The organism is Nocardioides sp. (assembly GCF_044226305.1).
GTDB lineage: Bacteria > Actinomycetota > Actinomycetes > Propionibacteriales > Nocardioidaceae > Nocardioides.
In genome coordinates this window covers 340,588-395,466 of record NZ_JBGAHF010000002.1, presented here as the reverse complement: position 1 = coordinate 395,466, position 54,879 = coordinate 340,588, and the positions used below count along the sequence as shown (strand labels likewise).

The 54,879-nt window shown below is 73.5% G+C and carries 57 protein-coding genes, 2 tRNA genes and 1 other RNA gene (1 of these 60 only partly in view); 32 read left to right on the top strand and 28 right to left on the bottom strand.

The window, feature by feature from the left end:
* Positions 1 to 44: 44 nt before the first annotated feature.
* The 8 genes from ACILQ5_RS03990 to ACILQ5_RS03955 form a co-directional block, all read right to left on the bottom strand.
* Positions 45 to 332: a hypothetical protein gene (locus tag ACILQ5_RS03990; protein WP_395656672.1), complete on the bottom strand. Its 288-nt coding sequence runs from the start codon at positions 330 to 332 to the stop codon at positions 45 to 47.
* Positions 305 to 1,294, bottom strand: coding sequence for a hypothetical protein (locus tag ACILQ5_RS03985; RefSeq protein WP_395656671.1), 990 nt, complete (start codon positions 1,292 to 1,294; stop codon positions 305 to 307). The genes ACILQ5_RS03990 and ACILQ5_RS03985 overlap by 28 nt, the downstream gene beginning before the upstream one ends.
* Complete coding sequence (locus tag ACILQ5_RS03980) at positions 1,285 to 2,115, bottom strand: hypothetical protein (RefSeq protein ID WP_395656670.1); 831 nt, start codon at positions 2,113 to 2,115, stop codon at positions 1,285 to 1,287. Before ACILQ5_RS03980 ends, ACILQ5_RS03985 begins: the two co-directional genes overlap by 10 nt.
* Before the next feature lie 10 nt (positions 2,116 to 2,125).
* Positions 2,126 to 2,488: a hypothetical protein gene (locus ACILQ5_RS03975; RefSeq protein ID WP_395656669.1), complete on the bottom strand. Its 363-nt coding sequence runs from the start codon at positions 2,486 to 2,488 to the stop codon at positions 2,126 to 2,128.
* A gap of 72 nt (positions 2,489 to 2,560) precedes the next feature.
* Positions 2,561 to 3,775 (bottom strand): hypothetical protein, encoded by a 1,215-nt coding sequence (locus ACILQ5_RS03970; RefSeq protein WP_395656668.1) that lies wholly within the window; start codon positions 3,773 to 3,775, stop codon positions 2,561 to 2,563.
* Positions 3,772 to 4,062 (bottom strand): hypothetical protein, encoded by a 291-nt coding sequence (locus ACILQ5_RS03965; RefSeq protein ID WP_395656667.1) that lies wholly within the window; start codon positions 4,060 to 4,062, stop codon positions 3,772 to 3,774. Before ACILQ5_RS03965 ends, ACILQ5_RS03970 begins: the two co-directional genes overlap by 4 nt.
* 37 nt (positions 4,063 to 4,099) lie before the next feature.
* Positions 4,100 to 5,296, bottom strand: a complete 1,197-nt coding sequence (locus ACILQ5_RS03960; protein WP_395656666.1) for a pyridoxal phosphate-dependent aminotransferase — start codon at positions 5,294 to 5,296, stop codon at positions 4,100 to 4,102.
* A 9-nt stretch (positions 5,297 to 5,305) separates the two neighbouring features.
* Positions 5,306 to 6,772: an FAD-binding protein gene (locus ACILQ5_RS03955; protein WP_395656665.1), complete on the bottom strand. Its 1,467-nt coding sequence runs from the start codon at positions 6,770 to 6,772 to the stop codon at positions 5,306 to 5,308.
* A 114-nt stretch (positions 6,773 to 6,886) separates the two neighbouring features.
* On the opposite strand from ACILQ5_RS03955, the gene ACILQ5_RS03950 reads away from it, so the two are divergent.
* Positions 6,887 to 8,401 (top strand): potassium/proton antiporter, encoded by a 1,515-nt coding sequence (locus tag ACILQ5_RS03950; protein ID WP_395656664.1) that lies wholly within the window; start codon positions 6,887 to 6,889, stop codon positions 8,399 to 8,401.
* A 26-nt stretch (positions 8,402 to 8,427) separates the two neighbouring features.
* Here ACILQ5_RS03950 and ACILQ5_RS03945 read toward each other — a convergent pair whose 3' ends face one another.
* The 3 genes from ACILQ5_RS03945 to ACILQ5_RS03935 all read right to left on the bottom strand — a co-directional run bounded on the left by ACILQ5_RS03945 (position 8,428) and on the right by ACILQ5_RS03935 (position 9,470).
* A complete protein-coding gene (locus ACILQ5_RS03945) occupies positions 8,428 to 8,934 on the bottom strand; it encodes a LytR C-terminal domain-containing protein (RefSeq protein WP_395656663.1) in 507 nt (168 codons plus the stop codon).
* Positions 8,931 to 9,227 (bottom strand): type II toxin-antitoxin system VapB family antitoxin, encoded by a 297-nt coding sequence (locus tag ACILQ5_RS03940; protein ID WP_395656662.1) that lies wholly within the window; start codon positions 9,225 to 9,227, stop codon positions 8,931 to 8,933. The genes ACILQ5_RS03945 and ACILQ5_RS03940 overlap by 4 nt, the downstream gene beginning before the upstream one ends.
* A 75-nt stretch (positions 9,228 to 9,302) precedes the next feature.
* Positions 9,303 to 9,470: a hypothetical protein gene (locus ACILQ5_RS03935; RefSeq protein ID WP_395656661.1), complete on the bottom strand. Its 168-nt coding sequence runs from the start codon at positions 9,468 to 9,470 to the stop codon at positions 9,303 to 9,305.
* 158 nt (positions 9,471 to 9,628) lie between these two features.
* Here ACILQ5_RS03935 and ACILQ5_RS03930 point away from each other — a divergent pair, with 158 nt between their 5' ends.
* The gene (locus ACILQ5_RS03930; protein ID WP_395656660.1) at positions 9,629 to 10,078 is read left to right on the top strand and encodes a nuclear transport factor 2 family protein; all 450 of its coding nucleotides are present in this window, start codon (positions 9,629 to 9,631) and stop codon (positions 10,076 to 10,078) included.
* A 132-nt stretch (positions 10,079 to 10,210) separates the two neighbouring features.
* On the opposite strand, the gene eccCa is transcribed toward ACILQ5_RS03930, so the two are convergent.
* Positions 10,211 to 14,185, bottom strand: coding sequence for a type VII secretion protein EccCa (gene eccCa, locus ACILQ5_RS03925; protein ID WP_395656659.1), 3,975 nt, complete (start codon positions 14,183 to 14,185; stop codon positions 10,211 to 10,213).
* Positions 14,186 to 14,245: 60 nt separating this feature from the next.
* On the opposite strand from eccCa, the gene ACILQ5_RS03920 reads away from it, so the two are divergent.
* From ACILQ5_RS03920 to ACILQ5_RS03895, 6 genes are all read left to right on the top strand, one after another.
* The gene (locus ACILQ5_RS03920) at positions 14,246 to 15,637 is read left to right on the top strand and encodes a hypothetical protein (protein WP_395656658.1); all 1,392 of its coding nucleotides are present in this window, start codon (positions 14,246 to 14,248) and stop codon (positions 15,635 to 15,637) included.
* A 125-nt stretch (positions 15,638 to 15,762) separates the two neighbouring features.
* Positions 15,763 to 16,083 carry a WXG100 family type VII secretion target gene (locus ACILQ5_RS03915; protein ID WP_395656657.1) on the top strand — a complete coding sequence of 107 codons (321 nt, stop codon included), beginning with the start codon at positions 15,763 to 15,765 and terminating at the stop codon, positions 16,081 to 16,083.
* 35 nt (positions 16,084 to 16,118) lie between these two features.
* Positions 16,119 to 16,415, top strand: a complete 297-nt coding sequence (locus ACILQ5_RS03910) for a WXG100 family type VII secretion target (RefSeq protein ID WP_395656656.1) — start codon at positions 16,119 to 16,121, stop codon at positions 16,413 to 16,415.
* Between the two features lie 67 nt (positions 16,416 to 16,482).
* Positions 16,483 to 17,832, top strand: a complete 1,350-nt coding sequence (gene eccD / locus ACILQ5_RS03905) for a type VII secretion integral membrane protein EccD (RefSeq protein WP_395656655.1) — start codon at positions 16,483 to 16,485, stop codon at positions 17,830 to 17,832.
* Between the two features lie 4 nt (positions 17,833 to 17,836).
* On the top strand, positions 17,837 to 19,267 hold the full coding sequence (gene eccB, locus ACILQ5_RS03900; RefSeq protein ID WP_395656654.1) for a type VII secretion protein EccB: 1,431 nt from the start codon (positions 17,837 to 17,839) through the stop codon (positions 19,265 to 19,267).
* Positions 19,258 to 20,502 (top strand): S8 family serine peptidase, encoded by a 1,245-nt coding sequence (locus ACILQ5_RS03895; RefSeq protein WP_395656653.1) that lies wholly within the window; start codon positions 19,258 to 19,260, stop codon positions 20,500 to 20,502. The genes eccB and ACILQ5_RS03895 overlap by 10 nt, the downstream gene beginning before the upstream one ends.
* Before the next feature lie 6 nt (positions 20,503 to 20,508).
* Here the strand turns inward: ACILQ5_RS03895 and ACILQ5_RS03890 are convergent, their stop codons facing one another.
* From ACILQ5_RS03890 to ACILQ5_RS03880, 3 genes are all read right to left on the bottom strand, one after another.
* Complete coding sequence (locus ACILQ5_RS03890; protein WP_395656652.1) at positions 20,509 to 21,744, bottom strand: hypothetical protein; 1,236 nt, start codon at positions 21,742 to 21,744, stop codon at positions 20,509 to 20,511.
* Positions 21,734 to 22,237, bottom strand: a complete 504-nt coding sequence (locus tag ACILQ5_RS03885; RefSeq protein ID WP_395656651.1) for a SigE family RNA polymerase sigma factor — start codon at positions 22,235 to 22,237, stop codon at positions 21,734 to 21,736. Before ACILQ5_RS03885 ends, ACILQ5_RS03890 begins: the two co-directional genes overlap by 11 nt.
* Positions 22,238 to 22,414: 177 nt before the next feature.
* Positions 22,415 to 22,502 (bottom strand) — tRNA-Ser (locus tag ACILQ5_RS03880).
* A gap of 90 nt (positions 22,503 to 22,592) precedes the next feature.
* Between ACILQ5_RS03880 and ffs the strand changes: the two genes are divergently transcribed.
* The 7 genes from ffs (at position 22,593) to ACILQ5_RS03845 (ending at position 28,799) form a co-directional block, all read left to right on the top strand.
* An RNA gene (ffs, locus tag ACILQ5_RS03875) (signal recognition particle sRNA small type) lies at positions 22,593 to 22,683 on the top strand.
* A gap of 90 nt (positions 22,684 to 22,773) precedes the next feature.
* On the top strand, positions 22,774 to 24,831 hold the full coding sequence (locus ACILQ5_RS03870) for a DNA polymerase III subunit gamma and tau (RefSeq protein ID WP_395656650.1): 2,058 nt from the start codon (positions 22,774 to 22,776) through the stop codon (positions 24,829 to 24,831).
* Between the two features lie 34 nt (positions 24,832 to 24,865).
* Positions 24,866 to 25,240: a YbaB/EbfC family nucleoid-associated protein gene (locus tag ACILQ5_RS03865; protein WP_395656649.1), complete on the top strand. Its 375-nt coding sequence runs from the start codon at positions 24,866 to 24,868 to the stop codon at positions 25,238 to 25,240.
* Positions 25,241 to 25,840, top strand: a complete 600-nt coding sequence (gene recR / locus ACILQ5_RS03860) for a recombination mediator RecR (protein WP_395656648.1) — start codon at positions 25,241 to 25,243, stop codon at positions 25,838 to 25,840. It begins immediately after the preceding gene.
* Positions 25,833 to 26,438 carry a DUF5063 domain-containing protein gene (locus tag ACILQ5_RS03855; protein ID WP_395656647.1) on the top strand — a complete coding sequence of 202 codons (606 nt, stop codon included), beginning with the start codon at positions 25,833 to 25,835 and terminating at the stop codon, positions 26,436 to 26,438. Before recR ends, ACILQ5_RS03855 begins: the two co-directional genes overlap by 8 nt.
* Before the next feature lie 43 nt (positions 26,439 to 26,481).
* Positions 26,482 to 27,756: an aspartate kinase gene (locus ACILQ5_RS03850; RefSeq protein WP_395656646.1), complete on the top strand. Its 1,275-nt coding sequence runs from the start codon at positions 26,482 to 26,484 to the stop codon at positions 27,754 to 27,756.
* 2 nt (positions 27,757 to 27,758) lie between these two features.
* Entirely contained in the window at positions 27,759 to 28,799 is a 1,041-nt protein-coding gene (locus tag ACILQ5_RS03845) for an aspartate-semialdehyde dehydrogenase (RefSeq protein WP_395656645.1), read from the top strand.
* Between the two features lie 10 nt (positions 28,800 to 28,809).
* Here ACILQ5_RS03845 and ACILQ5_RS03840 read toward each other — a convergent pair whose 3' ends face one another.
* From ACILQ5_RS03840 to ACILQ5_RS03830, 3 genes are all read right to left on the bottom strand, one after another.
* Complete coding sequence (locus ACILQ5_RS03840) at positions 28,810 to 29,508, bottom strand: hypothetical protein (RefSeq protein WP_395656644.1); 699 nt, start codon at positions 29,506 to 29,508, stop codon at positions 28,810 to 28,812.
* A 79-nt stretch (positions 29,509 to 29,587) separates the two neighbouring features.
* Positions 29,588 to 29,664, bottom strand: a tRNA-Pro gene (locus tag ACILQ5_RS03835).
* A gap of 64 nt (positions 29,665 to 29,728) precedes the next feature.
* Positions 29,729 to 30,679, bottom strand: a complete 951-nt coding sequence (locus ACILQ5_RS03830) for a metallophosphoesterase (RefSeq protein WP_395656643.1) — start codon at positions 30,677 to 30,679, stop codon at positions 29,729 to 29,731.
* A 36-nt stretch (positions 30,680 to 30,715) separates the two neighbouring features.
* Here ACILQ5_RS03830 and ACILQ5_RS03825 point away from each other — a divergent pair, with 36 nt between their 5' ends.
* On the top strand, positions 30,716 to 31,177 hold the full coding sequence (locus tag ACILQ5_RS03825; RefSeq protein WP_395656642.1) for a GatB/YqeY domain-containing protein: 462 nt from the start codon (positions 30,716 to 30,718) through the stop codon (positions 31,175 to 31,177).
* A 43-nt stretch (positions 31,178 to 31,220) separates the two neighbouring features.
* Here the strand turns inward: ACILQ5_RS03825 and ACILQ5_RS03820 are convergent, their stop codons facing one another.
* Positions 31,221 to 33,614: a transglycosylase domain-containing protein gene (locus ACILQ5_RS03820; RefSeq protein WP_395656641.1), complete on the bottom strand. Its 2,394-nt coding sequence runs from the start codon at positions 33,612 to 33,614 to the stop codon at positions 31,221 to 31,223.
* Positions 33,615 to 33,865: 251 nt separating this feature from the next.
* On the opposite strand from ACILQ5_RS03820, the gene ACILQ5_RS03815 reads away from it, so the two are divergent.
* Positions 33,866 to 34,150, top strand: coding sequence for a WhiB family transcriptional regulator (locus ACILQ5_RS03815; RefSeq protein ID WP_395656640.1), 285 nt, complete (start codon positions 33,866 to 33,868; stop codon positions 34,148 to 34,150).
* Positions 34,151 to 34,174: 24 nt separating this feature from the next.
* Here the strand turns inward: ACILQ5_RS03815 and ACILQ5_RS03810 are convergent, their stop codons facing one another.
* The 3 genes from ACILQ5_RS03810 to ACILQ5_RS03800 are packed head-to-tail and all read right to left on the bottom strand — an operon-like array spanning position 34,175 to position 37,179.
* Complete coding sequence (locus ACILQ5_RS03810) at positions 34,175 to 35,383, bottom strand: ArsA family ATPase (protein ID WP_395656639.1); 1,209 nt, start codon at positions 35,381 to 35,383, stop codon at positions 34,175 to 34,177.
* 8 nt (positions 35,384 to 35,391) lie between these two features.
* The gene (locus ACILQ5_RS03805) at positions 35,392 to 36,399 is read right to left on the bottom strand and encodes an ArsA-related P-loop ATPase (RefSeq protein WP_395656638.1); all 1,008 of its coding nucleotides are present in this window, start codon (positions 36,397 to 36,399) and stop codon (positions 35,392 to 35,394) included.
* Positions 36,400 to 36,420: 21 nt separating this feature from the next.
* Positions 36,421 to 37,179 (bottom strand): IclR family transcriptional regulator, encoded by a 759-nt coding sequence (locus ACILQ5_RS03800; RefSeq protein ID WP_395656637.1) that lies wholly within the window; start codon positions 37,177 to 37,179, stop codon positions 36,421 to 36,423.
* A gap of 103 nt (positions 37,180 to 37,282) precedes the next feature.
* On the opposite strand from ACILQ5_RS03800, the gene ACILQ5_RS03795 reads away from it, so the two are divergent.
* From ACILQ5_RS03795 to ACILQ5_RS03780, 4 genes are all read left to right on the top strand, one after another.
* Positions 37,283 to 38,077 carry a CoA transferase subunit A gene (locus tag ACILQ5_RS03795; RefSeq protein ID WP_395656636.1) on the top strand — a complete coding sequence of 265 codons (795 nt, stop codon included), beginning with the start codon at positions 37,283 to 37,285 and terminating at the stop codon, positions 38,075 to 38,077.
* A gap of 1 nt (position 38,078) precedes the next feature.
* Entirely contained in the window at positions 38,079 to 38,720 is a 642-nt protein-coding gene (locus ACILQ5_RS03790) for a 3-oxoacid CoA-transferase subunit B (RefSeq protein ID WP_395656635.1), read from the top strand.
* A complete protein-coding gene (locus ACILQ5_RS03785) occupies positions 38,720 to 39,487 on the top strand; it encodes an SDR family oxidoreductase (RefSeq protein WP_395656634.1) in 768 nt (255 codons plus the stop codon). Before ACILQ5_RS03790 ends, ACILQ5_RS03785 begins: the two co-directional genes overlap by 1 nt.
* A gap of 62 nt (positions 39,488 to 39,549) precedes the next feature.
* Positions 39,550 to 40,164, top strand: a complete 615-nt coding sequence (locus ACILQ5_RS03780) for a dihydrofolate reductase family protein (protein ID WP_395656633.1) — start codon at positions 39,550 to 39,552, stop codon at positions 40,162 to 40,164.
* Here the strand turns inward: ACILQ5_RS03780 and ACILQ5_RS03775 are convergent.
* On the bottom strand, positions 40,146 to 41,486 hold the full coding sequence (locus tag ACILQ5_RS03775; protein WP_395656632.1) for an MFS transporter: 1,341 nt from the start codon (positions 41,484 to 41,486) through the stop codon (positions 40,146 to 40,148). The two genes, ACILQ5_RS03780 and ACILQ5_RS03775, sit on opposite strands and share 19 nt — an antisense overlap.
* 78 nt (positions 41,487 to 41,564) lie before the next feature.
* Between ACILQ5_RS03775 and ACILQ5_RS03770 the strand changes: the two genes are divergently transcribed.
* From ACILQ5_RS03770 to ACILQ5_RS03745, 6 genes are all read left to right on the top strand, one after another.
* Positions 41,565 to 42,236, top strand: coding sequence for a VOC family protein (locus ACILQ5_RS03770; RefSeq protein ID WP_395656631.1), 672 nt, complete (start codon positions 41,565 to 41,567; stop codon positions 42,234 to 42,236).
* A 10-nt stretch (positions 42,237 to 42,246) separates the two neighbouring features.
* Complete coding sequence (locus ACILQ5_RS03765) at positions 42,247 to 42,402, top strand: DUF4177 domain-containing protein (protein WP_341926544.1); 156 nt, start codon at positions 42,247 to 42,249, stop codon at positions 42,400 to 42,402.
* A complete protein-coding gene (locus ACILQ5_RS03760) occupies positions 42,399 to 42,863 on the top strand; it encodes a RidA family protein (protein ID WP_395656630.1) in 465 nt (154 codons plus the stop codon). Before ACILQ5_RS03765 ends, ACILQ5_RS03760 begins: the two co-directional genes overlap by 4 nt.
* Before the next feature lie 10 nt (positions 42,864 to 42,873).
* Entirely contained in the window at positions 42,874 to 43,743 is an 870-nt protein-coding gene (locus ACILQ5_RS03755) for an NUDIX hydrolase (RefSeq protein ID WP_395656629.1), read from the top strand.
* Positions 43,740 to 44,549, top strand: coding sequence for an MBL fold metallo-hydrolase (locus ACILQ5_RS03750; protein WP_395656628.1), 810 nt, complete (start codon positions 43,740 to 43,742; stop codon positions 44,547 to 44,549). The genes ACILQ5_RS03755 and ACILQ5_RS03750 overlap by 4 nt, the downstream gene beginning before the upstream one ends.
* A 375-nt stretch (positions 44,550 to 44,924) precedes the next feature.
* Positions 44,925 to 45,662 (top strand): DUF559 domain-containing protein, encoded by a 738-nt coding sequence (locus tag ACILQ5_RS03745; protein ID WP_395656627.1) that lies wholly within the window; start codon positions 44,925 to 44,927, stop codon positions 45,660 to 45,662.
* A gap of 272 nt (positions 45,663 to 45,934) precedes the next feature.
* Here ACILQ5_RS03745 and ACILQ5_RS03740 read toward each other — a convergent pair whose 3' ends face one another.
* Positions 45,935 to 46,612 carry a Crp/Fnr family transcriptional regulator gene (locus ACILQ5_RS03740; RefSeq protein WP_395656626.1) on the bottom strand — a complete coding sequence of 226 codons (678 nt, stop codon included), beginning with the start codon at positions 46,610 to 46,612 and terminating at the stop codon, positions 45,935 to 45,937.
* A gap of 143 nt (positions 46,613 to 46,755) precedes the next feature.
* On the opposite strand from ACILQ5_RS03740, the gene nth reads away from it, so the two are divergent.
* From nth to ACILQ5_RS03720, 4 genes are read left to right on the top strand one after another with little or no spacing between them, the layout of a single operon-like run.
* On the top strand, positions 46,756 to 47,469 hold the full coding sequence (gene nth, locus ACILQ5_RS03735) for an endonuclease III (protein ID WP_395656625.1): 714 nt from the start codon (positions 46,756 to 46,758) through the stop codon (positions 47,467 to 47,469).
* Positions 47,466 to 48,080 (top strand): TlpA family protein disulfide reductase, encoded by a 615-nt coding sequence (locus ACILQ5_RS03730; RefSeq protein WP_395656624.1) that lies wholly within the window; start codon positions 47,466 to 47,468, stop codon positions 48,078 to 48,080. The genes nth and ACILQ5_RS03730 overlap by 4 nt, the downstream gene beginning before the upstream one ends.
* A complete protein-coding gene (locus ACILQ5_RS03725) occupies positions 48,077 to 48,796 on the top strand; it encodes an NUDIX hydrolase (RefSeq protein WP_395656623.1) in 720 nt (239 codons plus the stop codon). The genes ACILQ5_RS03730 and ACILQ5_RS03725 overlap by 4 nt, the downstream gene beginning before the upstream one ends.
* Positions 48,793 to 49,968 (top strand): MarP family serine protease, encoded by a 1,176-nt coding sequence (locus ACILQ5_RS03720; protein WP_395656622.1) that lies wholly within the window; start codon positions 48,793 to 48,795, stop codon positions 49,966 to 49,968. Before ACILQ5_RS03725 ends, ACILQ5_RS03720 begins: the two co-directional genes overlap by 4 nt.
* A gap of 105 nt (positions 49,969 to 50,073) precedes the next feature.
* Here the strand turns inward: ACILQ5_RS03720 and ACILQ5_RS03715 are convergent, their stop codons facing one another.
* Both ACILQ5_RS03715 and ACILQ5_RS03710 read right to left on the bottom strand, forming a co-directional pair.
* The gene (locus tag ACILQ5_RS03715; RefSeq protein ID WP_395656621.1) at positions 50,074 to 50,475 is read right to left on the bottom strand and encodes a phage holin family protein; all 402 of its coding nucleotides are present in this window, start codon (positions 50,473 to 50,475) and stop codon (positions 50,074 to 50,076) included.
* Between the two features lie 55 nt (positions 50,476 to 50,530).
* On the bottom strand, positions 50,531 to 51,805 hold the full coding sequence (locus ACILQ5_RS03710) for an ArsB/NhaD family transporter (protein ID WP_395656620.1): 1,275 nt from the start codon (positions 51,803 to 51,805) through the stop codon (positions 50,531 to 50,533).
* Between the two features lie 106 nt (positions 51,806 to 51,911).
* On the opposite strand from ACILQ5_RS03710, the gene ACILQ5_RS03705 reads away from it, so the two are divergent.
* Complete coding sequence (locus tag ACILQ5_RS03705) at positions 51,912 to 52,382, top strand: CBS domain-containing protein (RefSeq protein WP_395656619.1); 471 nt, start codon at positions 51,912 to 51,914, stop codon at positions 52,380 to 52,382.
* On the opposite strand, the gene nhaA is transcribed toward ACILQ5_RS03705, so the two are convergent.
* Both nhaA and acs read right to left on the bottom strand, forming a co-directional pair.
* Positions 52,369 to 53,685 carry a Na+/H+ antiporter NhaA gene (gene nhaA / locus ACILQ5_RS03700; protein WP_395656618.1) on the bottom strand — a complete coding sequence of 439 codons (1,317 nt, stop codon included), beginning with the start codon at positions 53,683 to 53,685 and terminating at the stop codon, positions 52,369 to 52,371. The genes ACILQ5_RS03705 and nhaA overlap by 14 nt on opposite strands.
* A gap of 92 nt (positions 53,686 to 53,777) precedes the next feature.
* Positions 53,778 to 54,879, bottom strand: the 3' portion of a protein-coding gene (gene acs / locus ACILQ5_RS03695; RefSeq protein ID WP_395656617.1) for an acetate--CoA ligase. The gene runs 878 nt beyond the window's last position; the window shows 1,102 of its 1,980 coding nt (coding positions 879-1,980); its start codon lies off the right edge, out of view; the stop codon is at positions 53,778 to 53,780.

Below are 54,879 nucleotides of genomic sequence, written 5' to 3'. Positions count from 1 at the left end.
GACCACACCAAGGTGAACAGCGGTCCGCCGAGGTCGTCCTGCGGTCAGCGCAGGTAGCCCAGCTGCCGCAGCCGGCCGAGCTGACGCCGCAGCTCGGGGTGCTCGGCGGCGTCCACGGCCCGGCCGCCGGCGACGTACGACGCTGCGCCGTCCTCGCCGCCGCTGTCGAAGATGACGGTCAGCAGGTCGTCGGAGCCGCCGGCGGGCGGTGGCGCGAGCAGGGCGACCGGATCGGCGCGGTCCTCGAGCGCGAGCACCCGCAGCCGCGCCGGCAGGGGTCCCGGGGTGGTCGGCGCTCCGGCCGTCACGACCTGGTCGACCGAGAACGGCACGTCGGGTCGTGACGCGACGTCGACCGCGGCGGCGCCGCCCTGGCCGCGGCCGACCAGCAGCACCGAGGCCCCGGGCCCGACGAGGTCCGCGATCGCGGTCGCCGCCCGGTCGGCGTACGGCGTGTGGTCGCCACCACGAGCCGCAGCGGACCCGCGCCGGCGTCGGGTCCGGGCAGCAGCGCGACGTAGCGGGACGGCCCGACCTCCCGCACGGTGACCGGCGCCGAGGCGCTGAGCAGGGCCGCCACCAGGTCGGCCATCCCGGCGAACCGGCCGTCGGGGCGGGCCCGGTCCCCGGCTCCGGTTCCGGTCGGAGGCGGGTCGTCGACCACGGGTGCGGCGACGTCGCGCAGGGCGGGGCCGAGGTCGGCGTCGAAGGGCTCGGCACCGACCTGGCGCAGGCCGGTGCGGGCAGCTGCCGGCGAGGTCTCGCCGGTCGTCAGCAGCGACCGCAGCAGCAGGCCGTCGAGCAGGCCGCCACCTCCGGCGGCGTGCTCGAGGAGCTCGGGGTTCGCCGCGACCAGCTCGTCGAGGTAGGCCGCCACGTCGTCGCGGTCCAGGACGTCGGTCTCGATCAGGCCGGCCGAGACGACGGCGCCGCCGAGCGCCACCTGCGGCGCGAGGTAGCCGACGGCCCGTCCGGCGATGGCGCCGAGGGTGCGCGCGGCGGCGGCCTGCAGCTCGTCGATCCAGCGGTAGGTGGCGACGGTGGCACGCACGGCGAGCGCGTCTGCGTCGAGCTCTCCCGACCGGGCCAGCAGGCCCTGCTCGCCCGTCATGGCCGCGCGCACGTCCTCGTCGAAGCGCTCGTAGGTGCCGGGTGCGAGCTCCGCGGACTCGTGCACCGCCGGGTCACCCAGCACCTGCTCGCCGAGCGCCGCCCGGGTGCGCATCTCGCGGCCACAGCTGTCGAGGAGGTCGGCGAGCAGCAGCAGGTCCGCGTAGCGGTCCGTCACGCCCACGCCCGCACCTCCGCCAGGACCGGGGCGAGCTGCGCGGCGAGGTCGGCCGGCCCGACCCGGCGGACCTCCACCCGGTCACCGGTCGCGGCCCGGTGCGACCGCAGCGCGCGCCACCCGTCGGCGAGGAGCACCCACGACACGACGCCGACGACCGCGGCCTGCTCGGTCGACACGTCCGCGACCAGGGCGCGCAGCCGGCCGCGGGTCTCGGCGGCGAGCGCCGCGAGCACCGGCACCACCTCCAGCCCGACGCCGTGCTGGGCGGCCAGGGCGCTGAGCAGCCCGTCCCGGTCGGGGCGCGCGACCTCGGCCGCCGCGTCGACGAGGCCGTAGGGCAGCTCGACCAGGTCGGGCACGTCGGAGCGGCCGCCCGCGACGCCCTCGGGCACGACCGCGGCGCGGGCGAGCTCGTCGGCCCAGCGCTCCACCGGGAACCAGGCGAGCTCGAAGACCACGCCGTCGCCGGTCGCCAGCGCGGCGACGGCGCCACCGCGCTGCCGGTGCCAGGCCCGGACCTGGGCGGACCCGGCGCCGACGTCGAGGTCGACGGCCACCTCCGGGCTCGCCAGCAGCCCGACCGCGCCGAGCAGTCCCTCGTCGAGCACGGTGTCGACGAGCAGGCCCCGGCGGGCCAACGACGCGCGCGGCTCGTGCAGGCGGGCCGGCAGCGTGTCGTCGACCGGCTCGAAGGGCAGCGGCGCCCCGCCCGCCTGCTCGGCGACGAGCCGCAGCTCCGGTCGGGTGAGCGAGAGCCGGCGCGGCAGGTCGCCGAGCAGGCCGGTCGGCGCGGGTGGCGCCGGGCCGAGGTCGATGGTCACCATGGCCGGCCCGTCAGCGGCCCGGCAGGTGGACCGTGAGCCAGGCCTTGTGACCGGGAGGAGGCGGGGAGAACGACGCGGAGCCGGTCGCCAACCGGCTCGCCCCGCGCTCGGCGGTCTCGATGGCCTCCTTGAGCCGGTCGACCGCGCGCAAGTGCGTGTCGAGGGAGTCCGCCGCCGTCTCGTGCCGTGCGGCGACCGCCCGCAGTCGAGCGGCCCGGTCCCGGACCCGGACGGCGAGGGCATCGGCGGCCCGCCCGGTCCAGCCGACGGCCTCGGTGCGGGCCACGAGGTGGTCGGCCATCGCGCGGAGGTCCGCCCCCTGGTCGCGGAGCTCGGCGACCCGCTGGCGGATCACGTCGGACTCGCCGTACACGAAGCACCTCCTCCGAGATCGTCGGTGCGTGGGACCGTCGCTTTCCCCGGCCGTCAACCCGCGAAACGCCGGTCAGGGTGCCCGGGCCACCGTGAAGACCTGGCTGGTGACGGTCGCCGGAGGTGCGCCGTGCCCGGCGAGGAAGCCCTGCTGCTGCAGGCTCCTGAGCTGCTCGGCGACCGCCGGGTCGGCGGACGCGTCGGCGGCCGCCGCGCCGTTCACGTAGTGCCAGTAGTCGTGGTCGCCGACGATGCCGTCGGCCCCACCCTCGTCGCGGAAGGTGACCGTCACCTGCTCCACCGAGGCGGGGTTCGGCGCCCCGTCGGTGAGGGGCACGACGTCGCCCTCGTGCTCGAGCGAGAGCACGTGGGAGCCCGCGGGGAACCCCGGCACCTGAGCGGTCGGCGAGCCGGCCGTCACCACGTGGGTGACGTGGAACCGGCTGCCCTGCGCGAGGATCGCCGCAGCGGTCATCCCGCCGAGCGAGTGCCCGACCAGCAGCACCGGGTCGCGCGGCCCGACGCCGGCCTCCGCCATCGCCCGCAGCACGCCCTCCTGGTAGCTGTTGTGCTCGCCGCCCATCGTCCGCAGGTCGGTGCCGAGGTCGCGGACGTCGTCGTCCTGGGTCCACGGCAGCGTGGTCATGTCGTCGGTGCCGGGCAGGTAGACGATGTGGCGGGCCCGGTCGGTGCCCCCGTCGAGGGTCTGCACCTCGATCGTCCCGTTGTGCGGGGAGTCGGGTCCGACGGAGAGCGCCGCGACGTGCTGGAGGTGGCCGACGAGCTCGCCGAGGTCGCCGGGCTGCGAGCCGGAGCCGGGGACCGGGACGCCGGTCCGGTGGACGACCGGGTGCCCGTCGGAGCCGTAGGCGAGGGCCGCGAGGCCGGCGTGCCGGGGCGGGTCGGTCAGGCCGAAGGCGTGCTCGACCAGGGCGTCGTCGAGCCGCAGCAACCAGGAGCGGACCCGCTCGTCGCCCGCCTCGAGCAGGGCGACGGCCTCGCGGACCAGCACCGCGTCACGCTCCCAGGCCAGGGACGCGGCGAGCACGCCGTCCGGGCCGGTCGTCGCGGCCAGCACCGTCGCCTCGGCGAGGCCGTAGGTGACCGGCGAGAGCGGCGCCGAGAGGACGAGGGCGGGATCGGTCGTCGTGCGCACGCCGAGGCCGGCCCACTCGCGCAGCTGCTCGGCGGCGAGGTCGAAGGTGGCGGCCAGGGCCCGGACGGCCGCGAAGGTCGCCGCCAGCCCGACCCGGCCGCCGGAGACGTGGGTGATGGTCGGGTCGTTCATCGCAGCTCCTCCACCACGTGCAGCGGGAGGGTCAGCAGGTCGAGCGCCGCGTCGACCCGGGCGGCGTGCTGCTCGAGCGCCTCGGCGGCGTCCTCGTGCAGGCGCGCGGTGCGCAGCAGCGCGACCACCCGCCCCTCGACGTGGCGGCGCATGGCGTCGGCGGCGACGCCCTGCCAGGCCACCTCCCGCGCAGCCGCGGACAGGCGCGCCGCGAGGTCGCGGACCTCGTCGGCGCGTTCTCGGAGCCGGCCCGCCAGGGCCCGGATGGTCGCCGTGTCTCCCCACATGGCGGCAGGGTCACCGCCCGGTCGCTGTGGAGAAACCTCAGTGGTCGAGCACTGTGGAGAGCCGCTCGAGCGCCGCCTCGATGTCGGCGCCCGGGCCGGCGAAGCTGAGCCGCACGGACCGGCCGCCGTCGACGGTGTCGAAGTCGATCCCGGGTGCCATCGCGACCCCGGTGCGTGCCAGCACCTCGTGGCAGAAGGCCATCGTGTCGTCCGTCAGGTGCCCGACGTCGGCGTAGACGTAGAACGCGCCGTCGGCCGGCGCCATCCGGGTCACCCCGAGGCGGGCGAGCCCGTCGAGCAGCAGCGCGCGGTTGCCGGCGTACCGGCGGACGTGCCCGTCGAGCTCGTCGTACGACGCGTCGCTGAACGCCGCCAGGCAGGCCCACTGCGCGAGCACCGGCGGGCAGATCGTGAAGTTGCCGGTGAGCACGTCGGTCGCGCGGCGGAGCCGGTCGGGCACCAGCATCCAGCCGATCCGCCAGCCGGTCATCGAGAAGTACTTGGAGAAGCTGGAGAAGACGACCGCCTCGCGGCTGGTCTCCCAGGCGCTGCGGGCCAGGTGGTCGCCGCCGTCGAGCAGCGGTGCGTACTCGATGCCGTGGTAGATCTCGTCGCTGATCAGCTGGATCCGCTCGGCCTCGCAGTACGCCGCGAGCGCGGCGAGCTCGCTCGGCAGCAGCATGGTGCCGGTCGGGTTGGCGGGGCTGGCGACGACGAGGCCCTTCAGGCCGGCCCCCGAGTGCTGCAGCGCCGCGACCTGCTCGACGGTCGGCTGGAACCGCGTCTCCGGGCCGGTCGGGATCTCCACCACCTCGCAGCCGAGCGCGGCCAGGACGTTGCGGTAGCAGGGGTAGCCCGGCCGGGCCATCGCCACCCGGTCGCCGACCTCGAAGGCGGCGAGGAACGCCAGCAGGAACCCGCCGCTGCTGCCGGTCGTGACGACGACCTCGTCGGGGTGCACGTCGATGCCGTGCGTGCGCCGGTGGTGGCGGGCGATCGCCTCGCGCAGCTCGAGCACCCCGGCGGCCGGGGTGTAGCCGAGCGGGTCGCCGGAGTCGAGCAGGCGCTTCGCCTCCTCGCGCACCGGCGCCGGCGCGCCGGTCGACGGCTGGCCGGCGAGCAGGTTGAGCAGGTCGCCGTGCGTGCGCTGGCGCTGGCTCGCCGCCGCCAGCAGGTCCATCACGTGGAACGGCGGCACGTTCGCCCGGCTGGCGACCTCGTACCTGCCCGTCATGGGGCGAGCCTACGGGCGGCGGGCGGCCGCGAGCCCAGCCCGTCGGCCGAAGAACGAGCCCTCGCCGAGCTGGGTGCCGGAGCAGTAGCCCTTGCCGTCCTGGGCGATGTTCGACGCGCAGGCGCCGGCGGCGTACAGGCCGTCGATGACCGAGCCGTCCGGGCGCTGGGCCTGGCCGTCGACGGTGACCCGGATCCCCCCGAGGGTGAACCCGGCGTAGAGCGCATGGCCGAGCCGCAGGTCGAAGGCCGCCCACGGGCCGGTGTCCTGGGGGGCCAGCCACTCCGGCGACTTGTGGAGGTCGGGGTCCTCGCCGCGGGCCGCGTGCTCGTTGTAGCGGTCGAGCGTCTGCTGCACCGACCCGCTCGGCAGGCCGAGCTCCTTCTCGAGCTCCTCGATCGTGTCGAAGGCGTCGATCATCGGCACCAGCATGGAGTAGCTCGCGAGCTCGCCGTGCTCGCTGTCGACGATGAGGTACGCCGCCGAGCCGGGCTGCTCCATCACGAACTGCGAGGTCCGCGAGTGGTAGCTGTCCTCGGCCACGAAGCGCTTGCCCTCGCTGTTGACGATCAGTCCGGTCAGCAGGATCGACGGCGGGTAGAAGGGCGCGGTGATGAACGGCTCCTCCATGTGCTTGAGCTGCGCGCCGACCGACCGGCCGAGCCGGATGCCGAGGCCGTCGTCGTAGGTCGAGCCGAGGGTGAACAGCTTGGAGCCGAGCGCGGGCGTGTACTCGGCGACCATGTCCGGGTTCATCACGAAGCCGCCGGCGGCCAGGACGACCGCACCGGCCGCGACGACCCCGCTCTCCTCGAAGCGCCGCCACCCGATCCCGACGACGGCGCCGGCACCGTCGACCACCAGGTGCGAGGCGCCCGTCTCGTAGCGGACCTCGACGCCGGCCTCCTCGATCCGCTCCTTCAGCAGGTCCAGCACGATGCGGGTGCCCTCGGTGTCCCCGGGCACCGGCACCTTGTGCCCGCGCGGCGCCGGGACCGCCTGCTCCTTGAACGGCCAGACCTTCTCGTTGCCGGTGAACATCAGACCCTGGGTGCCGGGCTGGATGACCGCCTTCTCCGGGTAGAAGGAGCGCTCGAACTCGAAGCCGAGGGACTCCAGCCAGTCGAAGTGCTCGACGGACCCCTCGCAGTAGGCCCGGATCTTGTCGTGCTCGGGCTCCTTGGACACGGCGACGAGGTACTTGTACATCTCCTCGGGCGAGTCCTCCCACCCGGTCGCCCGCTGCACGGCGGTGCCGCCACCGAGGTAGAAGTGCCCGCCGGACATCGACGACGTCCCGCCGTGGACCGCCGCCCGCTCCAGCAGCAGCACCCGCGCACCCGCCCGCGCCGCCTCCAGCGCCGCGCAGCCACCGGCGATCCCGAAGCCGACCACCACGACGTCGTACCGCTCGGTGCCCTCGCCGAGCACGGACGCGTCGAGGACCTCGGGGAGGGCGGTGCCTGGGGAGCTCATGGCTGAAATCTAGAACAAGTTCCAGTTCGGTGCGACGGCGGACGCCGGCCGGAACGCGCGACGCCGGATCGCTAGACTCAGGGCCCGCCGCCCCGACGAACGCCGAGGTGACCCGTGTCGTACGACGTCGACCACCTCGATGCCTTCGTCCTGATCGCGGCGGCGGTCACCCTGCTGGCCATCCTGGCGGTCCGAGTCTCCACGCGGGCCGGCCTGCCCAGCCTCTTGATGTACCTGCTGATGGGCGTCGCGTTGGGTGAGGCGGGGATCGGGATCCCCTTCGAGGATGCCGAGCTCGCCCACTCGCTCGGCTTCGTCGCCTTGGCGGTGATCCTGGCCGAAGGTGGCCTCACGGCCAGCTGGCGCGAGATGCGCCCGTCGATGCGGATCGGTGTCTCACTGGCCACCGTCGGCGTCGCGATCTCGGCGGCGGTCGTCGCCGTGGGGTCGCACTACCTGCTCGGGCTCCCGTGGGAGCTCGCCGTCCTGCTCGGCGCGGTCACGTCCCCGACGGACGCGGCTGCGGTGTTCTCGGTGCTACGCGTCGTCCCGCTCCCCAGACGACTTGCGGGCGCCCTGGAGGCCGAGTCCGGTCTCAACGACGCTCCGACGGTCGTCCTGGTGACCCTGGTGTCCACGGGCGCCGCGCAGGAGCACGGGGCGCTCGCCGTGGTCGGGATCATCGGGTACGAGCTCGTGATCGGTGTCGCGATCGGGCTCGCCGCCGGTTTCGGCGGCGCCTGGCTGATGCGCCGCGCGGCCCTCCCGTCCTCGGGCCTCTACCCGCTGGCGGTGTTCTCCCTGGCCCTGCTCGGGTACGGCGGCGCGGCGGCCCTCCACGGGTCAGGGTTCGCGGCCGTGTACGTCGCCGCGCTGGTGCTCGGCAACGCCGACCTGCCGCACCGGAACGCGATCCGCTCCTTCGCCGAGGGCCTGGCCTGGCTGGCCCAGATCGGGCTGTTCGTCATGCTGGGGCTGCTCCTCTCCCCGGGGCGCATCAGCCTCGAGACGGTCGGCTACGCGCTGGCGGCGGGGCTGATCCTGACCTTCGTCGCGCGGCCGGTATCGGTCCTGGCGAGCTCGATCGTGCAGCCCATGCCCTGGCGTGAGCTGGGTTTCATGTCGTGGGCGGGGCTGCGTGGGGCGGTCCCCATCGTGCTCGCCACCATCCCCCTCGCCGAGGGCGTCGCGGATGCCAGCGAGCTCTTCGACCTCGTGTTCGTGATGGTGGTTGTCTACACGCTGCTCACCGGGCCGACGCTTCCCACGGTGGCGCGGATCCTGAAGGTGGCCCGCCGCTCCGAGCCGCGCGGGCTCGAGATGGAGGTGGCGCCGCTGGAGCGGATCGCCGCCGACCTGCTCCAGGTCACGATCAGCCCGGTCTCGAAGATGCACGGCGTCGAGGTCGGCGAGCTGCGGCTGCCGCGGGGCGCGTCGGTGTCCCTGGTCGTCCGAGACGGCGAGACCATCGTGCCCGAGCGGCGGACCGTGCTGCGCCACGGCGACGACCTGCTCGTCGTCACCCCGCGCCGGTCGCGGGAGCAGACCGAGGAGCGGCTGCGCCAGATCAGCGCCCACGGGCGGCTCGCCCAGTGGCTGAGCGGCCGGCGCTCGCGGCGTACGAACTAGTCGGGGCCGGTCCGGGCGGGTCGGCGCTAGGCGACCGGCGGGCTGCAGATCTCCGTGTCCTCCTTCACGACGATCCCGGCCGGACCCTTGGTGAGCCCGGTGAAGCCGTCGCCGACGACGACGGTCACGCCCACGCCGAGGCCGTCTCGGCGCTCGATCGCGACGTCGCCGCCCAACCGGCTCGCGGTGAGGAGCACGGCCGGGCTCTTGGGCTGGTCCGTCCAGATCTGCACGACGGGGACCTTGGCCCCGGTCGCGTTGCCGCTGGAGCCCTCGGCGAACCCGGCGTCCTGGAACGACTGCATCACCCGGCCGGCCAGGCCCTCGCGGGTGCCGGCGTTGTAGACGCTGACGGTGACGTCCTGCGGGTAGATCTTGTCTCCGGCCGCCACGGCGCGCGTCACGCAGAGCGGGGTGTCGACCTTGGCGGGCAACGGCGAGGTGGCCGCGGACCATCCCCAGATCGCGGCGACGAGGAGGAGCAGGGCGAGCACCGACAGCGTGATGGCCGACCGGGCGCTCTGCGACATCATCCCTCCAGCGTGTGGACGCGGGCGTGCAGCACGTTGCGCTGCTGGAGGGCGGCGCGCAGGGCCCGGTGCAGGCCGTCCTCGAGGTAGAGCTCGCCCTGCCACTCGACGACGTGCGCGAACAGGTCGCCGTAGAAGGTGGAGTCCTCGTCGAGCAGGGCCGCGAGCTGGAGGGTGTCCTTGGTCGTCACCAGCTGGTCGAGGCGGACCTGGCGCGGCGGGATCGCCGCCCACGCGCGGGAGGAGAGCTCGTGGTCGGGATAGGGCCGCCCGACCCCCACGCGCTTGAAGATCACGCGGCGAGTGTAACGAGGCCCGTCCCGGCCCAGCTCACCCTCGGGGATCGCGGTCCGGGGCGGCGCTGCGTGCGGCTAGGCCGTCCAGCGGACGGCGTCGTCGAAGTAGTCCGCCAGGGCGTGCACGCCGCGCAGGTCCTCGCGCTCCTCCATGAGGGCGGCGAGGGCCTGGGCGTGCCGCAGCCGCAGCGCGGCCCGTCGGGCGCGGAGCTGGTCGGGGGTGTCCGTCGTGGGGTCGTCCATCTCGGCCTCCGTGTCTCGGGTCCCCCGGGTGCGGGGGACTTCGGTCTCCAGCGTGCCGAAGCCACGTCGCCGGCAGGTTGACCCGGTGTTACCAGCAGGTCAACAACGCTCCCGGAACCGGTGACCTGCCTCACGGAGGTGGCATACGTTCTACCTCCGTGGACGACATCACCGCGATCAGCCAGCTCAAGTACCGCTACCTCCGCTCCCTGGACACCAAGGCCTGGGACGAGTTCGCGGACTGCTTCGTGCCCGAGGCCACCGGCGACTACAACGGCCTGGTCTTCGACGACCGGGCGGCCCTGGTCTCCTACATGCGCGAGAACCTGGGCGAGGGCATGCTCACCATGCACCAGGTGCACCACCCCGAGATCACCGTCGAGGGCGACACGGCGCGGGCGCGGTGGTACCTCCAGGACAAGGTGATCGTCCCGGCGTTCTCCTTCATGCTCGAGGGCGCTGCGTTCTACGACGACCGCTACGTGCGCACCGCGGACGGCTGGCGGGTCGCGCACACCGGCTACCGCCGTACCTTCGAGATCACCTACAACCTGGCCGACCTGCCGGGCACCAAGGTCAAGGGGCCGGGCGAGCACACGCACGTGTGAGGCGGGCCGTCGCAGGTTCACCATGGGACCGTGGTGAACCTGCACTTCCCACGCCGGGCACGCCGTGGGAAGTGGCGGCTTCCCTGGGGACCATGGTGAAACCGCACCACGCACGACGCTGTCGGCGCGGGCCTACAGCGTCGGCTCGGCCCAGGCCATCTGGACGACCTCGACGCCCCGGTCGCGGGTGACCAGGCGGCCGCGGCCCGGGGGAGCCGGCTGCGGCTTCTGGGTGCCGAGCAGCGGGCCCTCGTCGGGGCTGCCGGAGAGCAGCAGGCCGGGCATCGCGAGGTCGCGCAGGGACTGCACGACCGGCTCGTAGAGCGCCCGGGACGCACCGCCGGAGCGGCGGGCGACGACCAGGTGCAGCCCGACGTCGCGGGCCTGCGGGAGGAGCGGCTGGAGCGCCGCGACCGGTGAGCTCTGCTGGGTGGCGACCAGGTCGTAGTCGTCGACCAGCACGAACACCTCGGCGCCGCTCCACCAGGACCGGTTGCGCAGCTCCTCGGGCGTGACGTCGGGCCCGGGGATCCGGCCCTCGAGGTACGACGCGAGGTCGCGCAGCGCCGGCTGCGCCTGCGTGGCGGAGGTGAGGTAGTTGACGAGGTAGTCCTCGGGGACCTCGCCGAGCAGGGAGCGCCGGTAGTCGACGACGACCAGCTGGGCCTGCTGCGGCGTGCGGGTCCGCATCACCTCCTGGGCGTAGGCCCGCAGCACCGAGCTCTTGCCGGACTGGCCGTCCCCGAAGAGCAGCAGGTGCGGCTCGGCGTCGACGTCGAGGCCGACGGCGGCCAGCTCCCGCTCGTCGACACCGACCAGCAGCCGACGGTCGTCGGCCGCCGCAATCGAGCGCACCTCGTCGAGTGAGATCCGGTCGGGCAGCAGCCGCAGCTTGGGCCCGGTCGGCCCGGACCAGGCCGCGGAGACCCGCTTGACGACGTCGTCGACGCCGTCGCCCAGGCTCTCCACGTCGGGTGTCCCGTCGATGCGCGGCAGCGCCGCGAGGAAGTGCTGCTTGCCCTGGACGAGGCCCCGCCCCGGCCGGCCGGCGGGCACCAGCGCCGCGACCCGCCGGTCGATCTCGGAGTCCATCGGATCGCCCAGCCGCAGCTCGAGCCGGGTGCCGACCAGGTCGCGCATCGCCGCGCGGAAGTCGGCCCAGCGGGCGGCCGCGGCCACCACGTGCAGGCCGAAGGTGAGGCCACGGGAGGCGAGCTGCTGGATGTCGACCTCGAGGTCGTCGAAGTCCGCCCGCAGGGTGCTCCAGCCGTCGACGACGAGGAACACGTCGCCGTACCCGTCGTCGACCCGACCCTCCCGCCTGCGGGACCGGTAGGTCTCGATCGAGTCGATGCCGTTGGCCCGGAAGTAGGCCTCGCGGCGGTCGACGACGTTCTGCACCTCGGCCACGATCCGGCGCACCACGTCGGGCTCGGCGCGGGTGCCGACGCCGGCGACGTGCGGGAGCTCGGCGTACGGCGTGAACGTGCCGCCGCCGAAATCGAGCACGTAGAACTGCGACTCCTGCGGGGTGGTCGTCAGCGACACGCTGGTCACGACGGTGCGCAGCAGGGTGCTCTTGCCGCTGCGCGGGCCGCCGACCACCGCGACGTGGCCACCCGCGCCGCTGAGGTCGACGGTGAGGGTCTCGCGCCGCTGCTCGCGCGGCCGGTCGACGGTGCCGAGCGGCACCCGCAGCCCGCCGCCGCCGCGCCAGCGCGGGGAGACCAGGCCGAGGTCGGGGTGCTCGTTGAGGTCGGGCATGAGCGCGTCGAGGGTGTCGGGGACGTCCAGCGGCGGCAGCCACACCTGGTGGGCGGCCGGCCCGGAGCCGGTCATCTGCCGCACCGCGATGTCGAGCAGCGACTCCTGCTCGCCGGGTGCCTCGACGGGGACCGGCTCGGGCTCGGGGGCGTCCACGGGCTCGAGCGACAGCACCTCCGAGATCGTGAACGGGAGGATGCCCTGCACGTGGCCGCCCTCGTCGCGGCGGACCCGCACCCGGCCCGACGGAGGGCCGGAGACGTAGGCGGCCTTGAACCGCAGCATCGTTGTGGGGTCCGGCTTGAGGTAGCCGAGGCCGGGGTCGGCCGGGAGCTCGTAGGCGTCCGGCACGCCGAGCACGGTGCGGGACTCGCCGGCGCTGAAGGTGCGCAGGCCCACGCGGTACGACAGGTGCGACTCGAGCCCACGCAGCCGACCCTCCTCGAGGCGCTGCGAGGCGAGCAGCAGGTGCAGGCCGAGCGAGCGGCCGAGCCGGCCGATCGCCACGAACAGGTCGATGAACTCCGGCTTGGCCGAGAGCATCTCGGAGAACTCGTCGACCACGATGAACAGCGACGGGAGCGGGGCCAGGTCCTCGCCCGCGGCGCGTGCCTTCTCGTAGTCGCGCACCGAGGCGAAGTTGCCGGCCTCGCGCAACAGCTCCTGGCGGCGCACCATCTCCCCGGACAGGGCGTCCTGCATGCGGTCGACGAGCGTCAGCTCCTGGGCCAGGTTCGTGATCACCGCGGACACGTGCGGCAGGTCGGTCATGCCGGCGAACGTCGCGCCGCCCTTGAAGTCGACGAGCACCATGTTGAGCTGCTCGGGGGAGTGGGTCAGTGCGAGGCCGAGCACGAGCGTGCGCAGGAACTCCGACTTGCCGGACCCGGTCGCACCGATCACCAGGCCGTGCGGTCCCATGCCCTGCTGGGCGGACTCCTTGATGTCGAGGTGGACGACGGACCCGCCCTCGCCGAGCCCGATCGGCACGCGGAGCCGGTCGCGCGCGGGGCGCGGTCGCCACGCCGTACCGGGGTCGAAGGAGCGCACGTCGCCGAGCGCGAGCAGGTCCATGAAGTCGGTGGGGCCGGCGATCTCGCCGGTGCCCTGCTCGACGACGCCGGCGGACACCGTGTGGAGCGGGGTGAGCCGGCGGGCGAACGCCTCGGCCGTCGCGACCGAGCACTGGTCGGCGGTGGCCCGCACCGGCTCCTCGCGCAGCCGCAGGGCCAGCACCGGGACCCGGCCGCCGGCGGGGTCGCCCTCGAGCTGGATCCGCAGCCGGGTGGCGTCCTCGAGCTCGTCCCACCGCTCGGGCAGGTCGAGCAGGGTGACGCCGTGCAGCCCGTCGGGCGGTACGACGTGGTTGCCGGGCGGCAGCTCCCCGCCGTCGATCACCAGCAGCAGGTGCGGGGTCGCCGGCCGCTCGTCGGCGCCGAACCGGGGTCGGTCGCCCAGGTCCGGGGGCAGCAGGTGGGCGAGGTCGGCGAGCGAGGTCGACACCATCCGCATCGGCCCGACCGCGTCGGACTGCTGCGCGCTCTGGGCGTGCGGCAGCCACTTCACCCAGTCCCAGTGGGCCAGGTGCTCCTCCGAGGCCAGGACCGCGACGACCAGGTGGTCGGGGGAGTGGAACGCGGCGGCCGAGCAGATCAGCGAGCGGGCCAGCGCCCGGGCCGGCTCCTCGGCGCCGCAGACCTCGAGCCGGTCGAACGCGCGCAGGTCGATCGAGGCGGGCAGGTCCGGCTGGAGCCGGTGCACGACCAGCAGCCGGTGCAGCGCGGAGGCCGCGGCCGGGTCGACCTGGTCGACGGGCGTGCCCTCCGGCGGCACCAGCTCGAGCGCGAGCGGCTGGGCGCACAGCCCGTAGCGCACGTGCAGGAAGTCGGGGTCGGACGGTCCGTGCTCCCACACCCGGGACCGCTCGTCGGCCAGCGCGGGGAGGGACGCGGGGTCCGGGTGGTGCCAGGTCAGGGCCCGGCGCTGCTGGTCGGCCGCCTCCCGGGCGACCTTGCGGACGTTGCCGAGGTAGCGCAGGTACTCGGTGCGCGAGCCGGTCACCTGCTGCGAGCGCTGCTTCCGCTGCCGGTCGAGCTGGACCACGATGAACCCGAGCGTCGCGAAGAGGAACATGCCGGCGGCGATGAACCCGCGCCCGCCGGTCGAGCGGCCCATCGTCGCGACCAGCACGATCGAGCCCAGGCTGCCGAGCATCGGGATCGCGTTCATCAGCACGCCGCTGGCGCCCTCGTTGGGCTCGAGCTGCGGCGGCGGCTGCAGCACGATCTGGCCGGTCGGCACCTCGGGTGCGTCCAGCCGGGCGCCGCGGAGCGTCGTCGTCACGTGCTGTCCCTACCCGCGACCCGCGGGGTTGACGCCTGCGAAACGGGGGACAGTGTCGGCGTGGCCGACACCCTCGCGCACCCCGACCTGCTCGCGGTGACCGTGCACGGGCCGGCCGGCGTGCTCGACCTCGTGGTGCCGGCCGCCGCGGCCGCCGTCGACGTCGCCGAGGAGTACGCGCGCCAGGCGGGGGTCGGACCGGTCCCCGAGCTCCACACCCGGACCGGCGCCCTGCTGCCGGCCGACCTGCCGCTGGCCCGCGCCGGCGTCACCACCGGCGACCTCCTCGTGGCGACCGCGGGCGGCCCGGCGCCGGCCACCCGTCGTACGGCGTCGGCGCAGCCGGCCCGGCGCGGCCCCGATCCCGGGGCGGGCCTGGGCGTGCTGTGGTTCGCCGGGGTCGCGGCCCTCGCCGTGCTCGCCGGCTGGGGCGCGAGCGCCGCCGACGGTGCGCCACGGACCGCGGCGCTGCTGCTGCTCGTCGCCGGTGCGGTCGTCGGCGTCCTGCCCGCCGGGCGGCACGCCGCGCACCGGCTCGCGGTCGCGCCGGCGTTCGGCGCCGCCGCGGCGTTCGGGCTGCTCTGGGACCCGGTCCCGGAGCGGCTGCCGATGCTGGTCGGCGTCGCCGGGCTCGCGGCCGCCCTCGTGGCCGCCGTCGGGCGCGCGCTCGACGAGCACGCCGAGGAGGCGCTGCGGGTCTGGATCGTCGCCGGCGCGGGCCTCTTCCTCGTGACCGGGCTGGGCGCGCTCGTCGGTGCGCCACCCCGCGTCGTCTGGTCGGTGGTCCTGGTGGTGGCGGTGCTCGCGGCGCGGTTCGTCCCCGCGGTGGCGGTCGACGTGCCGGACCAGTACCTCATCGACCTCGAGCGGCTCGCGGTCACCGCCTGGTCCGCGCGCACCCAGCCGCCCGGCAAGCGCGGCCGCTCGGTGGTGCCGCTCGGCGCCGTGGCGACGGTCGCCGGGCGCGGTGCCCGGCTCGTGACCGCCGCCGGGACCGCGGTGCTGGTGCTCGTCGTCGTCTCCGCGCCGCTGCTGCTGGCGACCGCCACCCTCGCGATCGACCGCATCGGCGCCCGCTGCCTGCTCCTCTTCGCCGGCGCCGCGCTTTTGCTCGCCGGCCGCAGCTACCGGCACCCCGCGGCCCGCGCACAGCTGCGCGTCGCCGGCCTCGCCTGCTGGGTCGCCCTCGCCGTCGCGCTGCTGCGCGTCATCGGCGGCTCCGGCGGCGTCCGCGGCCCCGGCGGGGTGGCGCTGGGGGCGCTCGCGGCAGGCGCCCTCCTCGTGGTCGTGGCCGTCGCCGTCGGCCGCGGCTGGCGCTCCGCGTGGTGGTCGCGACGGGCCGAGGTGGCCGAGGGACTGTGCGGTGCACTGGCGCTCGCGTCGCTCGTCGTGGCCTCCGGCTGGTTCCGCGAGCTGTGGGAGATGGCGAGCCTGTGGGAACTGAGCTCGTGAGGTTTACGGGTCAGAACCCCGGGTAATCGCAGGTTGTCCGGCTCGGGAGGACACCCTGCCGGATCGCCATCACAACAGACGCGATTCTCGAGCGGCGAGGCCGCGACGGGGGAAGGAGTGGCGACATGTCGCAGGGCGCACCGGAGATGGGACAGGGGGAGCGCACCCTCACCCGGGCCGCGGGACTCGTGGCCGACGCGAAGGCCGACTTCGACGCGATGAGCAACACGCTGGACGGCCAGATCACCGGCCTCCAGGGCAAGTGGGCCGGCGCCGGCGGGAGCGCGTTCTTCGCGCTGCACCAGGCGTGGACGGAGAAGCAGAAGGTGATCACGAACGCGCTGAACGAGTTCGAGGCGTCCTTGACCTCGACCGAGCGCGACAACATGAGCACCGACGAGAGCCAGTCCGCCAACTACAACCGCTTCGCCGGCCGGCTCGGCTGACGCGGTCACCAGACTCGGGAACAGGAGTGACAGAGATGAGCCTCGACGGACTTCGCGTCAACCACGCGGGCCTCGACACCGCTGCCGAGGACCTCGGCCGCACCGTCAAGCAGATCGACGACCGCCTCAACCGTCTGGAGTCCGAGCTCGCGCCGCTGCGCAGCGACTGGACCGGTAACGCCCAGCAGGCCTACCAGACCGCCAAGGCGAAGTGGGACGCGGCGATGCTGGAGATGAAGACGCTGCTCGCGGAGACGGGCAGCACCGTCTCGCAGTCGAACCAGGAGTACATGGCGGCCGACCAGCGCGGCGCCGCTTCGTTCGACATCTGACGCACACGATCGATCGAGGGGGTCGGCGCCCGGCGCCGGCCCCCTTCGCGAACCACGGGGAGGGCAGATGAGCCAGGCGCCGGTGCAGTCCGGGCTGGTGCGGGTCACGGTCGCGTCGGGCTCCCGGCGCGTGGACCTGGTGCTCCCCGGCGCCGTGCCGGTGGCCGAGCTGGTGCCCGAGCTGGCCCGCAGCGTCGGGCTGCTGGACCCGGCGACGGTCTACGGCGGCTACCGGCTCGTCACCGCCGAGGGTCGTGAGCTGGCCACCGACGCAGGCCTGGTCATCCAGGGCGTCGAGGACGGCGGTCTGCTCACGGTCGTCGCCGGCGTGGACGACCGACCGCCCCGGGTCTACGACGACGTCGTCGAGGCGATGACCGACGTCGTCGAGCAGGACCTCACGCCCTGGGAGCCGGGCGCCGGCCGGCGTACCGCCCTGTGGGCCGCCGGCCTGCTGATGGCGCTCGGCGCGGTCGCCCTCCTGATCCAGCGCGGCTCGCTGCTGGCCGGCGTCGCCGCCGCCGTGGTGAGCGCCGCCCTGGTCACCGGAGCGGTCGTGCTGTCCCGGGCGCAGCGCGACACCGAGGCAGCGGTGGCGGTCGCCTGGATGGCCTCGCTGTACGCCGCCGTGGCCGGCCTGATGCTGGTCCGGGACGACCCGTTCCTCGGGCTGCCGGTGGCGGCCGCCGGGGCCGGCGCGATGGTCGCCGGCCTGGTCTGCCTGCTCGGCCTCGGCGAGGGCCGGGCGCTCGTCATCCCGCCCGTCGTGGTCGGTGCGGTCTTCGCCGCGACCGGGTTCGTCCTCCAGGCGGCCGCGTTCGACCCCGCCGTCGTGCTCACGATCGCGCTGGTCCTGGTCGTGGTGGCCGGCAGCCTGTTCCCCTGGCTCGCGCTCGGGGCGACGGCCACCTCGGTCGACCAGCTCTACAGCACCGCCGACATCACCGCCGAGCCCCGGCCGGTGGACCCCGCGCGGGTCGGCGCCGACGCGCGGATGGCCCACGAGATCCTGGTCGCGGTCTCCGCGACCGTCGGGCTGCTGCTCGCGCTGATCGCGCCGCTCGCGGTATCGCTCGGCGTCGCCGGCACCCTGCTCGCCGTCGCGTGCTGCCTCGTGGTGATGCTGCGGACCCGGCAGTACCGCACCCGCTCGGAGGTCCTCGTCGGCCTCGTCTCCGGCATCGTCGGCCTCGTCTCCACCGGGGTCGCCACGCTGTGGCTGCACCCCGACTGGCGTCCGACGGTCGCCGTCGTCCTCGCCGCGAGCGGCGCGGTGCTGCTCGCCGTCACGATGCTGCCGAGCACCCCGTCGGTGCGCCGCGGCCGGCTCGGCGACCTCGCGGAGTCGGTCGCCCTGCTCGCCCTGCTCCCGCTGCTGGTCCTCGCCGTCGGCGTGTTCTCCGCGATCCGGGGCTAGCGGCTTGGCCACCAAGAAGGACCTCGTCGAGGCGTACTCGTTCAGCCGGCGCCGGCTGGTGACCGCGTTCGTCTCCGGTGCACCGGGCGGGCGCGAGGTGGAGCCGGCGCGTCCGGGCCGCACGATCGTCGGGGGCGTCGCGCTGGCGGTCCTGCTCGCCGCGGGGGCGGCGATCGCGGGCGTCTTCGCGCCGCGCACCCCCGACGACTGGAACCAGCCGGGCCTGATCATCTCCAAGGAGACCGGCGCGGCGTACGTCATCCTCGAGGCCGACCAGGACGAGCTCCGGCCGGTCATCAACACGACGTCGGCGAAGCTGATCCTCGGCGACGACGCCGAGCCGACCCTGATCTCGCAGGACACGATCGACGGCCAGCAGATCGGCGACGACATCGGGATCTTCGGTGCCCCGGCGAGCGTGCCGACCGCGTCGCTGCTCATCGACACCGGGTGGACGGCGTGCACGGCCGACGAGCACGGCATCCGGGTGCGGGTCGCCGAGTCGCCCGACGTGACCGCCGCGCCCGGGCAGGGCCTGACCGTGGTGAACGACGGGCAGTACTACGTCGTCGCGCAGTCCGACCCGGCCGGACCGGGCGCCGGCGGCTTCTACGTCTACCCCGTTCCCGAGCAGACGGCCCCCGGCGTCGACCAGACCGACAACCTCCTCCAGCAGCTGCAGCTCGCACCGACCGGCAACGCGGTGCGGGTGCCGCGCGAGTGGATCGACCTGTTCCCGGTCGGTGCGCCGCTGGACTGGAGCGCCTTCGACCTCGACGGGTTCGGCGACGCCCCGGACGTCCCGCTGCCCGGTGACGCGGCCCGGGCGAAGGTCGGGGACGTCCTCGAGACCGCGGACGGCACCTACCGCCTCGTCACCCGCTCCGGGCCGGTGCAGCTCCCGGACTTCGCGGCCCAGGTCTACCTCGACGTCGTGCTGCCCGGCGGCGAGGTCGCCCGCCCGATCGAGGTCAGCAGCGCCCCGGCGGTGCGCAGCGGCGACGACACCTTCCTCACCGACACGCACTGGCCCGCCGACCTGCCCGACGCCCTCGCCACAGACCCCTGCGCCCGGCTGACCGCCGAGCGCGGGGAGGCGCCGGTCGCCGAGCTGGCGAGCCCGGGCGACTCGTCGGCGGTCGGCAGCCTCGGCAAGGACGAGAAGGACCCGGTGGTCGACCCCGGCCGGGGCGCCGTCGTGCTCTCGGGGGGCTGGTCCGGCGTGGCGGCCGGCGCGGCGCCGTACCTCGTCGACGCGAAGGGCCGCGCCGACCCGCTGGCCGGCTCCGAGGCCGCGTCCCTGTTGGGGTACGCCGACGTCCCGGTGCCGGTCGTCCCCGACAGCTGGCTGGAGCTGTTCCGGTGCGGCGTGGTGCTCTCGCAGGAGGCGGCGCTGCAGCCGCCCACCGAGCCGGAGGGCTCGGGGTGCGGCTGACCGCGCTGGCGCTCGCCCTGGTCGCGGGGAGCGCCCTGGTCGGTGGCGTGGCCGCACCCGCGGCCGCGGAGAACCCGCTGTGCAGCAGCGTGAGCGCCGACTCGGCCCCCGACACGGTGACCTTCGACAGCGGGCCGCTCGCCCAGCTCGACGTGCGGCGGGCCCAGCTCCTCGTCGAGCGGACCGCGCCGGCCGGGCCGCCGGTGCGGGTCGCGGTGCTGGACTCGGGCGTCGCCGGCCCGCACGTGCCGGTGGTCGCCCGGCACTCGGTGACCGGACGCACCGCGGTGACCTACTACCACGGCACCGCGGTCGCCGGGCTCGTCGCCGGTGACCCGCGCGAGGACGGCACCGCCGTCGGCATCGCGCCGCAGGCGGAGGTCGTCGACGTCAAGGTCTACGACGGGGAGGACGCCGAGGACGGTGAGACGCTCACACCGGACCGGCTGGCCGCGGGGCTGGAGTGGGTGGCCGCGCACGCCCGGGAGCTGCGGATCAAGGTGGCCAACGTGTCATTGGCCGTCGACCCGTCGCCACGGCTGGAGCGGGCGGTCCGTGCGGTCCGCCGGGCCCACGTGGTGCTGGTGGCGGCGGCCGGCAACCGGCCGGAGGAGGGCGCACCCTTCGACGAGGACTTCGCGGACGAGAAGGCCGGCCCGGGCGAGGACGCGGCCGGGATCCTCTACCCGACCAGCTACCCCGGGGTGGTCAGCGTGTCGTCGACCGCCGACGGGTCGGGTGCGACCGACGTGACGCAGTTCGTCGTCGAGAACAGCCGCACCACGGTCGCCGTACCGACCTTCGACGCGGTGTCCTACGGGCTCGACGGCCGGCCGTGCGTGCTCGAGCCGCTGGCCACCTCGTGGGCGGCGGCCGAGGTGAGCGGGGTGCTCGCCCTGCTGTGGCAGCGCTACCCCGACGAGAACGACGCGCAGGTCGTCGCGCGGCTGGTCGGCACGGCCAACGGGACGACCGACCTGCGGTCCCCGCTGGTCGGTGCCGGCGTGGTGCAACCGCTGGAGGCGCTGACCCGGCCGCTCGACCCGTCCCGGAGCGGCGAGGTCGAGCGGACCGTCGCCACCTCGCGCGGCTCGACGACCGCCACCGCGCCCGAGCCGCCCGACGACCTGCTCGCCGCCACCCGGGACGACGCCGTCTGGTGGGGCCTGATCGGCGGTGGCGTCCTCGTCGTCGCCCTGCTGCTGCGGCCGGTGCTGGCCCGGCGGCGGTCCTGACACCGGTCAGCCCTCGTCCGGGATCTCGACCTCCCAGGCGTGCGAGGTCGTCTGCACCCGCTTCACCTCGGCGTGCTCCTGCCCGGCGGCCGGGACGTAGCCCCCGAACGCGAGGAGGGTGCGTCCGGCGAGGAGGAGACCGGGGGAGGTGAGGGTCGGCTCGGGAGGCTCGACGTCCGTGAACGAGCCGTCGGCGTCGTCGTACACCGTGCTGTTGGAGAAGACCAGCGGTCCGTCGGCGGGCGGCCGGCCGCCGTCCCACAGCGTCGTCGGGTGGTCGAGGGGCAGCCACGGGAGCGCCGACCAGGTCCCGGTGCCCGGGTCGAGGGCCGCGGACTGCGTCTCGGACTCGTCGGAGGTCACCCAGCCCGACACCACCCGGTCGCCGGTCCAGTGCCAGAAGGAGCCGCGGAGGTCGGTCGGCGGGTAGGTGGTCCAGCGCGAACCGTCCCACCGGGCCGCGCTCGCCGCGTCCAGCCCGTCGCCCATGGCGACGAGCCCGGCGGGCGTCGACACGAGGGTGCGCAGCACCCCGTCGGGGAGGTCGGGACCGGGCGGGAGCGCGGACCAGGTCTCGGTGCCCGGGTCGAGCACCTGGACCGGGTCGTGCGCGCCACCCCGGTCGTTGACGTCCAGGAGGTAGACCAGGCCGTCCTGCGTGGCCATGGTCGCGAGCGGGACCTGCTGCGGCGGGGCCGGCAGTCGGCGCCAACGGTCCTGGTCGAGGTCGTAGGCGAGCAGGTCGCCGTCGTGGGCGACGACGAGCGTGCGACCGGCGAGGGCGGTGGCGTCGTCGCCGGAGCCGGCGAGGTCCTCCGGAGCCGGTGCGATCGCGCGCCAGCTGTCGGCTGCCGGGTCGTACGCCGCCCCGTCCGCCAGGGTCGTCGGTGGCCGGCCGGGCCCGACGCTCGTGGCGTCGAGGCCACCGATCACGAGGGCCTCCTCGCCGGTCCACACCGTGAGCGGGAGGTAGCGCGGCGAGAGCGGCAGGTCCGCGATCCGGTGCCAGCGCGGCGCCCCGTCCGCCGGGGCCTCGGACCGGGGGTGGTGGGACCGACCGAGCATCGCCGTACCGCCGAGGACGAGCGCGGTCACCACGGCGACCGCCGGCAGCGTCACGAGGGCGACCCGGCGCCGGTGCCGTCGGCGTGCCGAGCGGGCGACGGCCTCGCCGTCCAGGCCGACCGGCGGGTACGGCGTCACGGCGTGCATCAGCTCGCGGACCTGGTCCTCAACGGCCATCACGGGCCTCCTCTCCCAGTGCCTCGGCGAGGCCGGGCGTTCGTCGGAGCTGTTCGAGACCGCGGGAGGCGTGCGACTTGACCGTCCCGACCGAGCAACCGAGGGCGTCGGCGGCCTCCTGGACCGAGAGGTCCTCGAAGTACCGCAGCACCAGCACCGCCCGCTGCCGCGGCGGCAGGGTGGCGAGCGCCGCGAGCAGGGCGAGCCTCAGGTCGGTCCGCTCGGAGCCGGTCGCCTGCTCGGGCACCGACGCCGTCGGGACCTCGCCGGTCCAGCGCCGCCGGCGCCAGGAGAGGTAGGTCGTCAGCATCACCCGACGCACGTAGGCCTCGGGGTGCTCGACCCCGCGGCCCCACCGCGGCCACGACTTCTCCAGCGAGACCTGGACCAGGTCCTGGGCGAGGTGCCAGTCGCCGGTCAGCAGCCAGGCGGCCCGGATCAGGACGGGCGACCGCTCGCTCACGAACTGCGCGAACTGCTCCGCGTCCCGCACGCCTGCCCCCTTCGTCGGCCTCACCAGTATCGGAGCGCCTGGGGTGCCGCGATGGTTGAGGCCGCCGTCGCCGGGATGTCATGCGATCCGGTCGCGGGGGCAGCCACGTCGGATGACGTCCCGGGGCCGCACGCACGAACGGCGCCGCTGCCTGAGCTGCGACGCCGTCCGACGGTGTGGCGGAGGTAGGGGGATTCGAACCCCCGAGGGCGTTAACCCAACCCGCTTTCCAAGCGAGCGCCATAGGCCACTAGGCGATACCTCCGCCGAGGAGGGTACCGGTCGGCGGCGGGGCCGACGAAATCGGCCGGGCTCGCTTTGGAGGCGCGCGGGCGGCTCACCTACACTCGTCGCCAACCCCCCGTGTGGCGGCATCTTGCCCAACTCCCCCAGGGCCGGAAGGCAGCAAGGGTAAGCGAGCTCTGTCGGGTGCGCGGGGGGCCTTTTCATGCCCGGGTGCCTCGCCCGGCCGCCCGTCGCCCGCCGCCGGGGACCGGCCGCTACCCCCTGTCGGCACCGCTGGTTAGGGTCTAGGCGTGGAGTCACCGCTCGCGCTGTACCGCCGCTACCGGCCTGAGACGTTCGCCGAGGTCATCGGGCAGGACCACGTCACGGCGCCGCTGCGGTCCGCGCTGGCGAACAACCGCGTCAACCACGCCTACCTCTTCTCCGGCCCGCGCGGCTGCGGCAAGACCACCAGCGCCCGGATCCTGGCCCGGGCGCTGAACTGCGAGCAGGCCCCGGTGGCCGATCCCTGCGGGGAGTGCGACAGCTGCCGCGACCTGGCGCGCGGCGGCCCGGGGTCGATCGACGTCATCGAGATCGACGCGGCCTCGCACGGTGGTGTCGACGACGCCCGCGACCTGCGCGAGAAGGCGTTCTTCGCGCCGGTGCGCAGCAAGTACAAGGTCTACATCATCGATGAGGCCCACATGGTCACGACGCAGGGCTTCAACGCCCTGCTCAAGCTCGTCGAGGAGCCGCCGCCCCACCTGCGCTTCATCTTCGCCACCACCGAGCCCGACAAGGTGCTGCCGACGATCCGCTCGCGGACCCACCACTACCCCTTCCGGCTGATCCCGCCGCGCCTGCTCTCGCAGTACCTCGGCGAGCTCTGCGAGAAGGAGGGCGTCACCATCGAGCCGGCCGCGCTGCCGCTGCTGGTCCGCGCGGGCGCCGGCTCGGCGCGCGACACCCTCTCCGTGCTCGACCAGCTGCTCGGCGGCGCCGGCCCGGGCGGGGTGACCCACGAGCTCGCGACCGGGCTGCTCGGCTACACCCCCGACACCCTCCTCGACGAGGTCGTCGACGCGTTCGCCGCCGGCGACGCGGCCGCCGTCTTCGGCGTGGTCGACAAGGTGATCGAGACCGGGCAGGACCCGCGCCGCTTCACCGAGGACCTGCTGCGCCGGCTCCGCGACCTGGTCATCGTCGCCGCCGTCCCCGACGCCCCGGCGACCGGCCTGATCGACGTCTCCGAGGACCAGGGCGAGCGGCTGGTGGCCCAGGCCGCGCGGTTCGGCTCGGCCGAGCTGAGCCGGGCCGCCGACATCGCCGCCGCCGGCCTCACCGAGATGCGCGGCGCGACGGCCCCGCGGATGCTCCTCGAGCTCCTCTGCGCGCGGATCCTGCTGCCGGGCGCCGACCACGCGACCGACGGTGTGCTCGCCCGGCTCGACCGGCTCGAGAAGCGGCTCACGATCACCGGTACGCCGAGCACGACCGTGGCCCCCGCGGCCCCCGTGCCGCCGGCCCAGGACCGCCCGGTGCCGCCGCCCTCGCGTCCGGACGCCCCGGAGCCCGAGCCCGCCGTCCAGCCGGTCGTCCGCGAGGCCGTCCGTGAGGTCGTCCCGGCGCCGGTCGAGCCGGTCGCCGAGGCCGCCCCCGAGCCACAGGCCGCCCCCGAGCCCGCCCCGGACCCGGTCGCCGAGCAGGTCCCGACCCCGGTCGCCGAGCAGGTCCCGACCCCGGTCGCCGAGGCGGCACCGGAAGCCCCACCGGCAGCCGCGGCGCCGGCGAGCGGGGGGCTCTCCCTGGTCGAGGTGCGGCGCCTGTGGCCCGACATCGTCGACGCGACGAAGTCGCGACGCCGGCTGGCCTGGATGCACCTGACCCAGAACTGCCAGGTGGTCGCGGTCGACGCCACCACCCTCACGCTCGGGTTCGCGAACGCCGGGGCCCGCGACTCCTTCGTCAGCGGCGGCTGCGGCGACGTGCTGCACCAGGCGGCGGTCGACGTCGTCGGTGCGAGCTGGACGATCGAGACCATCGTGGACCCGAGCGCGCAGGCCGAGGGCACCCCCACCGTGACCCGTCCCGCGGCGACCGCCCCGGAGCCGCCCGCCGAGCCGGACCCCGCCCCGGCCCCGCCGCGCGAGGAGCCGACCCCGGAGTCGGTGCGGGCCGCCCGCGAGGCGATCCAGCAGACCCGCACGGCCGACAGCCCGCGGGTCGAGACCGGACCCGACTGGGCGGCCGCCGACGCCGACGCCGACCCCGACGACCTCGACGCCGAGCACCAGGGCATGAGCAGCGCCGAGCTGCTCCAGCGCGAGCTCGGCGCCCAGATGATCGAGGAGATCCGCCACCAGTGACACCAGCAGCGACGCCATCAACGAGAGGTGCCCGATGACCCAGAACCCCTTCGATGCCCTGGGCGGTGGAGGCTTCGACATGAACGCCCTGCTGCAGCAGGCGCAGCAGATGCAGGAGCAGCTGCAGAGCGCCCAGCAGCAGCTGGCCGAGACCGTCGTCGACGGGACCGTCGCCGGCGGCGCGGTGACCGTGCAGGTCAACGGCATCGGCGAGCTGGTCGGGGTCGAGATCCGCGCGGGTGGCTTCGACGGCAGCGACACCGACGACCTCTCCGACCTCGGCGACATGATCGTCGCGGCCTACCGCGACGCCAAGGCCCAGGCCGACGCCCTCGCCGGCGAGGCGCTCGGCCCGCTCGCGGGCGGTGGTCCGGAGCTCCCCGGCACCGCCGGGCAGCTGGGGTTCTAGTTGTACGAAGGAGTCGTCCAGGACCTGATCGACGAGCTCGGGCGGCTGCCCGGCGTCGGTCCCAAGGGTGCACAGCGGATCGCGTTCCACCTGCTGCAGGCCGACCCCGTCGACGTACGCCGGCTCGCCGAGGTGCTCGTCGAGGTCAAGGCCAAGGTGAAGTTCTGCACGACCTGCTTCAACGTCTCCGAGGACGAGCAGTGCCGGATCTGCCGGGACCCGCGCCGCGACCCGACCGTGCTCTGCGTGGTCGAGGAGTACAAGGACGTCGTCGCGATCGAGCGCACCCGTGAGTTCCGCGGCCGCTACCACGTGCTCGGCGGCGCGATCTCGCCGATCGACGGGATCGGGCCCGACCAGCTGCGCATCCGCGAGCTCATGGTCCGCCTCGCCGACGGCACCATCACCGAGGTGATCCTGGCCACCGACCCCAACCTCGAGGGCGAGGCGACGGCGACGTACCTCACCCGGATGCTCAAGCCGCTGGGGTTGCGCGTGACCCGGCTGGCGAGTGGACTGCCCGTAGGTGGCGACCTGGAGTACGCCGACGAGGTGACCCTGGGCCGCGCGTTCGCAGGAAGGCGATCTGCAGATGACTGACGTGACCCCGACGGTCCCGCTCGACGCGGAGACCGAGGAGTTCGCCCACCAGATCGCCGATCAGGTGGAGAGCTTCCTGATCGCGCTCCAGGCGATCGCCCGCGAGAACGACGGCGGCCGGGCGATCTCCCTGCTGCTGCTCGAGATCAGCCAGGTGCTGCTCGCCGGCGCGCGGCTCGGTGCCCAGCGTGACTTCACGCCGATCGCGGAGTACCAGCCCGACGTCGGGCCGGAGCCGGACATCGACGAGATGCGGCTGCGGCTGGCCGACATGCTCGGGTCGGTCGACACCTACAGCTACGTGTTCGACCCCTACGTCCCCGAGATGGTCGAGGGCCAGCTGTCCGACGACCTGACCAGCATCGCCACCGACCTGGAGAACGGGCTGCGCCACTTCCGGCTCGGCAACCTCGCGGAGGCGCTGTGGTGGTGGCAGTTCTCCTACGTGTCCTCGTGGGGCAACCTGGCGGGAGCGGCCCTCAACGCGCTGCTCTCGGTCGTCGCGCACGACCGGCTCGACGCCGACATCGACGGCGAGGAGGAGCAGCTGGCCGCCGCCGATGAGATGCTCGAGGGCGAGGACCCGGACGCTCGGTAGACTCGGCCACTGCGAAGCAGTCGAGCTGGGTAGGGGCCACACCGTGGGCATTGTCGTGCAGAAGTACGGCGGATCGTCCGTCGCCGACGCCGCCGGGATCAAGCGGGTGGCCCAGCGGATCGTCAACACGCGCAAGCGCGGGCACGACGTCGTCGTCGTGGTCTCGGCGATGGGCGACACCACCGACGAGCTGCGCGACCTCGCCGAGCAGGTGACGCCGCTGCCACCGCCGCGCGAGCTCGACATGCTGCTGACCGCCGGTGAGCGGATCTCGATGGCGCTGGTCGCGATGGCGATCGCCCAGCTCGGGCACAAGGCCCAGTCCTTCACCGGGTCGCAGGCCGGCGTCATCACCGACTCCGCGCACGGCAAGGCGAAGATCATCGACATCACGCCCGGTCGGATCGAGGCGGCCATCCAGGGTGGGGCGATCGCGATCGTCGCGGGATTCCAGGGCGTCTCCCAGGACACCAAGGACGTCACGACCCTGGGCCGCGGCGCCTCCGACACGACGGCGGTGGCACTGGCGGCGGCGCTGGGCGCCGAGGTCTGCGAGATCTACAGCGACGTCGACGGCGTCTTCACCGCCGACCCCCGGATCGTCCCCGCCGCGCGCAAGCTCGACCGCGTCTCCACCGAGGAGATGCTCGAGATGGCCGCGTCCGGCGCGAAGATCCTGCACCTGCGGTGCGTCGAGTACGCCCGCCGCTACGACATGCCGATCCACGTGCGCTCGTCCTTCTCCCAGAAGGAGGGCACCTGGGTCATCCCGGACAGCCAGGCAGGAGACGAACAGATGGAGCAGGCGATCATCGCCGGCGTCGCCCACGACCGGAGCGAGGCCAAGATCACCGTCGTCGGGGTGCCCGACAAGGTGGGCGAGGCGGCCCGCATCTTCGAGGCCCTGGCCGCCACCGAGATCAACATCGACATGGTGGTCCAGAACGTCTCGGCGGCCGCCACCGGGCTGACCGACATCTCGTTCACGCTGCCGCGCGCCGACGGCCAGACCGCGATGGGTGCGCTCGCCCGGATCCAGGACGAGGTCGGCTACGACAAGCTGCTCTACAACGACCAGATCGGCAAGGTCTCGCTGATCGGCGCCGGGATGCGCTCGCACCCCGGCATCACCGCGAAGTTCTTCGCCTCCCTCGCCTCCGCCGGCGTCAACATCGAGATGATCTCGACCTCCGAGATCCGGATCTCGGTGATCGTCGAGGAGGGTCGGGTCGACGACGCGGTGCGCGCGACGCACACCGCGTTCGACCTCGACGCCACCGAGGTCGAGGCGGTCGTCTACGGCGGGACCGGGCGGTAGCCATGACGCTGAACATCGGTGTCGTAGGAGCCACCGGACAGGTCGGCGTCGCCATGCGGCAGATCCTCGAGGAGCGCGGGTTCCCGGCCGGCGACGTGCGCTTCTTCGCCTCGTCCCGCTCGGCCGGCACCGTGCTGCCGTTCGCGGGGCGCGAGATCGTCGTCGAGGACGCCGCGACCGCCGACCCGAGCGGGCTCGACATCGCGCTCTTCTCCGCGGGCGCGACCACGTCGCGCGCGCTGGCGCCGGCCTTCGTCGAGGCCGGTGTGATCGTCGTCGACAACTCCAGCGCGTTCCGCAAGGACCCGCAGATCCCGCTGGTCGTCTCCGAGGTCAACCCCGAGGCGGCCGCCGGCGTGCTGGCCGCCGGGCGCGGCATCATCGCCAACCCGAACTGCACCACGATGGCCGCGATGCCGGTGCTCAAGCCGCTGCACGACGAGGCCGGCCTGGTGCGGCTGATCGCGTCGACGTACCAGGCGGTGTCCGGCTCGGGCGTCGCCGGCGTCGACGAGCTCGCCACCCAGGTCGCGGCCGCCGGTGACAAGGCCCGCGAGCTGGCGTACGACGGCGAGGCGGTCGCGTTCCCGGAGCCCGAGAAGTACGCCCGGACGATCGCCTACAACGTGCTGCCGCTGGCGGGCTCGATCGTCGACGACGGCCTGAACGAGACCGACGAGGAGCAGAAGCTCCGCCACGAGTCGCGCAAGATCCTCGGCATCCCCGACCTCCGGGTCTCGGGCATCTGCGTCCGGGTCCCGGTCTTCACCGGGCACTCGCTCGCGATCAACGCCGAGTTCGAGCGGCCCATGACGCCGCAGCGGGCCGCCGAGCTGCTGGCGGCCGCGCCGGGCGTCGAGCTCGCCGACATCCCCACGCCGCTCCAGGCGGCCGGCAAGGACCCGTCCTACGTCGGTCGGATCCGGCAGGACCCCGGCGTCGACGGCGACCGCGGCCTCGCGCTCTTCGTCTCCAACGACAACCTGCGCAAGGGCGCCGCGCTCAACACCGTGCAGATCGCCGAGCTGCTGCTCGCCCGCTGACGCCGCCCGCTCAGTCGCGAGCCGGCTCGATGAAGGTGCTCGTCACCCAGTGCGCGAGCGCGAACGCGCCCGCGCAGATCGCCGGGACGACCAGCACCATCGAGCGGTCGAGCAGGTGGTCGACGAGCACGAGGAGGGCGACGACCACGGCCAGGCCGACGCCGAGGAAGCTGGTCGTGCCCGGGTCGACGACGCGGGCGAGGCGCAGCAGCAGGGCGCCGACGAACACCATGATCACCAGGATCAGGGCGAGCAGCGGGTAGCCGGCGCCGCCGCAGGACGAGGTGCCCTGCACGCCCTCGCAGGAGCGCAGCGAGGCCCAGGTCAGCCCGACGATCCCCAGGCCCACGACGAGCCCGCTGACGACCGCGGCGAGCGTGCCGCCGGGCCCGCGCTCGCGTCGCGCGCGGCGCGCGGGTGCCGGTGGGGGCTCCAGGGCCGAGGCCGGGGGCGGGGCCGGGGCCGGTACGGCGGTCGGCCGGTCGAGCGGCGCGTCGACCAGCACCGGCCGGGTCGGCTCGGGCTCGGGCCGCGGCGGGGTGTCCACGGGGACGTCCTCCCGGCGGTCCGCCAGGACGTCGGTGCCGGAGTCCCGCACGTCGGGCGAGTCAGCCGGCGGGTCGGCCGGCGGTGGCGCGCTCGCCCGCCGGCGCCGCCACCCGAGCTTGGGGAGCTCCAGCGACGGGTGCTCCTTCTCCGGGTCCGCCATGTCCGGGAGTGTGCCACGCGGACCGCCTCCGGAAACGGGTCAGGGCCCGGATCCGCACACGGATCCGGGCCCTGCCACGTGGTCGGGCTGACAGGATTTGAACCTGCGGCCTCCTCGTCCCGAACGAGGCGCGCTACCAAGCTGCGCCACAGCCCGATCGGCCCACCGGAGCGGGCCGTGGGCAACCATACCGGAGCCCGGTCGGGGCCCTGAAATCGGATCAGTCCTGGCGGACACCGCCGGTCGCGACCAGGGTCAGCAGGGTCGCCTCGGGCCGGCACGCGACCCGGATCCGCGCGTACGGGCTGGTGCCGAGCCCGGCCGAGACGTGCAGCCAAGACGAGCCGGGCTCTCCGGGGCGCGAGGTCGCGGGATGGCGGTGCAGGCCCTTGGCCCGCGCCGGCTCGAGGTCGCAGTTCGTGGTGAGCGCCCCGACCCCCGGCAGGCAGACCTGGCCGCCGTGGGTGTGGCCGGCCAGCACGGCGTCGTACCCGTCGGCGGCGAACTGGTCGAGCACCCGCAGGTACGGCGCGTGGGCGACGCCCAGGCGCAGGTCGGCGTCCGGGTCGGCCGGACCCGCCACGTCGTCGAGGCGGTCGTACTCCAGGTGCGGGTCGTCCACCCCGGCGAACGCGATGCGCACCCCCCGCACCTCGAGCGTCGTCCGGGTGTTGGTCAGGTCCACCCAGCCGGCGCCGGTGAACGACCGGCCCAGCTCGCGCCAGGGCAGCTGCGGGGTGTCGGTGTGGCGGGTGCCGTCGTCGGGGAGCAGGTACCGCAGCGGGTTGCGCAGCGTGGGCGAGTAGTAGTCGTTGGAGCCGAACACGAACACGCCCGGGGCGTCGAGGAGCTCGCCGTAGGCCTCCAGCACCACCGGCACCGAGTCCCGGTGCGCGATGTTGTCGCCGGTGTCGACGACCAGGTCCGGGCGGAGGCCGGCGAGCCCGCGCAGCCACGCCTGCTTTCGCCGCTGGCCCGGCGTCATGTGCACGTCGCTGAGGTGCAGCACCCGCAGGTCCGGGCTCCCGGCGGGCAGGACCGGCACGGTGACGCGGCGCAGCGTGTAGGCCCGGGCCTCGGCCGCCGCGTAGGCCGTCAGGGCGGCGCCGGTGACCGCCCCGGCTGTCGCGACACCGAGGAGAGCGCGCTGTGCGGGGGTCGGGGAGCTCACCCGCGCAAGGCTGCCACACCGGGCACAATGGCAACCATGAGCGACCTCAAGGACCGTCTGCGCGCCGACCTCACCACCGCGATGAAGAGCCGCGACGAGGTGCGCTCGTCGACCCTCCGCATGGTGCTCACGGCGATCACCAACGCCGAGGTCGCCGGCAAGTCCGCCCGCGAGCTGAGCGACGACGACATCATCGGGGTGCTCTCCAGCGAGGCGAAGAAGCGCCGCGAGGCGGTCACGGCGTTCACCGACGGTGGCCGCACCGAGATGGCCGCGAAGGAGGCCGCCGAGGCCGAGGTGATCGCCGAGTACCTGCCGGCGCAGCTGACCGACCAGGAGGTCGCCGACCTCGTCACCTCGGCGATCGCCCAGACCGGTGCCGCCGCCGAGGGCATGCGGGCGATGGGCAAGGTGATGGGCATGGTCCAGCCTCAGGTCCGCGGGCGCGCGGACGGTGGTGCCGTCGCGGCCGAGGTACGTCGGCAGCTCGGGGCCTGAGCCTCCGGTCGTCCGGTCGCGGCAGGCGGGTCAGCGGGCGTCGTCAGCGCCGGCCGCCACCGTGGCCACCGCCGTGGCCGCCGCCACCGCCGTTGCCACCGCCGTTACCGCCCGGCGACGGCGGGGGAGCCGGGGCGATGCCGTTGGACTCGTAGACGGTGATCACCGAGCCCGAGGGCACCGACGAGCCGCCCGACGGCGAGGTGTAGGCGACGGTCCCGGCCGCGTAGGTCGAGTTCACCGTGCCGCCGTTGATCGGCTTGAAGCCGGCCGACGTCAGGGTGCTCATCGCCTCGGAGAGCGACATGCCCGAGACGCTGGGGAGCGTGGTCGGGATGCCCTCGACCGCCTGGGCTGACGGCGCGGTGAAGTCCTCGTACTTGAGGTTGTCGTCGACCACGTGCATCGCCTCGGCCCACATCGGGCCGGCGAAGCCGGAGCCGGTCACCGAGTAGATGTAGGTGCCGTGGATGGTCTGGCCGGCCAGCGGGATCGGCCGCTGCCCGTCCTTGCTGGCACCGGCGATCATGGCGGCGGTAGCGATCTGGGGGGTGTAGCCCACGAACCACACGGCCTTGCCGTCCTGGGTGGTGCCGGTCTTGCCGGCCGACGGGACGCTCAGCCCGGTCCCACCGAGGTCGTAGCCGAAGCCGCCCGGCTCCTGGACCCCCCGCAGCACGTCGTTCACGGCGTCGGCGGTGGACTGCGGGAGCGCCTGCTGGCAGCTGTTCTCGTAGGTGCGGATCTCGGTGCCCTTGGCGTCGTCGATCGACGTGACCGGGTGGGAGTCGCAGTGCAGGCCGCGAGCGCCGAACGTCGCGTAGGCCTCGGCCATCTCCAACGGGCTGGCGTTGGCGATGCCGAGGGTGAACGTCGGGACCCGCTCGGCGCCGTAGCCGTGCGAGTCGCCGGCCGGGTCGGTCAGCTGGACCCCGAGCTTGCGTGCGATCTCGAACGGCTTGCACACGCCGGTGACCCGCTCGAGCATCGCGTAGAAGGTGTTCACCGACTCCCGGGTGCCCCGGTAGACGTCCATCGGGCCCGACGAGGTGGAGCTCGACACGGTCCACTCACCGGCGAAGTTGCCGGCGTCGGGGCAGTTGGCGAACTCGCTCTGGTCGAGCGTCATGGTCTGCGGTGCGTTGAAGGTGGTGCTCAGCGGCACGCCCTCGTTGACCGCGGCCGCCAGCACGAAGGGCTTGAACGTGGAGCCGGCCTGGAACCCGGCCGAGTCGCCGTACTCCGTCGGGACGGTGTAGTTCAGGAAGGTCTGGCCGTCCGCCTCCTCCCGGCCCATCGGCCGGGACTGCGCCAGGGCACGCACCGCGCCGGTGCCGGGCTCGACCATCGCGAGCGCCCCGACGGCCTGGTCCCGTTGTGCGACGTGGTCGCGCACGGCCTGGTCGGCCGCGGCCTGGTCGGCCATGTTCAGCGTCGTGTGGATGATCAGGCCACCGGACTTGAGCGTCTTCTTGCGCTCCTCGACCGTCTCGCCGAGCCGCGGGTCGTGCAGCAGCCAGTTGATGGCGTAGTCGCAGAAGAACGGCGCCCGCGAGTTCAGGCAGCCGTTCTTCGCCGGGACGACGTGCAGGCCCAGCTTCATCTTCTTGGTCTGCTCGGCCTTGGCGTGGCTGATCACGTTGAGCTGGGCCATCCGGTCCAGGACGACGTTGCGACGCTCGAGCGCGGCGTCGGGGGAGTTCGTGGGGTCGTAGCCGGTCGGGTTCTTCACGAGCCCGGCCAGCATCGCCGACTGCCGCAGGTCGAGGTTCTTGGCGTTGGTGTTGAAGTAGTGCCGGGCGGCGGACTGGATGCCGTAGGTGCCGTCACCGAAGTAGGCGATGTTGAGGTAGCGCTCGAGGATCCAGTCCTTGGAGTGCTGCTGCTCGAAGGCGATGGCGTAGCGGAGCTCGCGCAGCTTGCGGGCGTAGGTGTCGTCGGTCGCCGCCGCGCGCTCGGCCTTGGTGTCGGCCTGGGTCAGCAGGGTCATCTTGACCATCTGCTGGGTGATCGACGAGCCGCCCTGGACCACGCCGTTGTTGGCCTGGTTGGTGACGAGCGCGCGGAGCGTGCCCTTCAGGTCGAGGGCGCCGTGCTGGTAGAAGCGGTAGTCCTCGATCGCGATGATCGACTTGACCATGGTGCGCGAGACCTGGTCCAGCGAGACGTTGACCCGGTTCTCGTCGTAGAGGGTGGCGATCACGTTGCCGTCGGCGTCGAGGACCTTGGTCTTCTGCGGCAGCGGGTCGGTCTCGAGCTCGGCCGGCAGGTTGTCCATCGCCGCGGCCACGTGGCGGGCACCGACGCCGAGGACGCCGGCGAACGGGATGACCAGTCCGGCCACCACGACGCCCATCACGGCCGCTACGGTGATCATCACCCCCAGGTGGGAGGCCACGCGAGCGGCGGAGGGGCGGTCGCTGCGCGGGCGTGACATGCCGTCCAGAGTACGGGAGCACACCCACCCGGGCCCAAGTCCGCGGGCCCCCGCGGGCGCCGGGGCGTGCCGTGATCGACGTCACCCGGTTCCAGATGGCACGGACGGACTAGTCATTTCGGGCTATGCGGATTGGGCCGGTTGTGTCTGCCCCCCGGGGTGAGGGGTCTTTACCTTCGTAGGTGAGGGGAGTCATCCCGGGTAGGCGTCATGGGGACGCCGCCTATCTCGGACGGATGTGGGGACATCTCATGTGGGTTGATGATTGGGCGCCTGCGGCCGCGTGCCGCGAAGCGCATCCGGACCAGCTGTTCGTGCGCGGGGCGGAGCAGAACAAGGCCAAGCAGCTGTGCGCCGGGTGCCCGGTACGCACCGAGTGCCTCGCCGAAGCCCTCGACAACCAGATCGAGTGGGGGGTCTGGGGCGGCATGACCGAGCGCGAGCGTCGTGCGCTCCTGCGTCGCCGCCCGAACGCCTCCTGGCGCGCGGTCCTCGAGGCCGCCCGCGACCAGACCGCCAAGACCGTCCCGGTCTAGCAGGGACGCGTCAGCGGACCGACGTCAGCCCTGGGCCAGCAGCTCACCGATCCGGCGCAGGCCGGCGAGGTCGTGCACGTCGCCGGGCAGCGCTGGGACCACCGCGGTGGGCACCTGCGGGTGCGCCGCGGCGAACCGGGAGCGCAGCAGCGCCTCCCGCTCGACGACGCGCGTCTGGTCGGCGTGCAGCCGCAGCAGCCCCGCGGTCAGCGAGGTGGGGTCCGCGGTCCGCAGGCGGACGGACGCGGCCATCGCCTCGTCCGCCGAGAGGGTGCCGGCGGGCACCGGGCTGGCCCGGTTCACGATCAGCCCCGCGAGCGGCATGTCGTCCTCGCCGAGCCGCTCGACGAAGTACGCCGCCTCGCGCAGCGCGTCCGGCTCCGGCGCCGCGACGACGAGGAACGCCGTCTTGTCGGCCTGGAGCAGCTCGAAGGTCTTCTGGGCGCGCTGCCGGAACCCGCCGAAGAGGGTGTCGAAGGCGGACACGAAGGTCTGCATGTCCCGCAGCACCTGGGTGCCCAGGATCTTGTTGAGCGCGCTGGTGACCAGTCCCAGGCCGGCGGTCATCATCCGGGCCGGACCACGGGCGGGCGTCAGCAGCAGCCGGATGAACCGGCCGTCGAGGAAGCTCGACAGCCGCTCGGGCGCGTCGAGGAAGTCCAGCGCCGAGCGCGAGGGCGGGGTGTCGACGACGATCAGGTCGTAGGTCCCCTGCGCCTGCGCGTCGGCGTGGATCTGGCCGAGCTTCTCCATCGCCATGTACTCCTGGGTGCCGGCGAAGGAGCTCGAGAGCGCGATGTAGAACGGGTTGTCCAGGATCTGGCGGGCCTTCCCCGGGGCCGCCTGGCTCTCGACCACCTCGTCGAAGGTGCGCTTCATGTCGAGCATCATCGCGTCGAGGCTGCCGCCCCGCCGGCTGCCCTTGACGTTGGTGCGCAGCCCGGTCACCGGCCGGGGGGTGTTGTCGAGACGCTCGATGCCCATCGACTGGGCCAGCCGCCGGGCCGGGTCGATGGTGAGCACGACGACCTTGCGGCCCCGCTCGGCGGCGCGCAGCGCCAGGGCGGCGGACGTGGTCGTCTTCCCCACCCCGCCGGAGCCGCAGCACACGATGATGCCGGTGCTGCGGTCGTCGATCAGCGCGTCGACGTCCAGCGACGGCGCCGGACCGGGGCTGGTCGCCAGCGGGCCGACGCGGGGCCGGGAGGTCGTGCGGAAGGTGGAGGTGCTCATGGGGGTGTTCACGCAAGACCTTCCTTCTTGAGGATGGCGGCCAGCTCGTAGAGCCCGCCCAGGTCGACGCCGCCGGCGAGCCGCGGCAGCTCGTAGGTCGGCCGGCCGAGCTCGGCGACGACGGCGCGCTGGTCGTCCTCGAGGGCCCGGCGCTCGGCGTGGTCGCGGGCCTCGGAGACCAGCCCCTCGACCAGGCCCGCCCCCGGGTCGATGCCGGCGCTGCGGAGGTCGGCGGCGATCCGGGCGTCGTCGAGCCGGTCCTCGCGGGCGGCGTCCAGGTCGGCGGGGGAGACGTCGCGCGGGCGGACCTGGTTGACGATGACGGCTCCGACCGGGAGCCGGGCGCTCCGCAGCTCGGCGATGCCGTCCGCGGTCTCCTGCACCGGCATCTCCTCCAGCACCGTCACCAGGTGCACGGCCGTGCGTGGCGACCGGAACAGCGTCATCACGGTGTCGGCCTGGCTGCGGATGGGGCCGACCTTCGCGAGCCCGGCGAGCTCGTCGTTGACGTTGAGGAACTGCGCGATCCGCCCGGTCGGCGGCGCGTCGAGCACGACGGCGTCGTACCGGGTCGCGTTCTTGTTGCGGCTGTTGCGCTGCACCGCCTCGAAGACCTTGCCGGTCAGCAGGACGTCGCGTACGCCGGGCGCGATCGTGGTCGCGAACTCGATGACGCCGAAGCGGTCCAGCGCCCGGCCGGCGCGGCCGAGCTTGTAGTACATCGAGAGGTACTCCAGCAGCGCCGACTCGGGGTCGATGTGCAGCGCGTGCACGGCACCCGGCCGGAGACCGTCGTGGCGCAGGCCGGTGGCGATCCGGCGCTCGGCGTACGGCAGGGGGTCGACGTCGAACATCCGGGCGATGCCCTGCCGTCCCTCGACCTCGCAGAGCAGCACCTGCTGGCCCTGGGAGGCGAGCCCGAGCGCGAGGGCGGCGGCGACGGTCGACTTCCCCGTGCCGCCCTTGCCGGTGACGATGTGCAGCCGCAGGCGCGACCAGTCAGCGGGCTCCGTCATGACGACAGCGTATGGGGCCGGTCATCGCCGCCGTAGTGACGTCGTCAGCTCGTGGGCGGTGCGCAGGAGCAGCGGGCCGAGGTCACGGCGGCGGGGGGCGGTGAACCGCTGCTCGATCCCGGTCAGGCTCAGCGCCCACTGCGGCCGCTCGTCGGCGTCGAAGACCGCCGCCCCCATGCCCCAGCTGCCCTCCACGAGCAGTCCGGGGTTGAGCGCGAACCCGTCGGCCCGGGTCTGCGCGACGCGGGCGCGCACCGCCTCGGCGGCGTGCCGCTCGCCGTAGGCCGGGACGAGGTCGGTGCGGGCGAGGTAGGCGTCGACCTCGGCGTCGGTGAGGTAGGCGAGGACGGCCATCCCAGCCGACGCGACCCCGAGCGGGAACCGGATGCCCTCGTGCAGGACGTGCGAGCGGATCGGGAAGCTGCCGTCCTCGCGGACCAGGCAGACCGTCTCGTCGCCGCGCCGGGCGGAGAAGAACGCGCTCTCGCCGGTCGCCAGCGAGAGCTGGCGGACGAACGGCTGGGCGAGCTCGGTGACGTCGTACCGGCTCGTGGCGGCGGTGCCGAGGAGGTAGAGCTCCGGGCCGAGCAGCCAGCGGCCGTCGGCGGTCCGGTCGATCAGCCCCTCCCGGAGCAGGGAGCTCAGCAGGCGGTGGGCGGTGGGCCGGGCGAGCCCGGCTCCCCGGGCCACGTCGGAGGTCGTCGCGCCGCCGGGCTCGCGGGCGGAGACCGCGCGGAGGACGGCCCCGACCCGCCCGACGACGTCGCCCGGGGTGTCCATCCAGTGGACGCTACCGCAGACCAGCGTCCGCCTGGTGAGTGATCTGCGTCTGCTGGGTGGTCGGGCGTTGACCGGTTCCCGCCGGGCGGTCTTGGATCGAGGCATGGACAAGGTGGTGAGCTCGGCCGCCGAGGCGGTCGCGGACATCCCCGACGGCGCGACGCTGTCGGTGGGCGGATTCGGGCTGTGCGGCATCCCGTCGGTGCTGATCGCGGCGCTGCTGGAGGCGGGCACGACGGACCTGGAGGCGGTGTCGAACAACTGCGGCGTCGACGACTGGGGCCTGGGCCTGCTGCTGGGGCAGAAGCGGATCCGGCGGATGATCTCCTCCTACGTGGGGGAGAACAAGGAGTTCGCGCGGCAGTACCTCTCCGGTGAGCTGGAGGTCGAGCTGACCCCGCAGGGCACGCTGGCCGAGCGGATGCGGGCCGGGGGCAGCGGGATCCCGGCGTTCTTCACCGCGACCGGGGTCGGCACCCAGGTCGCCGACGGCGGGCTGCCGTGGCGCTACGACGACGCCGGCAACGTGGTGGTCTCCTCCCCGCCGAAGCAGACGCAGGTCTTCTCGACCCCGGGGCCCGACGGGGGGATGGTCGAGAAGGAGTTCGTGCTCGAGCACGCGATCGTGGCCGACTTCGGGCTGGTGCGGGCCTGGAAGGGCGACCGGCACGGCAACCTCGTCTACCGGGACTCGGCGCGCAACTTCAACCCGCTCGCGGCGATGTGCGGGCGGCTGACGGTCGCGGAGGTCGAGGAGCTGGTCGAGCCGGGCGAGCTGGACCCCAACGAGGTGCACACGCCGGGGGTGTTCGTGCAGCGGGTGGTGCCGCTGACCCCCGAGCAGGCGGCGGACAAGCGGATCGAGAAGCGGACCGTGCGTCCGAAGGAAGGTGCCTGAGATGGCGTGGTCGCGTGAGGAGATGGCGGCCCGGGCCGCCGCGGAGCTGCACGACGGGTCGTACGTGAACCTCGGGATCGGGCTGCCGACACTGGTGCCGAACTACGTCGGCGACGACGTGGAGCTGGTGCTGCAGTCGGAGAACGGGATCCTCGGCGTGGGTGCCTACCCGGTCGACGGCGAGGAGGACCCGGACCTGATCAACGCCGGCAAGGAGACCGTCACGCTGCGCCGCGGTGCGTCGTTCTTCGACTCCGCGACGTCCTTCGGGATGATCCGCGGCGGCAAGATCGACGCCGCGATCCTGGGCGCGATGCAGGTCTCGAAGACCGGTGACATCGCGAACTGGATGATCCCGGGGAAGATGGTCAAGGGCATGGGCGGCGCGATGGACCTGGTCCACGGCGCGAAGAAGGTGATCGTGCTGATGGAGCACGTCGCCCGCGACGGCTCCTACAAGGTGGTCGAGGAGTGCTCGCTGCCCTACACCGGCCGCGGGGTCGTGCAGCGGATCATCACCGACCTCTGCGTCCTCGACGTCATCCCCGCATCCGAGGGCGGCGGCCTGAGGCTGGTCGAGCTCGCCCCCGGCGTCACCGAGGACGAGGTCCGCGAGAAGACCGAGCCGGCCCTCACACGCTGATGCGGACCGCCGTCGCCGGAGGCACCGGGCTGGTCGGTCGGCTCGTCGTCGAGGCGGCCCGCGAGCGCGGCCACGAGGTGGTCGTGCTGGCTCGCTCCGAGGGCGTCGACCTGACGACCGGCGCCGGCCTGGCGGACCGCCTGACCGGGGTGGACGCCGTCGTCGACGTCACCAACCGCGGGACCCAGAAGCGGAGCGAGGCCGAGGCGTTCTTCGGATCCGTCACCCGGGCCCTGCTCGCGGCCGGGTCGGAGGCCGGCGTCGGCCACCACGTCGCGCTCTCCATCGTCGGGATCGACGACGTGGACACCGGCTACTACGCGGGGAAGCGGCTCCAGGAACGGCTGCTCGCCGAGCAGGGGACCCGGCAGCCGCCGGTGCCGTGGTCGGTGCTGCGCGCCACCCAGTTCCACGAGTTCGCCCTCCAGGTGCTGCACTTCGCGACCGTCGGCCGGTTCTCCCTGGTCCCGCGGATGCTCAGCCAGCCGGTCGCCGCCCGCGAGGTGGCCCAGGCGCTGGTCGCCCGCGCCGAGGCCGGCCCGGTCGGCCGGGCGCCGGACCTCGCCGGCCCCGAGGTGCACCAGGTGGTCGACCTCGCCCGTCGGGTGTCCCGCGCGCGGGACCTCGGGCGCCGGGTGGTGCCGGTGCGGGTGCCGGGTCGGGCCGGCAGGGCGATGCGCTCGGGGGCGCTGACGCCGACCGGTGCCGGTCCGCGCGGCCGGGTGACGTTCGACGAGTGGCTGGCCGGGCTGTCCGGCGGCCGATGAGTCGCGGCCGCCGTACCGGTCCTAGCTGCTGACACCGGTCGGCACGTCTCGAGGAGGACGCCATGAGCAGGGTCGTCACTGGCAGGGTCATCGCCACGATCACCACGTCCGTGGACGGGTACGTCACCGGGCCCGGCGACGGTCCCGGGCAGGGCCTGGGCCGGGGCGGTGAGCGGCTGCACTACTGGGTGATGGGCGGCCCGTGGACCTACGAGGGGGAGCACTCGTTCGCGATGAGCGAGGCCGACCGGGCGTTCTACGACCCGCTGGTCGAGCGGATCGGCGGCGGCGTCGTCGGCCGCGGGATGTACGACGCGGCCGGCGCCTGGGGCGGCACGAACCCGTTCCCCGGCACGCTCGTGGTGCTGACCCACCGGCTCGACGACCAGCCCGACCCGGCCACCGGCTTCCACTTCGTGGAGGGCTTCGACCACGCCCTCGCCTGCGCTCGTGAGGTGGCCGGAGGCAAGGACGTCGCGCTCAGCGGCGGTGCCGACCTGATCCGTCAGGGTCTGCGCGCCGGCGTCGTCGACGAGCTGGTGATCTCGACCGCCCCGGTGGTCCTGGGCGCCGGCAAGCGGCTCTTCGAGGGGTTCGACCAGGACGTCGACCTGCGGATCCGCTCGGTGCACCCCGCCGAGTGGGCGGTGCACACGACCTACGACGTGGTGCGGTAGCCGCCGGGGCGCTCCGTGCGCGCCGCGACCAGGAGGCCGAGCGCCGCCACGACGGTCGCGAGCACGGTGACCGCGACGAACGGGTCGGCGTCCGCGCGCTCGGCGGCGGCGAAGACGACGCCCGCGACCGCCAGGGCGAGCGCCGCCCCGAGCGAGTCGGCGATCGAGAGCGCCGAGGAGTTGAAGCCGCGGTCGGCGTCGTCGGACGCCGCGAGCATCGCCACGCTGGTACGGGGGTAGCCGAAGCCCATGCCGGCGCCGCTGACGACGTACGACGCCATCACCAGCGGCCAGACCGGGTGGGACCACACCGCCAGCGCGAAGCCGGCGGTGCCGAGCAGGAGCAGCGCGCTGCCCCAGCGCATGGCGGCCACGTCCGAGACCCGCTCGCCGAGGCGGGACTGCACCTGGCTGGCGGTCGCCCACGTGACGCCGACCGCGGTGAGCGCGAGGCCGGCCGTGCCCGGCGAGAGGCCCCAGCGCTCCTGGAGGACGAAGACGATGTAGGCCTCGGAGCAGAAGAACGCCGCGCTCATCAGCCCACGGGTGCCGATCACGGCGGGCAGGCCGCGCCGGCCGGTCAGGGTGCCGGCCGGGACCAGGCGGCTGAGGGCCAGCAGCACGACCACCACAGCGAGCGGCACCGAGCCGAGGGCCAGCACGGCGGCCGCCGCGACGACGGCCCAGGCCATCCGCCCGCGGGGCGCGGGTGCGCCGCCGGTCGGTGGGGCCAGGTGGCGCAGCGCGGGCGCGACCAGGGCCGCCGCGGCGACCACGAGGACCACCGCGCCGAGGAACACCCACCGCCAGCCGAGCGCGTGGGCGACGTACGCCGCGAGGGCGGGGCCGAACAGGGAGGGCAGCACCCAGGCCGCGGCGAAGCTCGCGAACACCGCGGGCTGGAGGGTGGCCGGGAAGACCAGCCCGACGACGACGTACAGGCCGACGGTGAGGGCGCCGCCGCCGAGGCCCTGGAGGACCCGCCCCGCCACCAGGACCTCCATCGACGGAGCGGTGCCGCAGACGACGAGGCCGAAGGCGAAGAGCGCCAGGGCCACCGTGAGCGGAGCGACCGGGCCGCGCCGGTCGCTCCACGCGCCCGACGCCACCATGCCGACCACCCCGCTCGCCAGCGGGGCGGCGAAGGAGAGCGCGTAGAGGCCGACCCCGTCGAGCCGGTCCGCGACCGTGGGCATGACCGTGGTGACCGCGGTCGCCTCGAACGCCACGGAGGCGCAGAGCGCGAACATGCCGATCGTCGTCGCGGCGTACGCCGGCGAGAGCAGCCGGGTGCGCGGCGGGATCGGGGCGGTGACGGTCACGAGGAGACGGTAGGAGTTCAAGTCAGGTTGAGGTCAATTCGGGTTGGCGAACGCGGCCGCACCAGACAGCATGTGCGGGTGATCGCTTCCTGGAAGGACCTCTGCATCGACGCCGTCGACCCCCACCTGCTCGGCCCGTTCTGGGCCGACCTGCTCGGGAGGGAGCTGCACGACCGGTCGGACGGGTACGTCTACCTGACCGGCCCGACGCCGCACCACCGGATCTGGATGAACCAGGTGCCCGAGCCGGTCACCGTGAAGCAGCGCGTGCACCTCGACGTGCACGCCGCGGCCGCGGACGACGCGCTGGCACTGGGCGCCACGCCGGAGGACGTCACCTCGTTCCGGTGGAAGGTGCTGCGCGACCCCGAGGGCGGCGAGCTGTGCGTCTTCGAGCGCGAGCAGGTCCCGGAGGAGCGGCTCTACGAGATCGTCGTGGACGCCCAGGACCCGCAGCGCGTGGCGGCGTGGTGGGCCGAGGCGATCGGCGGGCGGCTCCACGAGGACGGTGACGCCGTCGAGGCGATCCCGGGTGCCCCGTTCGAGTACCTGGTGTTCCAGCAGGTGTCCGAGCCCAAGACCGTGAAGAACCGGATCCACTGGGACGTCGACACCGACGACGTGCGCCTCCTCGTCGAGCACGGCGCCACCGTGCTGCGCGAGCCCGACGACGACATCAAGTGGACGGTCCTGGCGGACCCGGAGGGCAACGAGTTCTGCGCCTTCATCCGGCCGGAGGCGTCCGAGTAGGGTGCCGGGCATGACCAAGTGGGAGTACCTGACCGCGCCGATCCTGACGCACGCGGCCAAGCAGATCCTCGACAACTTCGGGGCCGACGGGTGGGAGCTGGTGCAGGTGGCTCCCGGGATGAACCCCGAGAACCTCGTCGGCTACTTCAAGCGGCCCGTCCAGTGAGCCGGGTCGAGGACCGGCTCGCCGAGCTCGGGCTCGCGGTCCCCGAGGTGGCCAAGCCGGTGGCGGCGTACGTCCCGGCGGTCGTCTCCGGCGACCACGTCTTCACCTCCGGCCAGCTGCCGATGAAGAACGGCGAGCTGATGGTCACCGGCAAGGTCGGTGGCGAGGTGAGCGTCGACGAGGCCGTCGCCTGCGCCCAGCAGTGCGCGCTCAACGCGATCGCCGCCGTGAAGTCGATGGTCGGCGACCTCGACCGCGTCGCCCAGGTCGTCAAGGTCGTGGCCTTCGTGGCCTCGACCCCCGACTTCACCGGGCAGCCCGGCGTCGCGAACGGTGCGTCGGAGCTCTTCGGCCAGGTCTTCGGCGACGCCGGCGTGCACGCCCGCTCGGCGGTCGGCGTCCCGGTGCTGCCCCTGGACGCCCCGGTGGAGGTGGAGATCGTCGTCCGGGTCGCCCCGTGAGGTCCGCGCGGTGAGGATCCCGCTCCCGCCGGTCCCGCTGCCGGAGGGCCTGGTCGAGCTCGCGCGCGAGTTCGAGGACGGTCGGCAGGAGCCGGCAGAGCCGCGCAACGCGGCCACGGTGATCCTCATGCGCCCCTCGGCCGAGGGGCCCGAGGTCTACTACCTGCGCCGGCACGTGACGATGGACTTCGCCGGCGGCATGTGCGTCTACCCCGGGGGCGGGGTCGACCCCCGGGACTTCGACGTCGCCGTCGGCTGGGCCGGCCCGTCGCCGGCGGAGTGGGCCGAGCGGCTCCGCTGCGACGAGGAGACCGCGCGGGCGCTCGTCGGCGCCGCCGTGCGCGAGACGTTCGAGGAGTCCGGCGTGCTCCTCGCGGGCACGTCGACGACCTCGGTCGTCGCCGACACCACCGGCGCGGACTGGGAGGCCGACCGGGTCGCCCTGGAGTCGCGTGACCTGTCGATGACCGAGTTCCTCACCCGGCGCGGGCTGGTGCTGCGCACCGACCTGCTCGGCGTGTGGGACGCGTGGCTGACCCCGGTGTTCGAGCCCAAGCGCTACCGGACCTGGTTCTTCGTGGCCCTGCTGCCCGAGGGGCAGGTGACGCGCGACGTGTCGACGGAGTCGTCCTCGGTGACCTGGTTGCCGGCCCGCGTCGCCGCCGAGCAGGCCGATGCCGGCGAGCTCGCGCTGATGCCGCCGACGTACCTCACCTCGATGGAGGTGGGCGCGCTGTCCTCGCCGGAGGAGGTGCTCGCCGTCGCCGCCTCGCGGTCGCCGGAGATGTTCTGCCCCACGGTCGAGCCGCTGGGGGACGGCTGGACGCTGTCGATGCCCGACCGGCTGCGGTCGCTGGTGGCCGAGCGGCGGCGCGCGTGAGCGGGTGGGCCGGCGGTGCCTTCGGCGAGCGCGGCCGCTGCCTGCTCGCGCCCAACCCCGGGATCATGACCCTCGACGGGACGAACACCTGGGTCCTCCAGGAGCCGGGTGCGTCGGGCCTGGTCGTCGTCGACCCGGGACCGGCCGAGGACGGTCACCTCGAGCGGCTGACGAGCGAGCTCGGCGACGTCGCGCTGGTCCTGCTGACGCACCACCACTTCGACCACGCCGAGGTCGCCGCCGAGCTCGCGCACCGCAAGGGCTGCGCGGTCCGGGCGCTGGAGCCGTCGCTGTGCGTGGACGCCGACCCGCTGGTCGACGGTGAGGAGATCGAGGTCGACGGCCTGACGGTCCGGGTGCTCACCACCCCGGGGCACACGGCCGACTCGGTCTCGCTGGTGCTGCCGGGCGACGGCGCGATGCTCACCGGCGACATGGTGCTCGGTCGCGGCACGACCGTCGTCGCCCACCCCGACGGTCAGCTGGCGCCGTACTTCGACTCGATCGCGCGGATGCGCGCGCTGGCCGCCTCCGGCGAGGTCCGCACGCTCTGGCCGGCGCACGGCCCGGTGCTCGACAACGCCCTCGGTGTCCTCGACTACTACCTCGCCCACCGGCGCGAGCGGCTGGCCCAGGTCGAGCGCGCGCTGGTGGAGCTCGGCGTCCCCCTGTCGCCCGACCTCGCCGAGGACGAGACCCTGCCCCGCAGGGTCGTCGAGGTCGTGTACGCCGACGTGGACGAGTCCCTCTGGGGCGCCGCCGAGCTCTCCGTCCGCGCCCAGCTGCTCTACCTCGCCTCCCGTTGAGTCGAGGGTTGTGACCCGTTGAGTTAAGAGTTGTGACCCGTCGAGTCGAGGGTTGTGACCCGTTGAGTTGAGGGTTGTGACCGTCCGGCGGAGCCGGTTGGCATCCACAGCGTGCTGGCGCCGGTTGATCGTCCACAGCTCGCTCGCTCAGCGGCACGCCCGCACCCGATCCGGTCGGATGGTCGGCGGGTGGACGAACAGCAGACCTGGCCGGATGAGCCCTTCAGTCGCAGTCACCTCCCTGCCCTCGGCAGGTCGACGAAAGATCTGCGCCGAGCCCTGCACCGCGGCGACGTCAGGCCGATCCTCCGGGGGATCTTCGTCTCAGCCCACGTGGCGGACACCCTCGACCTTCGTGCCCGGGCGGTTGCCACCGTGGTGCGACCGGACCAGGTGGTCATCGACCGCACGGCGGCGTGGCTGCACGGAGTCGACGTCCACCTCTATGCCGAGCACGACGGGGTGCCGTCGGTCGAGACCTGCGCGCTGCGGTGGCGTCCGCGGACCACCCGCGCCGGCGTCGACGGACGCAGTCGGGACCTGCAGCCGACAGACGTGACCGTGCTGGGCGGCGTCCGGGTGACCACCGCGTTGCGCACGGCCTTGGACCTCGGCTGCTGCCTGCGTCGACGGGAGGGCTTCGCTGCCATGACGGCGCTCGCGCGACTCGACGGCTTCACCCAGCAGGACGTGGTCCGCCAGCTCGGGCGGTACCGGAGGCGTCGGGGGGTCATCCAGCTGCGGGAGCTCGCCGGCCTGCTCGACCCTCGTGTGGAGTCGCAGCGCGAGGCCTGGGTGCTCCTCGCGATCGCCGACGCCGGCCTGCCCCTTCCAGAGCCGCAGTTCTGGATCGTGATCGACGGCGTGCCGACGTACCGGCTCGACTTCGCCTACCCGCGCCTGCGGGTGTGTGTCGAGTACGACGGGGTGGAAGCCCACGAGAAGACCGCCGAGCAGCGGGACCGTGACCGGGTGCGCCGGAGGTGGCTCCGCGACCACGGGTGGAGCGTGATCGTGGTCCGCAACGGTGACTTCTCCGACGACCGGCTCAGCTGCTGGCTCGCCCGGGTCCGTGCGGCGCTGGTCCCGGCGTACTCCAACCGGCGGTGGTGACCGCAACCCTCAACTGGTCACAACCCTCAACTCGACGGGTCACAACCCTCAACTCGACGGGTCACAACCCTCAACTCGACGGGTCACAACCCTCAACTCGACGGGTCACAACCCTCAACTCGACGGGTCACAACCCTCGGGTCACAACCCTCAACTCGACGGGTCACAACCCTCAACTCGACGGGTCACAACCCTCAACTCGACGGGTCACAACCCTCAACTCGACGGGTCACAACCCTCAACTCGACGGGTCACAACCCTCGACTCGACGATCAGCGGGCGCGGCGGGCCAGGCGGTCGACGTCCATGATCACGACCGAGCGGGGCTCGAGGCGCAGCCAGCCGCGGGAGGCGAAGTCGGCGAGGGCCTTGTTCACGGTCTCGCGGGAGGCGCCGACCAGCTGGGCGAGCTCCTCCTGGGTGAGGTCGTGGTGGACGTGCACGCCGTCGTCGGCGGTGCGCCCGAAGCGGTCGGCGAGGTCGAGCAGCGCCTTGGCCACGCGGCCCGGCACGTCGGAGAACACCAGGTCCGCGACGACGTCGTTGGCCTTGCGCAACCGGCCGGCCAGCTGGGCCAGCAGGCCGCGGGCCACGACGGGGCGGCCCTCGAGCCAGCGCAGCAGGTCCTCGTGGGAGAGCGAGGCGAAGGTCGCGTCGGTCACGGCGGTCACCGTCGCCGAGCGCGGGCCCGGGTCGAAGAGCGAGAGCTCGCCGAACATCTGGCCCGGCCCGAGGATCGCGAGCAGGTTCTCGCGGCCGTCGGACGAGGTGCGGCCGAGCTTCACCTTGCCCTCGAGGACGATGTAGAGCTTGTCGCCGGAGTCGCCCTCGTGGAACAGCACCTCGCTGCGGCGCAGCTTGGTCTCGGCCATCGACGCGCGCAACGCGGTGGCAGCCTCGTCGTCGAGCGCGCTGAAGAGCGGCGCCTGGCGAAGTACGTCGTTGTCCACGGATCCTCCTCGCGATGACCCGCGATCACGGGCTACCGGCCGAATCCTATCCAGTGGAAATGATCACAGGAACCAGCCGGCCGCGCGGGTCGCCATCCGTCCTGGAATCGGAGGTGTCCGCGCGCCGCCGTACGCTGGGGCGCGTGTCCGCCCCCGTCGTCGCCGAGACCAGCACCGCGCTGGTGCGTCGTGCCCGGAAGATCGACCGGGTGCTGGCCCAGACCTACCCCGACGCGACGACCGAGCTCGACTTCGACGACCCCTTCCAGCTGCTCGTCGTCACCGTCCTGTCCGCGCAGACCACCGACAAGCGCGTCAACGCCGTCCGGCCGACCCTGTTCGCCGCCTATCCCGACGCGAAGGCGATGGCCGCGGCCGACCGGGCCACGCTCGAGGGCATCATCGGCCCGCTCGGGTTCTTCCGCGCCAAGACCGAGTCGCTGCTCAAGCTGAGCGCGGCACTCGTCGAGCGGCACGGTGGCCAGGTGCCGCCCCGCCTGACCGACCTGGTCGAGCTGCCCGGCGTCGGTCGCAAGACCGCGAACGTCGTGCTCGGCAACGCCTTCGGCATCCCCGGCATCACCGTCGACACGCACTTCGGCCGGCTCGCGCGCCGCTTCGGCTGGACCGCCGAGACGGACCCGGTCAAGGTCGAGCACGCTGTCGGGGCGCTGTTCCCCAAGCGCGACTGGACGATGCTGAGCCACCACCTGATCTGGCACGGGCGCCGCGTCTGCCACTCCCGCAACCCCGCGTGCGGCGCCTGCCCCGTGGCGCGCTGGTGCCCGTCGTACGGCGAGGGCCCGACCGATCCGGTGGCGGCGGCGAAGCTGGTGAAGACCGAGGGCCGGGCTTGACCAGACCACTGCTGGTCGCCGCCGCAGCGACCGTCCTCGGCCTCTCGCTGCTCAGCGGCTGCACCGGCAGCGACGTCCCGGCTCCAGGCCCGGCGAAGATCGACGTCGACACCCCGCAGCTGCGCCAGATGAAGGCCGACGCGGGCATCGAGCCGTGCGTGCCCGGCACCGGCGACCCCGTCGACGGCGGGCTGCCCGCGGTCACGCTGCCCTGCCTCGGCGGCGGCGAGGACGTCGACCTGTCGACGCTGCGCGGCCCCCTGATCCTCAACGTGTGGGGCGAGTGGTGCGGTCCGTGCCGCAAGGAGCTGCCGGCGATCGCCGACTTCTACCGCGCCCACGGTGACGAGGTACCGGTGATCGGCATCGACTACCAGGACACCCAGACCGGGCCGGCGATCGAGCTCGCCGCGCGGTCCGGGGTCACCTACCCGCAGGTGGCAGACACCCAGGGCGCGCTCGACGCGCAGGCGCCGTTCCCGGCCCGGATGCTCGTGCCGGCGTTCGTGTTCGTGGCCGCCGACGGCACCGCCACGGTCGTCCCCGGCGGCGTCGACTCCGCCGAGGAGCTCGCGCAGCTGGCCGACGAGCACCTGGGGACCGACCTGTGATCCCCGACTGGCTGGAGCCGGTGCGCGCCGGCGCCGCGAGCATCTCGGCCGACGACCTCACCCGGTTCACCCCGCCGCCGGGCGGGGACGCGCGGCCGGGCGCCGTGCTGATGCTCTTCGGCGAGGGCGCGTACGGCGGGGAGCTGCTGCTCACCGAGCGCGCCCACGACATGCGCTCCCATCCCGGCCAGGTGTCGTTCCCCGGCGGGTCGGTCGACCCGGGGGAGAGCGTCGTCGAGGCCGCGCTGCGCGAGGCGCGCGAGGAGGTCGGACTGGACCCGGCCGAGGTCGAGGTGTTCGGCCGGCTGCCCGAGCTGTGGCTGCCGCCGAGCAACTTCGCGGTGACGCCCGTGCTGGGCTGGTGGCGCGAGCCGAGCGGGGTCAGCATCGTGAGCCCGGCCGAGGTGCACGCGATCCACCACGTGCCGATCGACGAGCTGCTCGACCCGGCCCACCGGGTGATGGTGCGCCACCCGCGGGTCGACTACGTCAGCCCCGGCTTCCTGATCGGCCCCGACAAGGACGTCATCCTGTGGGGGTTCACCGGCGGGATCATCGCCCGGCTGTTCGACTTCCTCGGGTGGACGCGCCCGTGGGACGAGTCCCAGGTCCGCGAGCTCCCGGAGTACATGCTGCAGGCTGACCCCCGACGGTCGCGGCTGCTCGACCTCGAGGACGACCCCGACGACACCGGCGACCAGGAGGGTGAGGCGTGAACCTGCTCGACTGGCTCCTCGTCGTCCTCGTGCTCGCCTACGCCCTGTCCGGCTACTGGCAGGGGTTCATCGCGGGCGCGTTCGCGACCGGCGGGCTGCTGCTCGGCGGGCTGTTCGGGGTCTGGCTGGCGCCGATCGCCCTCGGTGACGCCAACCCCTCGCTCATGGTCTCGCTCGGCGCGCTGTTCATCGTGATCCTCTCGGCCTCGCTGGGCCAGGCGGTCCTCCAGTTCGCGGGCACCCGCCTGCGCGACCGGATCACCTGGCAGCCGGCGCGGGCGGTCGACGCCGTGGGCGGCGCCGCGCTCAGCGCGGTGGCCGTGCTGCTGGTGGCGTGGGCCCTGGGGGTGGCCATCTCGGGCTCCCGGATCGGCGGCATCACCCCGCTGGTGCGCAGCTCGGCGGTGCTCTCCGAGGTCGACGACGCCCTGCCCGCGTCGGCCGGCAGCGCCCTCCAGGCGTTCAACGACGTGGTCGGCACCAGCTTCTTCCCGCGCTACCTCGAGCCGTTCGCGCCGGAGCGGATCGTCGACGTCGGCCCGGGTCCCCAGCGGCTCCTCGAGGACCCCGACGTGCAGCGCGCGGAGGCCGGGGTCGTGAAGGTGCGCGGCACCAACGAGTGCGGTCGGGGCGTCGAGGGCTCCGGGTTCGTGTACGCCGACAACCGGCTGATGACGAACGCCCACGTGGTCGCGGGCATCGACGACCCCGAGGTCGTCGTCGGCGACGACACGGTCGAGGCCGAGGTCGTCTACTACAACCCGGACGTCGACGTCGCCGTGCTCGCCTTCGACAGCAGCGACCTCCCGGTCCTCGAGTTCGACGAGGGCGTGAAGGCGCAGCGAGGAGTGGCGGTGCTCGGCTACCCGCAGGACGGGCCGTACCGCGTCGAGCCGGCCCGGGTCCGGGCCGAGCAGCGCCTCCGCTCCCCGAACATCTACGGCGACGGCGCGGTGATCCGCGAGGTCTACTCCCTGCGCGGTCAGATCCTGCCCGGCAACTCGGGTGGCCCGATCGTCACGGGTGACGGCAAGGTCGCCGGGGTCGTGTTCGCCGCGTCGGTCACCGACCACGACACCGGCTACGCGCTGACGGCCTCCCAGGTCGCGAGCGCGGCGGACGCCGGCCGGAGCAGCTCGACCCAGGTCTCGACGGGCGGGTGTGCCGGATAGCGGTAGGCGGGCACCTCACCGGGTCTCGACACGCCGGTCGCGACCTCGTGCCTCGGTCGCGCGGCTCGCTCGACCACCATCAGCGGGTCCGCTGACGCGTCCCCGCTACGCCTTGCCCTTGAGCGCGTTCGGGATCTCGCGACCCTGCTCGATCGCCCGCTCGGGAGCGCGGACCTGCTTGACCTTGCGCACGCCGACGTACCCGAGCAGCGCGGCGACGAGCACGTAGACCACGAACACGATGAGGAAGGCCCACTGCAGGGCCAGGCCGTCGCCGTTCCAGTTGATGAAGTAGGCGAACGCGACCGAGAGCATGATGATCGCGAGCACGAGCACGAACGCCGCGGCGGCGAACAGCCCGATCCCGGTGCCGCCGGCGCGGAAGCTGACCTTCAGCTCGGACTTCGCGAGCTGGATCTCCTTCTGCACCAGCGTGGAGATGTCGCGCGAGGCGTCGTGGACCAGCCGTCCGATCGTCGGGTCCTGCTCGTTCACCTGGTGCGCCATGGTCTTCCTTCGCCTCGGAGTGTTGCTGCTGGACCGACCTTACCGACCGGCCACCTCACAGGTACCGCAGCCACAGGTAGGGCATGCACACCAGGATCGTGGTGGTCGCGACGACGAGTCCGTACCGGGTGAACTCCCAGAACCCGATCGGGTGTCCCTCGCGCTCGGCCAGCCCGAGTGCGACCACGTTCGCCGACGCTCCGATCGCGGTCGCGTTGCCGCCGAGGTCGGCGCCGAGCGCCAGCGCCCACCACAGCACGGTGCCGCGGTCCCCGTGTCCGGCGGCGAGCGTGGCCACGATCGGGGTCATCGTCGCCACGTAGGGGATGTTGTCCACGATCGCGGAGAGGACCGCCGAGCCGATGAGCAGGACGTAGGTCGCCAGGCCGAGGCGACCGTCGGTCGCGTCTGCCAGGTACTCGGCCGCCGTGTCGATGACGCCGCTCTCGACGAGGCCGCCGACCATGATGAAGAGCCCGGCGAAGAAGGCGAGGGTCGACCACTCAACGTCCCGGAGCGCGTCGTTGGTGTCGACGTCGGTGATCGCGATGAGCAGGCCGGCGCCGAGCAGTGCGACGACCGACGGCTCGTAGTGCAGCACCGGGTGCAGGACGAACGCGACGATGACCGCGCCGAGCACGGCCAGCGACTTCACGAGGAGCAGGGGGTCGGTGATCGCTTCGCGCTCCTGGAGCCTCGCGACCGACGCCGCCCGCTCGGCGTCGTAGTGGAACTCGGCGCGGAAGAGCCATCGGCACAGCACGCAGAAGACCACCATCAGGACCACGACGATCGGGAGGAGGTGGACCAGGAAGTCGTTGAACGTGAGACCGGCGCGCGCGGCGATGATGATGTTGGGGGGATCGCCGACGAGGGTCGCCGTCCCGCCGATGTTGGACGCGAACACCTCGGCCATGAGGTACGGCGCGGGCCGGAGCCCGAGACGCTCGCAGACGAGGAACGTCACGGGCGCGACCAGCAGGACGGTGGTCACGTTGTCGAGCAGTGCCGAGGCGCATGCCGTGAGCACGCACAGCATGACCATGAGCGGGTACGGCCGTCCGCGGGTGCGCTTGGCCGCCCAGATGGCGACGAACTCGAAGACACCGGTACGTCGCAGGACCGAGACGATGATCATCATGCCGAGGAGCAGGAAGATGACGTTCCACTCGACTCCGGTCGTGGTGGAGAAGAACGCGTGGTCGGCATCTGTCACGCGGATCAGCAGCATGACCGCCGCTCCGCCGAGCGCCACCTTCGTGCGGTGCACCTTCTCGGTCGCCAGCAGGACGTAGGCAGCAAGGAAGACGACGAGTGCTGCGATGGCCACGGCGCCTCCTGGGGTCGGCTGGACGACGCCGACCAGGCTTCCCGGCACACCTGGCACCGACCCTATCCCGTCCTGGCCGAGCCGCACCGCGGGTAGCGTGCTCGGTGTGAGAGCGCGGGAGCTCGTCGAGCCCTACCCGAGGGTCGGACTGCGGGACCACGCCGTGAGCGCGGCGCGGATCCTGACCGAGGAAGGCAGACCGGGCCTGATCGTCGTCGACGACCGGGACCATCCGGTCGCCGTGCTCGCCGCCGTCCAGGTGCTGCAGCTGCTGATCCCGGGGTACCTGCGCGACGACCCGAACCTGGCCGGCGTGGTGGATCAGGACTTCATCGACCACATGTGCGATGCGCTCGAGGGGACGACGGTCCAGGAGCTGCTGCCCAAGGACCGGTCGAGGCTGCCCGTGGCCGGTCCGGACGACTCCGTCGTCGAGCTCGCCGCCGTGATGGCGGCCGAGAGGAGCCCGCTGGTGGTCATCACCGAGGGCACCGGCTCGACTGCTCCGCTGATCGGCGTCGTCACCGTCTCGGCGGTCCTCGGGGAGCTGCTCCCGGGCCGGCTCACGGATCCGTGAGCCGGTCCCCCTCGAAGACGTCAGGAACGCCGTCGTCGTCGGCGTCCCGCTCCTCCAGCTCGCACAGCCGCCGGTAGACCCGGTTGCGGAAGCGGAGCACGGCCGTGGCGAGCAGCGCCGCGACCACGGAGCCGGCCAGGACAGCGACCTTGACGTGGTCGTCGTCGGCCGAGCCGTCGCCGAAGGCGAGCTCGCCGATCAGGAGCGAGACGGTGAAGCCGATGCCGGCGAGCATGGACATGCCGATGACGTCGACCCAGCTCAGCTCGTCATCGAGCTCGGCCCGGGTGAAACGGGCCAGCAGCCAGGTCGACCCCGACACCCCGACGGTCTTGCCGACGACGAGGCCGGCGACGACGCCGAGCGAGACCGGGTCCCGGAGGGACTCGACCAGGCCGTCCCACCCGCCGATCGTCACGCCGGCGGCGAAGAAGGCGAAGACGGGTACCGCGATCCCCGCCGAGATCGGGCGTACGACGTGCTCGAGGTGCTCGGCCAGCCCGCGGCCCTCCTTGCCGTCCGAGCGCAGCACCGGCACCGTGAAGCCGAGGACGACGCCGGCGACGGTGGCGTGGACCCCGGAGGCGTGCACACATGTCCAGGCGATGAAGGCCAGCGGGACCAGCAGCCAGGCGCTCCAGACGCGCATCTGGACGAGGACGGCGAAGGCGACGACCGGGACCGCGGCCGCCAGCAACCAGGCGGGATGCAGCTCGTCGGTGTAGAAGAGGGCGATGACCGTGATCGCGAGCAGGTCGTCGACCACCGCCAGGGTCAGGAGGAACGTCCGTAGCCCGGACGGCAGGTGGGTGCTGATGACGGCCAGGATCGCCACCGCGAAGGCGATGTCGGTGGCGGTGGGGATGGCCCAGCCGCCGGGCTCGCCGTTCGGGCCGAGGTTGCAGGCGACGTAGATCAGGGCGGGCGCCACCATGCCGCCGACGGCGGCCACGACGGGCAGGGACGCCCGGCGCGGGTTGCGGAGGTCGCCGGCGACGAACTCGCGCTTGAGCTCGAGCCCGGCCACGAAGAAGAAGATCGCCAGCAGCCCGTCGGCCGCCCAGGTCGACAGGGTGAGGTGCAGGTGCAGGGCCTCGGGCCCGACGGCGACGTCCCCGAGGTCGTAGTAGGACGCCGACCACCGGGTGTTCGCCCAGACCAGCGCGACCGTCGCGGCGGCGATGAGCAGCAAGCCCCCCGTCGTCTCGGCGCGCAGGATCTCGGCGACGCGCGAGGACTCGGGGAAAGATCCCCGCTGGAAGAGGCGCTGCCGGTCCGGTGGGCGGGACACGGGGCTGGTCATCGGTGCTCCTCAGGAGGTGGGCGAGCGACTGCCGACCAGACTTCCCGGCGCACCGCGGCCCAGCCTAGCGAACGCCGTGCCGGGCGCCGGCGTCAGTCCTCGCCCTTGCCGGCGCCCTCCTTGTCCTTGATGAGGTCCATGACGGTGGAGTCGGCGAGGGTGGTGACGTCGCCGACCTCGCGGTGCTCGGCGACGTCGCGCAGGAGGCGGCGCATGATCTTGCCGGAGCGGGTCTTGGGGAGCTCGGGGACGATCATGATCTGCCGGGGGGTGGCGATCGGTCCGATCTCCTTGCGGACGTGCTTGCGCAGCTCGGCCACGATGTCGTCCCCGCCGTCGCCGGCCTCGTCGCGGAGGATGACGAAGGCACAGACGGCCTGGCCGGTGTCCTCGTCCTTGGCGCCGACGACCGCGGCCTCGGCGACCTTGGGGTGGGAGACCAGGGCGGACTCGATCTCGGTGGTCGAGAGCCGGTGGCCGGAGACGTTCATGACGTCGTCGACGCGGCCCAGCACCCAGATGTCGCCGTCCTCGTCCTTCTTCGCGCCGTCGCCGGCGAAGTAGTAGCCCTGCTGCCTGAACCGCGACCAGTAGGTGTCCTTGAACCGCTGGTCGTCGCCCCAGATGGTGCGCAGCATCGCCGGCCACGGCTCGGTGAGGACCAGGTAGCCGCCCGAGCCGTTGGGGACGGGCTTGCCCTCCTCGTTGACGACCTCGGCCGCGACGCCGGGGATCGCGGTCATCGCCGAACCGGGCTTGCCGTGGGTGACCCCGGGCAGCGGGCTGATCATGATCGAGCCGGTCTCGGTCTGCCACCAGGTGTCGACGACCGGGGTGCGGTCGCCGCCGATGACGTGGCGGTACCAGACGTAGGCCTCGGGGTTGATCGGCTCCCCGACCGACCCGAGGATCCGCAGGGAGGACATGTCGTAGCGGTCGGGGATCTCGCGGCCCTGCTTCATGAACGAGCGGATCGCGGTCGGGGCGGTGTAGAAGATCGAGACCTTGTAGTCCTGGATGATCTGCCACCAGCGGCCCCGCTCGGGGGAGTCCGGGGTGCCCTCGTACATCACCTGCGTGGCGCCGTTGGCGAGCGGCCCGTAGACCATGTAGGAGTGGCCGGTGACCCAGCCGATGTCCGCGCTGCACCAGTAGACGTCGGTCTCGGGCTTGAGGTCGAAGACCGCCCAGTGC

Bases quoted from the DNA above. Each gene is read 5' to 3' on its own strand.
- ACILQ5_RS03970 (WP_395656668.1), bottom strand. From the start codon at position 3,775: ATGAACGACCCGACCATCACCCACGTCTCCGGCGGCCGGGTCGGGCTG.
- ACILQ5_RS03795 (WP_395656636.1), top strand. From the start codon at position 37,283: ATGGACAAGGTGGTGAGCTCGGCCGCCGAGGCGGTCGCGGACATCCCC.
- ACILQ5_RS03780 (WP_395656633.1), top strand. From the start codon at position 39,550: ATGAGCAGGGTCGTCACTGGCAGGGTCATCGCCACGATCACCACGTCC.
- ACILQ5_RS03840 (WP_395656644.1), bottom strand. From the start codon at position 29,508: ATGGCGGACCCGGAGAAGGAGCACCCGTCGCTGGAGCTCCCCAAGCTC.
- ACILQ5_RS03815 (WP_395656640.1), top strand. From the start codon at position 33,866: ATGTGGGTTGATGATTGGGCGCCTGCGGCCGCGTGCCGCGAAGCGCAT.
- ACILQ5_RS03785 (WP_395656634.1), top strand. From the start codon at position 38,720: ATGCGGACCGCCGTCGCCGGAGGCACCGGGCTGGTCGGTCGGCTCGTC.
- ACILQ5_RS03855 (WP_395656647.1), top strand. From the start codon at position 25,833: ATGACTGACGTGACCCCGACGGTCCCGCTCGACGCGGAGACCGAGGAG.
- ACILQ5_RS03980 (WP_395656670.1), bottom strand. From the start codon at position 2,115: ATGGTGACCATCGACCTCGGCCCGGCGCCACCCGCGCCGACCGGCCTG.
- ACILQ5_RS03765 (WP_341926544.1), top strand. From the start codon at position 42,247: ATGACCAAGTGGGAGTACCTGACCGCGCCGATCCTGACGCACGCGGCC.
- ACILQ5_RS03805 (WP_395656638.1), bottom strand. From the start codon at position 36,399: ATGACGGAGCCCGCTGACTGGTCGCGCCTGCGGCTGCACATCGTCACC.
- ACILQ5_RS03890 (WP_395656652.1), bottom strand. From the start codon at position 21,744: ATGGCCGTTGAGGACCAGGTCCGCGAGCTGATGCACGCCGTGACGCCG.
- ACILQ5_RS03910 (WP_395656656.1), top strand. From the start codon at position 16,119: ATGAGCCTCGACGGACTTCGCGTCAACCACGCGGGCCTCGACACCGCT.
- ACILQ5_RS03865 (WP_395656649.1), top strand. From the start codon at position 24,866: ATGACCCAGAACCCCTTCGATGCCCTGGGCGGTGGAGGCTTCGACATG.
- ACILQ5_RS03790 (WP_395656635.1), top strand. From the start codon at position 38,079: ATGGCGTGGTCGCGTGAGGAGATGGCGGCCCGGGCCGCCGCGGAGCTG.
- ACILQ5_RS03845 (WP_395656645.1), top strand. From the start codon at position 27,759: ATGACGCTGAACATCGGTGTCGTAGGAGCCACCGGACAGGTCGGCGTC.
- ACILQ5_RS03810 (WP_395656639.1), bottom strand. From the start codon at position 35,383: ATGAGCACCTCCACCTTCCGCACGACCTCCCGGCCCCGCGTCGGCCCG.
- ACILQ5_RS03960 (WP_395656666.1), bottom strand. From the start codon at position 5,296: ATGACGGGCAGGTACGAGGTCGCCAGCCGGGCGAACGTGCCGCCGTTC.
- ACILQ5_RS03715 (WP_395656621.1), bottom strand. From the start codon at position 50,475: ATGGCGCACCAGGTGAACGAGCAGGACCCGACGATCGGACGGCTGGTC.
- ACILQ5_RS03915 (WP_395656657.1), top strand. From the start codon at position 15,763: ATGTCGCAGGGCGCACCGGAGATGGGACAGGGGGAGCGCACCCTCACC.
- ACILQ5_RS03825 (WP_395656642.1), top strand. From the start codon at position 30,716: ATGAGCGACCTCAAGGACCGTCTGCGCGCCGACCTCACCACCGCGATG.
- ACILQ5_RS03935 (WP_395656661.1), bottom strand. From the start codon at position 9,470: ATGGACGACCCCACGACGGACACCCCCGACCAGCTCCGCGCCCGACGG.
- ACILQ5_RS03945 (WP_395656663.1), bottom strand. From the start codon at position 8,934: ATGATGTCGCAGAGCGCCCGGTCGGCCATCACGCTGTCGGTGCTCGCC.
- ACILQ5_RS03955 (WP_395656665.1), bottom strand. From the start codon at position 6,772: ATGAGCTCCCCAGGCACCGCCCTCCCCGAGGTCCTCGACGCGTCCGTG.
- eccD (WP_395656655.1), top strand. From the start codon at position 16,483: ATGAGCCAGGCGCCGGTGCAGTCCGGGCTGGTGCGGGTCACGGTCGCG.
- ACILQ5_RS03800 (WP_395656637.1), bottom strand. From the start codon at position 37,179: ATGGACACCCCGGGCGACGTCGTCGGGCGGGTCGGGGCCGTCCTCCGC.
- ACILQ5_RS03965 (WP_395656667.1), bottom strand. From the start codon at position 4,062: ATGTGGGGAGACACGGCGACCATCCGGGCCCTGGCGGGCCGGCTCCGA.
- nhaA (WP_395656618.1), bottom strand. From the start codon at position 53,685: ATGACCAGCCCCGTGTCCCGCCCACCGGACCGGCAGCGCCTCTTCCAG.
- ACILQ5_RS03820 (WP_395656641.1), bottom strand. From the start codon at position 33,614: ATGTCACGCCCGCGCAGCGACCGCCCCTCCGCCGCTCGCGTGGCCTCC.